We start from the raw sequence: 56,493 nt of genomic DNA, 5'->3' as shown, positions 1-56,493 counted from the left end.
CCGTGATGGCGCGGAAGTACCGGATGGGCGTGACGCGGAAGGCCGCGAACGTCGTCGTGCGGGCGTTGCTGGAGCGCGGGATCCCGGTCGCGGGCGGCACCGGGTTCCTGCTGACCACGCGGGGCCGCAAGAGCGGCGCCGACCGGACCACACCGGTCAACGTGATCGAGGTCGGCGGCGAGCGGTGGCTCGTTGCGCCGTACGGGCCGGTCGGCTGGGTGCACAACCTGCGCGCCGACCCCACCGCCCGGCTGCGGCGCGGGCGCCGGCGCGAGACCTGGGAGGTCGAGGAGGCCGACGCCGCCGCGGCGGGCCCGGTGCTGCGCGCGTACGTCCGCAAGATCCCGGTGACCGCGCCGTTCTTCGACGCGAAGCTGACCGGCCCGCCCGAGGCGTTCGCCGCGGAAGCCGATCGACACCCGGTGTTCCGGTTGGCAAGATCACCGGCGTGAACCGAGAGCGGGCGGCGGAACTGATCTGGGACGCGTGGCTGACCGGCAAGAGGCTGGAGGGCCTCCCGGACGACGCCTGCCCGCGCGACCACGCCGACGGCATGGCGGCACAGGCGGCGCTCGCCGAGCGGGCCGGGCCGGTGTCGGGCTGGAAGATCGGCGCGACGACCGTGTACGCCCGGCAGTACCTCGGCGTCCCCGGGCCGCTGCCGGGCGCGATGTTCGAGCGGTTCCACCACGTCGAGGGGTCCCCGGTCCCGGCCGACACGATGACGATGGGCGTCGCCGAACCCGAGTTCGCGTTCCGGCTCAAGGCGGACCCGGGGCTGTCGCCGTCGTTGTCCGGGGTGCTCGACGCGGTCGACACGATGTTCCTGGCGATCGAGCTGCCGGACAGCCGCTACACCGACCACCGCCACGCGGGCGGCCCGCAACTGCTGGCCGACGCGGCGTGCTCGGGCCGGTTCGTCGAAGGCCGCCCGGTGCCGGGCTGGCGCGACGCCGACCTGCCCCGCAGCCAGGTGGTCCTCCACGCCGACGGCGAGGAGTTCTCCCGCGGCAGCGGCAGCCTGGTCCTCGGCGACCCGCGCCTGGCGCTGCACTGGCTGGCGATGGAGCTGCCCCGCCACGGCCGCGCGTTGCGCCCGGGCGACATCGTGACGACGGGAACGGCGACGCCGCCGTGCCCGATCCGCGCGGGCGGCCACGTGGTGGCGGACTTCGGCGCGCTCGGCAGTGTGGAAGCGAGATTCGCCTCGCTAGAGTGATCGGGTGCTGACTTTCCGCGCGGGGTTCGTCGTGCTGGCGCTGGTCGTGGCGGCGCTCGACGCGGGCTTCTGGTGGTTCGCCGGCGCCCACCACCAGACCACGGCGCGGATCGGCTTCCTGGTGGCGTTCGTGCTGCTGCTGGCGGCCCTGACGGCGACGGCGGGCCTGGTGCGCTGGGAGGTCGCGACCCCCTTGGCAGCGGCCTCGACCTCGGGCTTGTTCTTCGTCGGCGCGGCGGCGATCTTCAGCGTCGGCCTGGGGTTCCTGCTGACGGCGGTGGTGGAGGCGGCCCTGGTGCGGCGGCTGGTTTCGGACGCCTCGCCGACGGGCTGGCGCGGCGGGACCTGGCTGATCAGCCTGGCGGCGGCCGTGGTGCCGGCGTTCTTGTTCGCGGTCGGCCTGTTCGCACTGCGCTGAACACCGAAAAGGCGGGCCACCCGGAGGTGACCCGCCTTCAACCGGAGACCTACTTGCCGAACCCGGCCCGCCGGAGCGCGTCGGCCATCGAACCGCCGGCGTTGCCGCCGCGGTCCCGGCCACCGCCGCCACCCTGACCACGCCGGTCGCCGCCACCGCCGCCGCGGCGCTGGCCCTGGCCGCCCTGGCCGCGGTCCCGGCGCTCGCCACCGCCACCGCCGCCGCGCGACGACCCGGCCCCCGGCTCGTCGTCCAGCCGCAGCGTCAGCGAGATCCGCTTCCGCGGCACGTCGACGTCCAGGACCTTCACCTTCACGATGTCCCCGGGCTTCACGACCTCCCTCGGGTCCTTCACGAAGTTCTTCGACAGCGCCGAAACGTGCGCCAGGCCGTCCTGGTGCACGCCCACGTCGATGAACGCCCCGAACGCCGCCACGTTCGTCACCACGCCCTCCAGGCGCATCCCCGGCTTCAGGTCCGAGATCTTGTCCACGCCGTCGGCGAACGTCGCCGTCTTGAAGGCCGGGCGGGGGTCGCGGCCCGGCTTGTCGAGCTCCGAGAGGATGTCCGTCACCGTCGGGAGACCGAACTGCTCGTCCACGAACTCGGCCGGGCGCAGCGACGACAGCGTCCGCGTGTTGCCGATCAGGGAGCGGATGTCGGTGCCGGTCTTGGACAGGATGCGCCGGACCACCGGGTACGCCTCCGGGTGGACCGCCGACGAGTCGAGCGGGTCGTCGCCGTCCGGGATGCGGAGGAAGCCCGCGCACTGCTCGAACGCCTTGGGGCCGAGGCGCGCGACCTCCTTCAGCGCCGTGCGGGAGCGGAACGGGCCGTTCGTGTCGCGGTGGGCCACGATGTTCTCCGCCAGGCCCGTCGTGATGCCCGAGACCCGGGTCAGCAGCGGCGCCGACGCCGTGTTGACGTCCACGCCGACCGCGTTCACGCAGTCCTCGACCACCGCGTCCAGCGAGCGCGACAGCGACACCTCGGACAGGTCGTGCTGGTACTGCCCGACGCCGATCGACTTCGGGTCGATCTTCACCAGCTCGGCCAGGGGGTCCTGCAGCCGCCGGGCGATCGAGACCGCGCCGCGCAGCGAGACGTCCATGTTCGGCAGTTCCTGCGAAGCGAACGCCGACGCCGAGTACACCGACGCGCCCGCCTCGGACACGACCGCCTTCGTCAGCTTCAGCTCCGGGTGCTTCTTGATCAGCTCCTGCGCGAGCTTGTCCGTCTCGCGCGAGGCCGTCCCGTTGCCGATGGAGATCAGGTCGACTTTGTGCCGCGCGGCCAGCGCCGCCAGCTCGGCGATCGACTGGTCCCACTTGTTCGCCGGCTGGTGCGGGTAGATCACGTGGGTGTCGACGACCTTGCCGGTCGCGTCCACGACGGCCACCTTGACGCCGGTCCGGAAGCCCGGGTCGAGGCCCATGGTGGCGCGGGTGCCGGCCGGCGCGGCCAGCAGGAGGTCGCGCAGGTTGGCCGCGAAGACGCGCACGGCGTCGTCCTCGGCCGCCTGGCGCAGCCGCATCCGCAGGTCGATGCCCAGGTGCAGGAGGATCTTGGTGCGCCACGCCCAGCGGACGGTGTCGCCGAGCCACTTGTCGGCCGGCCGCCCCTGCTGGGTGATGCCGAACTTCGCCGCGATGCGCTGCTCGTACTCGGTCGGGCCGACCTGCGGCTCGTCCGACGGCTCGTCCGGCGCCATGGTGAGGTCGAGGACCTCCTCCTTCTCGCCGCGCAGCATCGCGAGGATCCGGTGCGAGGGGAGCTTGGTGTAGGGCTCGGAGAAGTCGAAGTAGTCGGAGAACTTCGCCCCTTCCTCCTCCTTGCCGGACCGCACCTTGGCGACCAGGTGGCCCTGGCCCCACATCTTCTCCCGCAGGTCACCGATGAGGTCGGCGTCCTCGGCGAAGCGCTCGACGAGGATCGCGCGGGCGCCGTCGAGGGCGGCCTGCGCGTCCGCGACGCCCTTGTCCGCGTCGACGAACACCGCGGCGGCCGCCTGCGGGTCGGTCGTCGGGTCGTTCAGCAGGCCGTCGGCCAGCGGCTCCAGACCGGCTTCGCGCGCGATCATGGCCTTCGTGCGGCGCTTCGGCTTGTACGGGAGGTAGATGTCCTCCAGCCGCGACTTGGTGTCCGCGGCGAGGATCGACGCCTCGAGGGCCTCGTCGAGCTTGCCCTGGCTCCGGATGGACTCGAGCACGGCGAGCCGGCGCTCGTCGAGTTCCCGCAGGTAGCGCAGCCGCTCTTCGAGCGTGCGCAGCTGCGCGTCGTCGAGCATGCCGGTGACTTCCTTGCGGTAGCGGGCGATGAACGGCACGGTCGACCCGCCGTCGAGGAGCTCGACGGCCGCCTTGACCTGTCCTTCGCGCACGCCCAGTTCTTCGGCGATCTTCTGCTCGACCGACACGCTCACTGCAACACGCTCCCGATTGACCTGGATCCGATCGTCACATTCTGCCGTTTCGGGCGCCCCGACTTTCGGATGGGGTTCCTTGACAATCAGATTGGTCTAGTCCACTTTGTGGTGACCTGCCTCACCAGTGTCACGGAGGTCTCCCGTGGTCCCCAAGGTTCGCTTCGCTCTGCTTTCCTTACTATCCGTGGTGACGCTGTCCCTCGGCGTCACTTTCGTGCTCGCCGGCAGCGCCTCGGCGGCGAACATCCTGGCCAACCCCGGCTTCGAAGCCGGCACGGCGAGCTGGAGCTGCACCGGCGCGTCGGCCGCGGTGAGCTCGCCGGTGCACGGCGGCAGCCGCGCCCTGAACGCGACGCCGTCGTCGTCGGACAACGCCCAGTGCTCCCAGACGCTCACCGTCTCGGCGAACACGGCGTACAAGCTGTCCGCGTGGGTCCAGGGCAGCTACGTCTACCTGGGCGTCTCCGGCTCGGCGACGACCAGCACGTGGACACCCGGCACCAGCGGCTACCAGCAGCTGTCGCTGAGCTTCACGACCGGCGCGAGCACGTCGCTGACGGTGTACCTGCACGGCTGGTACGGCCAGCCGGCGTACTACGCCGACGACGTCAGCCTCGACGGCCCCGGCACCCCGCCGACGACGACGCCGACGACCCCGACGACGCCCACCACCCCGACCACCCCGACGACGCCCACCACGCCGCCGACGACCACGACCACGACGCCGCCGACGCAGGGTGACCTGCCGAAGCACGTCCTGACGGGGTACTGGCAGAACTTCTACAACGGCGCCAAGGCGCTGAAGCTCGCCGACGTCCCGACGAAGTACAACATCATCGCGGTGTCCTTCGCGGACGCGACCGGCACGCCCGGAGCGGTGAGCTTCACGCTCGACTCCGGGCTGTCTTCGCAGCTCGGCGGCTACACGGACGCCCAGTTCAAGGCCGACGTCAAGACGGTACAGGCCCGCGGCCAGAAGGTGATCATCTCGGTCGGCGGCCAGAACGGCACGATCAGCGTGGCCGACTCGAACTCGGCGAACAACTTCGCGAACAGCATCAAGTCCCTGATCGCGAACTACGGTTTCGACGGCGTCGACATCGACCTCGAGAACGGCATCAACGCCACGTACATGGGCCAGGCGCTGCGGAGCATCTACAACGGCGGCGGCAAGGTCATCACGATGGCGCCGCAGACGATCGACATGCAGTCCACGGCGGGCGGCTACTTCCAGCTGGCGCTGAACATCAAGGACATCCTGACGATCGTCAACATGCAGTACTACAACTCCGGTTCGATGCTGGGCTGCAACGGCAACGTCTACTCGCAGGGCACGGTCGACTTCCTGACGGCGCTGGCCTGCATCCAGCTCCAGGGCGGCCTGCGTGCGGACCAGGTCGGCCTCGGCCTCCCGGCCTCCCCCCAGGCGGCGGGCGGCGGCTACCAGGCCCCGGCCAACACGGTGTCGGCGCTGAACTGCCTGGCCCGCGGCACGTCCTGCGGCAGCTTCAAGCCGCCGGCGACGTACCCGTCGATCCGCGGCGCGATGACGTGGTCGATCAACTGGGACGCGTCGCAGGGGTACGCGTTCGCCAACACGGTGTCGGCGGGCCTCGCGGGCCTGCCCTGACCGTGCGCTGAGTGGCCCTCCCGGCGGCGCGGTCCGGGAGGGCCGTTCAGCGGGGCGTCAACGGCAGCCGCAGGGCGGCCGGCGCCTCCGGCGGGACCACCGGACGTCGAGGCGGCACCGCGGCCACCCGCCGGTACGGCGAGCCGAGGGAAGGCCGCGGATCCTCGTCCCCGTGGTTCGGCCAGAACGCCATCGCCCGCTCGGCCTGGGCCGTGATCGTCAGCGACGGGTTCACGCCCAGGTTGGCCGAGATCGCCGAGCCGTCGACCACGTGCAGGCCCGGGTGGCCGTACAGCCGCTGGTACGGGTCCACCACCCCCGACGAAGGCGAGTCGCCGATGGTGCAGCCGCCGATGAAGTGGCCCGTGATCGGGATGTTCGCCAGGTCGGTCCACGCGCCTTGCGGCAGGCCGCCGATCTTCGCCGCCACCCGGCGCGTCACCTCGTGGCCCGCCGGGATCCAGTCCGGTGACGGCGCTCCGGACCCCTGGCGAGTCGTCATGCGCCGGCCGAACAGCCCGCGTTTCGTGTACGTCGTCACCGAATTGTCCAGGGTCTGCATCACCAGCAGCCCGATCATCCGCTCCGACCAGTGCCGCGGGCTGTGGATGCGCAGCAGGTCGCGCCGGGATCGCCACAGTTCGCGCACACCCAGCGCCCAGCGACGGCGGCCCGGCGAGCCGTCCACCAGGACCGTCGCCAGCAGGCCCATCAGGTTGCTGCCGCGCCCGTACCGCACCGGCTCCACGTGCGTCACGTCGTCCGGGTGGATCGACGACGTGATCGCGACACCCCGCGAGTAGTCCGTGTCCGCGCGCAGCGACCGGGCCGCCAGCACCGCCTCCGAGTTCGTGCGGGCCAGGAGCCCGAGCCGCGGGGAGACGAGCGGCAGGGTTCCGGTGTCCCGCATCCGGTGCAGCAGCCGCTGGGTCCCCAACGCCGCGGCCGAGAACACCACCTGCGTCGCGGTGAAGGTCCGGCGGGAGAAACCGCCGGTCCGGCGCGTGTCCACCGCGTACCCGCCGTCGATCGGCCGGACCGTCACCGCCGTCGTCAAGGGGTGGACCACGGCGCCCGCCCGCTCGGCCAGGTACAGGTAGTTCTTCACGGTCGTGTTCTTCGCCCCGACCCGGCACCCGGTCATGCACTCGCCGCACAGCGTGCAGGACGACCGCGCCGGACCGGCGCCGCCGAAGAACGGGTCCACCCCGGACTGTCCGAAGTAGACGCCGACCGGGGTGCGGCGGTACGTGTGGCCGATGCCCATGTCGTCGGCGACGTCCTTGAGCACCCGGTCCGCGGCCGTCGTCGCCGGGTTCTCGACCACGCCGAGCATCCGCTTCGCCTGGTCGTAGTACGGCGCCAGCTCGGCCTTCCAGTCGGTGATGTGCGCCCACTGCGGGTCTTCGTAGAAGCCGTCCGGGGGCTCGTACAACGTGTTCGCGTACACCAGCGAACCCCCGCCGACGCCGGAGCCGCTCATCACGAACGTGTTCTTCAGCAGCGTCAGCCGCTGGATGCCGAAGCAGCCCAGCGCGGGTGCCCACAGGTACTTGCGCACCCGCCAGGACGTCTTCGCGAACTCGTCGTCGGCGAACCGGCGGCCGGTCTCCAGCACGCCGACGCGGTAGCCCTTCTCGGTCAGCCGCAGCGCCGTGACGCTGCCGCCGAAGCCCGAACCGATCACCAGGACGTCGTAGTCCATCAGCCCGCCACCCGGTAGTCGGCGACGTCGAAGCGCCGCGTCCGGCGGTCGTACTCGGTGACCAGGCCGGGCCAGTTGGTCGTCACCCGGCCGTCCGCCTGCCGGTACCAGCTCGTGCAGGCGCTCCACACGCTGTGGCCCAGGCGCTGCTGCACCTCGCGGTCGTACCGGTCTTCGACCTCCGGCCGCACGTCCAAATAGGACACGCCGGGCCGCGTGAGCCGTTCCACCGCCTGGCGGATGTAGCGGGCCTGCCGCTCGATCATGTAGATGATGGACCCGGCGCCGAGGTTCGTGTTGGGCCCGTAGACGCAGAAGAAGTTGGGGAAGCCGGGCACGGTCATGCCCAGGTACGCCCGCGCGCCGCCGGACCACTCGTCGGCCAGGGACCGCCCGCCGAGGCCGCGCACCTCCATCCGGCCGAGGAACTGCGTCGCGGCGAAGCCGGTGCCGTAGACCAGGACGTCCGCCTCGATTTCGGTACCGTCCTCGACGCGCACGCCCTTCTCGGTGATCTCGGTGATCCGCCGCGTCTCGACGTCGACGTCCGGCTGGGCGAGCGCGGGCAGGTAGTCGTTGGTGAAGAGGATCCGCTTGCAGCCCAGCGGGTACGCCGGCTTGAGCTTGGCCCGCAGTTCCGGGTCCTTGATGTGGCGGCGCCGCAGCTGCGCGGTCCGCAGCTCGAACATCTTCGCCAGCACCGGGTGGCGCGTCATCGCGTACGTGGCGTACTCGGCGAGCAGGAAGATCCGCAGCCGGCCGAGCAGCTGGGTCGGCGGCAGGTGCTCGAACAGCCAGTGCTGCCACCGCCGGTAGCTCGGATCGGACTTCGCCATGACGTACGGCGGCGTGCGCTGGAAGACCGTGACGTGCTGCGCGCGTTTCCGCAGCTCGGGCACGAACTGCACGGCGCTGGCCCCGGTCCCGATGACGGCGACGCGCTTGCCGGTCAGGTCGACGCCGTGGTCCCACCGCGCGGAGTGGAAGGCGTCCCCGGCGAAGCTTTCCCGGTTCGGGATGTCCGGCAGCACCGGCCGTGACAGCTGCCCGACGGCGGGCACGAAGACGTTCGCCTCGAAGATCTCGCCGGCGCCGGTTTCGACGCGCCAGAGCCCGCGGTCTTCGTCGAACGCGGCCGAGGTGACCTCGCGGTGGTACCTAATGTGCGGTTCCAGGCCGTACTTCGCGATGACGCGCCGCAGGTAGGCGAGGATGTCGGGCTGGTGCGAGAAGCGCTTCGGCCACCGCGGGTTGGGCTCGAAGGAGAAGGAGTACAACGGCGACGGGATGTCGCACGCGGCGCCCGGGTAGGTGTTGTCCCGCCAGACGCCGCCGGGCTCGGCCGCGCTCTCGAGGATCGTGAAGTCGGTGAACCCCGCCCGCTTGAGCTCGATCGCCGTCCCGATGCCGCCGAACCCGGTGCCCGCGATCAGCACCGACGGCCCCTTCGCCGAACCAGTCATGCCCGAAAAGCTACGGACTCCGCGCCTGTGACAACAGGCCACGAACGGTCACTCAATCGAGATTTCCGGCCAGCCTCACTCCGGCGGGTGGACGCGCACCTCGTGCGTCTCGGCCCCCGCTTCCGCCCACTTCACCAGCTCGCCCGCCGACTTCTCCAACGCCGTGAGGTCCCGCTCCGGCAGCTTCTCGAACGGCGACAGCTCGATCGCCGCCGTCTTCTTCGATGCCTTGATCTCCCAGAAGCCGCACACCTGGCCGCCGACCAGCAAGGTGCCCTTGACCAGGCCGTTCTGCGAGATCACGCGCTTGCGGTAGGCGTCCGAGATGACCCGCGTCCGGTCCGCGTACGACAGGATCGTCTGGTCGAACGGCCCCAGCAGCCGCGGCGGCGCCGAGACGTCTTCGGCCGGCACCGTCAGCTCCGGCAGGTCCAGCAGCTCGCGGCCGTCCGGGTCGCGGTAGCGGCGCAGGTCCATCGCGGCCGCCACCTCGCCCAGACGGGTGATTCCCGCCCACGTCTGGACGTCCGCCACCGTGGCCGGGCCGAACGCGCGCAGGTACCGCGAGATCAGCGAAGCCGGGTCCGGAGCGGGGAGTGCAGCGCCGACCCACTCGTCCAGGCACGCGTACGTCGTCTGCCCGGCTTTGCCCCAGATCGCCCGCGGCGGCGTCTGCACCAGTGGCAGCCGGCCGCGGGCCAGGTGTGTCAGGGACGACGGCGGGGCGTCCCAGGTGCGGGCCAGCTCGGCGCCCAGCGCGTTGCCCGGCATCGGGCCGCCGAGGAGCAGCTTCCGCGCCGCTTCGGCGACGAGCTCGTGGTCGAGCCCGGCCAACGCGGCCGCGTGCAGCGTGTTCTGCTTGAGGTCGCGGTCGTAGATGCCCTGGACGACCGGCCGCCACGCCAGCGCATCCGCCGCCGTCACCAGGTGGACCGTGCCGCGCATCAGCGCGATCCGCACCACGCGCCGGCTCTCGAGCAGCTCCACCAGCTCCGCCGGCCGGAACCCCTCCAGCCGCGACCACAGGCCGAAGTACGGCGGGAACGGCGCCTGCGCCTGAAGCCCGGCCAGGTGCTCGACCGCGGCGAAGGCGGACATCTGCGCCCGGCTCAGCAGCAGCTGGCGCTCGAGCGTGGCGCGGTTCAGGGCTCGTCGGCTCAAGGTCTGCACGTCGTCACCCTAACGATCACCCCGGACAGTTCCGGTCCTCGATTGGACACCTTCTCCCGGCTTGATCCAGAATTCCGGCCATGGCCGAGCTCGCCGCGCCCGCCGTCGGGGACTGGGACTTCCCCCGCGGCACCGCGAGCATCGAGCTGATGACGCGGTTCGCCGCCGAGCGCGGTCTGCCGCCCGGACGGCTCCTGGCCGCCACCACGCTGACGCCGGAGCTGCTCGCCGATCCGGCCGTCCAGGTCGACGCGCGTCAGGAGCTGGCCGTCGTCCGCGCGCTGGCCGCCCTGGACGGATCCGACGCGACCGCGCTGGCGCTGGGGCGCCGCTACCGCGTCACCACCTTCGGCATCTTCGGGTTCGCCTGCATCAGCAGCCCGACGCTGCGCGACGCGATGCTGTTCGCCCTCCGCTACTTCGACCTGAGCTTCGCCTTCTGCATCCCGCACGTCGTCCTCGGCGCCGACCGGCTGACCCTGGAGCTCGACGACAGCCGCGTGCCCGCCGACGTCGCCCGCTTCCTCGTCCTGCGCGACCTGGCCGCGATCTTCGCCGTCATGCGCGACCTGCTGCCCGAGATCGCCCTCGACGAGCTGACGTTCCGGCACGAAAGCCCCACGCCGGAGCCGTACCTGGCCGCGTTCGGCATCCGGCCGCGCTTCGGCGCCGACGCCTGCCGGGCGACCCTCGACCCCGCGCTGCTGAGCCGGCCGCTGCCGCAGGCCAACGACCAGACCGTCGCCCTGTGCGCCGCGCAGTGCGAAGCGCTCGTCACGCGGCGGCGGCAGCGCTCGGGCATCTCGCAGCAGGTGCGCGAGCGGCTGGTCCGGCTCGGCGGCGTCGACGCGGGGATGGACGAGATCGCCCGGCAGCTGACGCTCAGCACGCGCACCCTGCGCCGCCGCCTGACCGAGGCCGGCACGAGCTATCGCGCGCTGGTCGACGAGGTCCGCCAGACGCTCGCCGAAGAGCTCCTCGACACCGGCGTGCTGTCGGTCGAGGACGTCGCCTACCGGCTCGGGTACGCGGAGGCGTCGAGCTTCATCCACGCATTCAAGCGCTGGACCGGGCTGACGCCGGCGGCGTTCGCCCGTCGCTTCCGCGCCGCTCGGCGAGAACCGCCGGGTAGGTGAGCTTCAGCAGGTTGAGCAGCGAATCGGTGAGGAAGGTGCGCAGGGCCGCGCGGTCGAGCGTGCCGCGGATCAGCCACTCCCGCGACGCCGCGCGCAGCATCCCGCCGAACGACCGGATCATCGCCCGGAGTTCTTCGCGGCCCTCGGTCACGCCGGTCATCAGCGCGGCTTCCAGGACGCGGTCGGCGGCGATCTCGTCGGCCTCCAGCATGATCCGCTCGATCTCGGGGTCGCGCCCGGCCGCCTCCGGTCCGATCACGGTCAGCCAGGCGTCGCGGTTGCGGTCCACGACCTCGATCCAGCGTTCGACGCCGATCGCCAGCCGCTGCTCCATCGTGGTGTCCGGCAGCGCTTCGGTGACCGGCGCCGGCACGATCATCAGCTGCCGCACCACTTCCAGGTACAGCTCGCGCTTCCCGCCGAAGTAGTGGTTGATCAAGGGGCGCGCCACCCCGGCGGCCGCGGCGATGTCCGAAGTGGACACCGAGGCGTAGCTGCCCGCGCCGAACAGGTGCCGGGCGGCGGCGAGGATCTCCGCACGCCGTTCGGCCGGTTCGAGCCGGCGGCGCCGCGGCCGGGTCCCACTGGTCATCCGCTCAGCCTCGCGGGGGATCGGCACGCTGTCAACAAGTAGTTGACTCGTCGTCAAGAGAGTGACTCCGGTGGCGGGCAAGCGGTGTTTCGCGCCAACCTTTGTCGTTACGCAACCGGAACAACCGGCCGGTAACTTCCCGGCACCCGGATGCGACGAGACGGCAGGGGGCCCGGACCGGGGGTAGGAGCAGATGAACGAAGAAGGCGCGCCGATCCGGCCGGCGGGACGCTGGGTGAGCGTCCGCCTGCAGCATCGCCACGTCAGCTTCGACGAAGGGTTCGAAGCGGACGAGCCGCTTCCGGACGGCGACTGCGCGGACGAGGCTTCGCTGTCGTACTCGGGAATCGTGATTTCCAGTTACGACCGGGGCGAGAAGGTCTCCGAGCGCTGGATCCCGCTGGGCGTCGACCCGTCCGAAGCGGACGACGAGCGGTTGATCGGCCAGCTGCGAGAGGCGTTGCTGTGGCAGGCGGGCCGTCCCCCGCAGACCGCGGAGGACTGACCCGTCGTGAGTGCCAAGGCGGGTTCTGACCCGCTTTACCACTCACGAGCCGGTGCGCAGGCCCTCGAAGGCCACCTTGCACACCGCGTCCGCCACTTCGGCCGCCGAGGAGCCGCGCCGCGGCTTGTACCACTCGATCAGCGAGTTCACCATGCCGAACACCAACCGCGCGGTCACCGCCGGGTCCACGTCCGGGCGGACGTCGCCCTCCGCTTCGGCCTGCTTCACCAGGTCCGTCACCAGCCGGTCGAACTCACGCCGCCGCGCCAGCGCCGCCCGCTCCACCTTCGTGTTGCCCCGCACGCGCAACAGCAGCGTCACGAACGGCAGCCGGTCCGCCAGCACCAGGACGCTGCCGCGCACCAGGTGCTCCAGCCGGTCGATCGCGCGCCCGTCCAGCTGGGCCGTCTCGGAAGCCACCTCGAACAGCCCGTCCAGCGCCCGGTCCACCGCCAGCCGCAGCAGCTCCTCCTTGCTGGGCACGTGGTGGTAGATCGCCGACTTCGTGATGCCGAGCTTGCGGGACAGGTCCTCCATGCTCGTGCCGTCGTAGCCGCGCTCGTTGAACAGCTTCACCGCCACCTGCAGCAACGACTCCAGGTCGTAGCCGGGCCGTCCGCGCCGCGGCGTCGTCACGGCTTGTCCCGCTGGTCGACGATCCGCCGCATCTTGCCCATCGACCGCTCCAGCGTGTCCGGGTCGACGACGTCCACCGACACCGTCACCCCGACACCGTCCTTGACCCCCGACACCAGCGACGCGGCCGCCGCTTCCCGCACGGCGGAAGGAGCGTCGTGCCGGGCCTCCACCCGCACGGTCAGGTGGTCGAGCCGGCCGCGGGTGGACCGGACGAGCTGGAAGTGCGGGCTCAACCCGTCCGTGCGCAGCACGATCTCCTCGATCTGCGTCGGGAAGACGTTGACCCCGCGCAGGATGATCAGGTCGTCGGTCCGGCCGGTCACCTTGGCCATCCGCCGGAACGCCGGCCGCGCGGTGCCCGGGCTCAGTTCGGTCAGGTCCCGGGTGCGGTAGCGGATGATCGGCAGCGCCTGCTTGGTCAGCGACGTGAACACCAGCTCACCGGTCTCCCCGCCGCCGAGGACGTCCTCGGAGTACGGGTCGATCACCTCGGGGTAGAAGTGGTCCTCCCAGATGTGCAGGCCGTCCTTCGTCTCGACGCACTCCTGAGCGACGCCCGGGCCCATCACCTCGGACAGCCCGTAGATGTCGACGGCGTCGAGCGCGAACCGCTCCTCGATCTCCGCGCGCATCCGCTCGGTCCACGGCTCGGCGCCGAAGATGCCCACCTTCAGGGAGGAAGCCCGCGGGTCGACGCCTTGGCGCTCGAACTCGTCGAGCAGCGTCAGCATGTACGACGGCGTCACCATGATGACCTCGGGCCGGAAGTCGGTGATCAGCTGCACCTGCCGCGCGGTCATCCCGCCCGACGCCGGAATCACCGTGCAGCCCAGCTTCTCCGCGCCGTAGTGCGCGCCGAGCCCGCCGGTGAACAGGCCGTAGCCGTAGGCGACGTGCACCTTGTGCCCCGGCCGCCCGCCCGCGGCGTGGATCGAGCGGGCCATCACCGTCGCCCACGTGTCGATGTCCCGCTCGGTGTACCCGACGACGGTGGCCTTGCCGGTCGTGCCGCTGGAGGCGTGGATGCGGCGGACCTGGTCCTGCGGCACGGCGAACATCCCGAACGGGTAGTTCTCGCGCAGGTCCTGCTTGGTGGTGAACGGGAACTTCGCCAGGTCGGCGAGCTCCTTGCAGTCGTCCGGGTGGACGCCGGCCGCGTCGAACTTGCGCGTGTACGCCGGAACGTTCGCGTAGGCGTGCCGGAGTGTCCACTGCAGACGTTCCAGCTGGAGGGCGGCCAGCTCGTCCGCGCTGATGTCCGTCTCGATCATGCACTGTCCCGTTTCGCGGAGAGGACGCGGCTGCGGCCGCGGAATTCGGCGACGACCTCGGGCCCGGCGGGGGTCTCCCGGTGGACCGTGACGTCGTAGAGGCCGTTGCGGCCGTAGCGGGTGCGCTCGGTGGCCGTGGCGACGAGGTGGTCGCCGAGCCGGCCGGCCGCGACGAAGGAGATGTCGGCGCCCGCGGCGACCGTCGCGGGGCCGTGGCTGTTGCAGGCGAGCGCGAAGGCCGTGTCGGCCAGCAGGAAGACGTACCCGCCGTGGGCGATGTCGTGGCCGTTGACCATCTCGCGCGTGATCGTCATGGTCGCCACGGCGCGGCCGCCGCCCGCTTCGACGAGTTCGATGCCCAGCGCGCGCGAGGCCTCGTCGGCGGCGAACATGGTGTGCGCGGCGTTGGTCATCTGCCCTCCGTCCCCACTGACCGAATGGACGGTCACTCGGCGGTGCCGCTCAGTAAAGGCAGTGGTCGCCGCCGGTGTCAAGCGCCGGGCCCTTCCGATCTTCGGGACCAGCGGCTACCATGCGATTAACTGAACGTCCGGTAGGTAATTCGGCGAGAGGGACCTGATGGCATTGCTGCGCAGCTACGTCTCCGGGAGCTGGCACACCGCGGCGGACGAGGGCGTCCCGCTGCACGACGCGGCCACCGGCGAGGAGGTCGCCCGGATCTCGTCGGCAGGCGTCGACTTCGCGGCCGCCCTCGAGTACGGCCGCAAGGTCGGCGGCCCGGCCCTGCGCGAGCTGACGTTCCACCAGCGTGCGGCGCTGCTCAAGGCGCTCGCCTCGCACCTGCGCGAGCACCGCGACGAGCTGTACGCCCTCTCCGCTCGCACGGGTGCCACCCTCGGTGACTCGAAGTTCGACATCGACGGCGGCATCGGCGTGCTGTTCAGCTACGCCTCGAAGGGCAAGCGCGAGCTGCCGAACGACACCGTCTACGTCGAGGGCAACGTCGAGCCGCTCTCCCGCGGGGGCACGTTCGTCGCCCAGCACATCGCGACCCCGCTGCGGGGCGTCGCCGTCCAGATCAACGCGTTCAACTTCCCGGTGTGGGGCCCGCTGGAGAAGTTCGCGCCCGCCTTCCTGGCCGGTGTCCCGAGCCTGGTCAAGCCGGCCAGCCAGACCGCCTACCTGACCGCCCGCGTGGTCGAGCTGATCATCGAGTCCGGCCTCCTGCCCGAAGGCTCGCTCCAGTTCGTCGCGGGCGGCGCCGGCGACCTCCTCGACCACGTCACCGCGCAGGACCTGGTGTCCTTCACCGGCTCGGCGTCGACCGCGCAGAAGCTGCGGACCCACCCGGCGATCGTGCGCCACGCCGTCCGCTTCAACGCCGAGGCCGACTCGCTGAACTGCTCGATCCTCGGCCCGGACGCCGTCCGGGGCACGACCGAGTTCGACCTGTTCGTCAAGCAGCTGACCACCGAGATGACGGTCAAGGCGGGCCAGAAGTGCACCGCGATCCGGCGCGCGTTCGTGCCGGCCGAGCTGCTCGACGACGTCGCCGCGGCCGCCTCGGAGCGACTGGCGAAGGTGACGGTCGGCCACCCGGCGTCCGAAGGCGTCCGGATGGGCGCGCTGGCCAGCCTGGAGCAGCGCGAGGAAGTGCGGCGGTCGCTGAAGGCGCTGCTGGACGCCGGGAGCGTCGTCTTCGGCGACCCGGAGCGGGTCGACGTCGTGGACGCCGACGCCGAGCGCGGCGCCTTCATCTCGCCCGTGCTGCTCAAGGCCGACCCCGAGCGCTCCGAGCCGCACGAGGTCGAGGCGTTCGGCCCGGTCTCGACGCTGATGCCGTACACGTCCACCGAGCAGGTCGTCGACTTCGCCGCGCGCGGCGGCGGCAGCCTGGCCGGGTCCGTGGTCAGCGCGGACAAGGAGTTCGTGCGCGAGGTCGTGCTCGGCGCGGCGCCGTTCCACGGCCGCCTGCTGGTGCTCGACGCCGAGGACGCGAAGGAGTCCACCGGGCACGGTTCGCCGATGCCGCAGCTGGTCCACGGCGGCCCGGGCCGCGCGGGCGGCGGCGAGGAGATGGGCGGCATCCGGGGTGTGCTGCACCACATGCAGCGCACCGCCGTGCAGGGCTCGCCCGCGGTGCTGTCCGCCGTCACCGGCCGCTGGGTCGCCGGCGCGCCGCGCACCGAAGGCGTCCACCCGTTCCGGAAGTCGCTGGCCGAGCTGAAGATCGGTGACTCGGTGGTGGCCGGGCCGCGGGTCGTTTCGCAGGCCGACGTCGACCACTTCGCCGAGTTCACCGGCGACACGTTCTACGCCCACACCGACCCCGAGGCGGCCGCGGCCAACCCGCTGTTCGGCGGGATCGTCGCGCACGGCTACCTGGTCGTCTCGTTCGCGGCCGGGTTGTTCGTCTCGCCCGAGCCCGGCCCGGTGCTGGCCAACTACGGCCTGGAGAACCTGCGGTTCCTCACCCCGGTCAAGGTCGGCGACTCGCTCACGGTGACGCTGACCGCCAAGCAGATCACCCCGCGGATCGACCAGGAGTACGGCGAGGTCCGCTGGGACGCCGACGTCACGAACGCCGAGGGCGAGTCCGTGGCCAAGTACGACGTCCTGACCCTGGTGTCGAAGGAGCAGCCGTGACGGCCACTGTTTCGCTGGAAGAACACTTCGAGCACACCATCGAGCGCGACCAGCGAATCGAGCCGCGCGACTGGGTGCCCGAGGGCTACCGCAAGACGATGATCCGGCAGATCGCGCAGCACGCGCACTCGGAGATCATCGGCATGCAGCCCGAGGGCAACTGGATCACGCGGGCGCCGTCGCTGCGGCGCAAGGCGATCCTGCTGGCCAAGGTCCAGGACGAAGCCGGCCACGGCCTCTACCTGTACTCCGCGGCCGCGACGCTGGGCGCGGACCGCGCGGACCTGACCGACAAGCTGATCACGGGCAGGCAGAAGTACTCGTCGATCTTCAACTACCCGACGCTGACCTTCGCCGACGTCGGCGTGATCGGCTGGCTGGTCGACGGCGCCGCGATCTGCAACCAGGTGCCGCTGTGCCGGTCTTCGTACGGGCCGTACGCGCGGGCGATGATCCGCATCTGCAAGGAAGAGTCGTTCCACCAGCGGCAGGGCTACGAGCTGCTGATGACGATGATGAAGGGTACCGAGCAGCAGCGGGAGATGGTCCAGGAGGCGGTGAACCGCTGGTGGTGGCCGTCGCTGATGATGTTCGGCCCACCGGACGCCGATTCGCCCAACACCGCGCAGTCGATGGCGTGGAAGATCAAGCGCCACACCAACGACGAGCTGCGGCAGAGGTTCGTGGACATGTCGGTGCCGCAGGCTTCCGCGCTGGGCGTGACGTTCCCCGATCCCGAGCTGAAGTGGAACGCCGAACGCGGGCACTACGACTTCGGCGCGGTCGACTGGGACGAGTTCAAGAACGTCCTCAAGGGCAACGGGCCCTGCAACGCTTCGCGGATCGCGCACCGGCGCCGGGCCCACGAAGACGGCGCGTGGGTGCGGGAAGCCGCCGTCGCCCACGCCGCGAAGAAGGAGCACAAGTGAGCGAGCTGACTTCCGAAGGCGGCCACGGCGCCGTCCCCCTGGAAGGCGTCCCCGCCGCTCCGGGAACGGTCAAGCACGACTGGCCGCTGTACGAGGTGTTCGTCCGCGGCAAGCGCGGGCTGAACCACGTGCACGTCGGCTCGCTGCACGCGGCCGACGACCAGATGGCCCTGCACCACGCGCGCGACCTCTACACGCGCCGCAACGAAGGCGTGTCGATCTGGGTCGTGCGCGCGGCGGACATCACGGCGTCGTCGCCGGACGAGAAGGACCCGTTCTTCGCACCCAGCGGCGACAAGGTCTACCGGCACCCGACGTTCTACGACATTCCCGAGGATGTGCCGCACATATGAGTTTCGACAACGTGTACGAGGCCATCACCGAAGAGAACGACGCGCGCTGGGCGTTCGGCACCGGCTTCGAGGACCCGCTGTCCGGAGTGGACACTTCGGTGCCGTCCGGGGTGGATGCCGCGCAGCTGGCCGCGTACTGCCTGATGCTCGGCGACGACGCGCTGGTCTTCTCCCACCGGCTCCAGGAGTGGTGCACCAACGCGCCCGAGCTGGAGGACGAGGTCGCGATCGCCAACATCGCCCTGGACCTGCTGGGCCAGGCGCGGCTGCTGCTCGCGCGCGCCGGCAAGGCCGACGGCTCCGGGCGCACGGAGGACTCACTGGCGTTCCTGCGTGCGGAGAACGAGTTCCGCAACGTCCGGCTCGCCGAGCTGGGCGGCGGGCACTTCGGCCACCTGATCGCGCGCCTGTTCGTGTTCTCGACGTGGCGGCTGGCGCTGCTGCAGCGGCTGGTGTCCTCGGTGGACCCGGTGCTGGCGGCGATCGCGGACAAGGGCGTCAAGGAACTGGCCTACCACCGCGACTACGCGGCGCAGTGGCTGGTCCGCCTGGGCGACGGGACGCCGCTGTCGCACGCGCGGATGCAGGAGGGCCTGGACGAGCTCTGGCCGTACGTGGGGGAGCTGTTCCGCACGCACCCCGTGGAATTCGTCGACGCGGCGTCGCTGCGTCCGGAGTTCGATGCGGTGCTGGACCAGGCCCTGGCCGCGGCCACGCTTTCGAGGCCTGCCTCCGGTGAGCTGGCCGGAGTGTCGGGCCGGATGGGCCGCGACGGCGTGCACACGGAGTCGTTCGGGTACTTGCTGGCGGAGCTGCAGAGCGTGGCCCGGGCGATGCCGGACGCCCGATGGTGACCGCGGCTGCCGTGGCGGCCACGGTCACCGACCCCGAGCTGCCGATGCTGACGCTGGCGGACCTCGGGGTGCTGCGCTCGGTGTCGGAGTCCGAGGGCCGCGTGGTCGTCGCGATCACGCCGACGTACACCGGCTGCCCGGCGATGGACACCATGCGCGACGACCTGGAGCACGCGCTGGTCTCGGCGGGCTACCCGGACGTCGAGATCCGGACGCAGCTGTCGCCGGCGTGGACGTCGGACTGGATTTCCGCCGCGGGCCGACGGAAGCTCGCCGAGGCGGGGATCGCGCCGCCGGGTGCCGCGCCGCGGCGGTCGGGGCCGATCCCGCTGACGCTGTCGGCACCGGTTTCGCGCGTTTCCTGCCCGCACTGTGGTTCCGCGGATACCGAAGAGCAGTCCCGGTTCGGTGCGACGGCGTGCAAGGCGCTGCGGCGCTGCCGCGCGTGTCTGGAGCCGTTCGAGCACGTCAAGGAGATCTGAAGTGGCGCGGTTCAACTCCCTGAAGGTGGCCGGGGTCGAGCGGCTGTGCGACGACGCGGTCGCGGTGACCTTCGACGTGCCGTCGTCGCTGGCCGCGGAGTACGCGTTCAAGCCGGGCCAGTCGCTGACGCTGCGGCGCTCGATCGACGGCCGTGACGAGCGCCGGTCGTACTCGATCTGCGCGCCGGCGGGCGCGGCCCCGCGGGTGGGCGTCCGCCTGGTCCCGGACGGGTTCTTCTCGTCGTGGCTGGTGAACGAGGTCCGCGCGGGCGACACGATCGAGGTGGCCCCGCCGTCCGGGTCGTTCACCCCGGACCTGTCCGAGGGCGGCCACCACGTCCTGATCGCGGCGGGTTCGGGCATCACCCCGGTGCTGTCGATCGTGTCGTCGCTGCTGAAGTCGTCCACGGCGACGGTGACGGTGCTGTACGGCAACCGCCGCACGGACACGGTGATGTTCGCGGACGAGCTGGCCGACCTGAAGGACAGCGCACCGTCGCGGCTCGAGCTGATCCACGTGCTGTCCCGCGAGCCGCGCGAGGCGGACCTGTTCACCGGCCGCCTGGACGTCCCGAAGCTGCGTACGCTGTTCTCCACGCTGGTGCCGGTGGAGTCGGTGGACCACTGGTGGCTGTGCGGCCCGTTCGAGATGGTGTCGGGCGCGCAGGAGCTGCTGGCCTCGCTGGGGGTGCCCTCGTCGAAGGTGCACCAGGAGCTGTTCTACGTGGACACCCCACCGGCCCCGGTGGAGCACCTCGACCCGGCGGTGGCGGGGGAGTCCTCGGAGGTCTCGGTGGTCCTGGACGGCCGTTCGACGCCGATGACGCTGCCCCGTTCGTCATCGGTGCTCGACGGCGCGCAGAAGTTCCGCCCGGACCTGCCGTTCGCCTGCAAGGGCGGGGTGTGCGGAACGTGCCGCGCCAAAGTGACGGAGGGCAAGGTGGACCTGCGGCGCAACTTCGCGCTGGAGCAGGCGGAGATCGAGGCGGGGTTCGTCCTGACGTGCCAGTCGTACCCGGTCTCGGAGACCCTCACGGTCGACTTCGACGCCTGAGCTAGCCGATCCCTTCTTCGGCGTCCGCGAAGCCCCACTCACGGGCCAGGCGGGTCAGGGCTTTCGCTGCCCAGGTCCGCCGCTCGTCCCGGTCGAGCCCGATCGGCGCCACCACGGTCACCGCCCCCTGCGGGCCCGGCAGTCCCTGCGGCTTCCCGAACGCCGAGAGGTCGACGACGGCCGGCAGGCTGGTGTCCGCCTTGATCTGCAGTTCGACCGCCGGCGGCGCCAGCAGCGCGGCGCACTCGGGGTTGGGGACGAGCGCGCCGGGGACCACGACGGTCGCGGTCTGCCACGCCGCCGTCCACAGTTCGACGATCTCGTTCGCCGTGACCCGGAGGCCGGCCGTGGACCCGTCCGGCCGCGCCGACGCCCACGCCGCGAAGTTCGCCTGGAACTCGACGGACACCGTGACCGTCCACGGCCGGCCACCGGGAAGCAGGATGCGGGTGACCGCGCGGACGGCCGTGCCCCCGGCCGGGCTCCGCGCGGTGTAGTCGTACCGCGCGTCCCGGCCGGTCTGGCGGACGTCCGGCCCGCTCGCCCGAGCCCACCGGCCCGGCGCGGTCCGGGCCCGCCGCAGGAGGGACAAGGCCGGGAGGAGCGTGCTGATCGGCGCCTCCGGGAGGGCCGCCTCGATCAGGTCGCGGGTGCGCCGGGTGATCTCGGCGTCGAGCTGCCACGGCAGGGTGGCGACGGCGCGCACCGTCAGGTCCGCGGGGCCGGCCATCGGGAGCCGGAAAGCCTCGCGGGCGTTCCGGCCCAGCCGGGGCCGGGGATGCCACCACGCCGTCCGCGTCGCGGGGTCGCGGTGCAGGACGCCCGCCTGCCACGTTCCGCCGTCGAGGTCGACCGCACGGGCGGTGGCATCGGGGCAGTCCGAGACCGGGAACCCGAGTCCGTCCGGGAAGCCGGGCAGGGCCGCGAGGTCGTCCCAGATCGGCCCGGCGACCACCACGGCCCGCTGGCCGGCGACCGCGCAGAGCACGTCGCCGCGGGTGAAGTGCTGGACGAAGCCGGGTCCCTCGCGGTAGGCCCGGCCGGCCGGGGTACCCAGGCGGCCACCGGCTCGGCGGGCGGCGTCTTCGAACGCCCGCTCGGTTCGCGGGTCGGCTCCTTCGCCCACCCGGATGGCGGGGCTTCCGGGAACCGTGACGGATCCGGCGTTCCCCACCTGGATCACGACCCCGTGGACGTCTCCGGTGACCACGTTCCGGACGGCCGGCGCCGGCTGCGGTCGCAGTGGGATCCGCTTCGGCCCGAGCACCGGACGCTCACCCAGCGGCGGCACCTCGAACTCGGGCTGGTCCGTCAGCATGCGCAGGAGCTTTTCGGCGCCTGCGACGGTGAAGTCCGAGACCGAATACACCGTCGACGTGACCGAGGCGAGGAACTCCGGCACGTCGCCTGGGCTGCGGCCGGGCAACAGGAGGGGCACGAACCGCTTCAGCGCGTTCGGGTCGGCGTAGAACGCATCGCGGACCTGCCGGGCCTTCCAGAGGACACCGGGTCCTTCGTGCGCGCCGCCGTCTCCGGCGCTGCGGCGGTACGCGGGCGAGGCGATCACCAGGACGTAGTCGGCTTCGCGGAGCCGCCCGGCCGTCCACAACGCCCAGTCCCGGCGCTCGTTCGCTTCGCCCAGGTCGAGCCGCGCGTCGATGCTGCAGGACCGGAGGAACCTCCACAGCCGGATCAGCTGGTCCTCGTGCGAAGGGTCGTCCGGCTCGTCGGCGTACGAGAGGAGCACCTGGGTCACGCGCACCTCCCACCTCGTCCGCGCGAGGGAGGGATTCTACCGACTCGGGGTCGCCGTCAGAGCTTGCGGCGCCGGCGGCGTCGGGTCCGCGGTTCGGGCCCCGGGTCCTCCGGAGGCTCCTCCCGGGCCGCCGGGTCCGCCAGGCCCAGCATCTCCGCCGCCAGCTGCTGGGAACTCGCGAACATGCCCGTCGGGGCCTCGCTCGCCCGGCGCAGCGCCGACGGGCGGAGGCGGTTGTAGCCCCGGACCGTCACCGGCCGGCGGGCGCGCAGGTCGTACGCCTTCTCGTCCGCCAGCTCCGCGGCCAGCTCGCGGTCGACCAGGATCGTGCCCGGGCGGGCCACCGAGGTCAGGCGGGCGGCCAGGTTGACCACCGAGCCGTAGACGTCGCCGAAGCGCGACAGGATGCGGCCCGACGCCATGCCCGCGCGGACGGCCGGCAGCGTCTCGTCCGCGGACGTGCGCTCGGTCAGCGTCAGGGCGATCTCCGCCGCGTCGACCGGGGCGTCCGCCACGAACAGGACTTCGTCGCCGATCATCTTCACCACGCGGCCGTGGTGCTCGGCGATCACCTCGGTGGCCAGGGTCTCGAAGGCGTCGAGCACGCGGCTCAGCTCGTCTTCGCCGATCTGGCGCGTCAGGCGCGTGTAGCCGACCATGTCGACGAACCCGACCACCTCGGTGCGGGTCTCCAGGTGCTCGTCCGGGGCCGCGAACGCGCGTCCCGCGTAGGCCGCGAGGTGGCGGCGCCAGACGAAGTTCTGGACCTGCTCCAGCTCCGGCAGCAGCCGGTCGACCAGGCGCGTCACCTGGCGTTCGCTGCGGCCGAGCTCCGGCTGTTCCCGGATCAGCTGCCAGAGCATGTCGACCTGCCACTCGGCCAGCCGCGACAGGTGCTGGCCGAGCGCGCGCGTCACCGAGACCTCGATGCTCGGGTCGATCAGGCCCGACTGCACCAGCTGGTCGGCGGTCCGCATCGCCTCGACGTCGGCGTCGGTGAAGACGACCTCGTCGTCGCGCACGGTCGCGAACCCCAGTGCGCGCCAGAGCCGGCGTGACCGCTCGTCGGGCACGCCGGCCTTCTCCGCCACTTCGAGCCGGGTGTACTTCCGCCGGCCGCCGAGCAGGACGCGTTCGAGCCGCTGCTGAAGTTCCTCGCCCGGACCGGTCACGTCAGGTCGTGTGGACGATCAGCACGTCCACGCCGGACTTGCGGGCCACCTCGGACGGCACCGAGCCCAGGATGCGGCCGGCGATCGTGTTCAGCCCGCGGTTGCCGACGACCAGCAGGTCGGCCTCGCGCTCCTTGACCACCTTGCGCAGCGAGTCGACCGGGTCGCCCTTGACCGCGACCGTGTCGATCTTCTCCGCGCCCGCTCGCGCCGCGCGGTCCCGCGCCGACTGCAGGGTGTCTTCGGCCGGGGCCGAGCCGACGACCTGGTACGCCTCGTCGCCGAGGGCGTCCTGGGCCTTGTCGACGTCGGACTGGCTCGCCGGGTAGAACGCACACACGATGACGAGCGTGGCGCCCGCGTCGGCGGCGACCGCCGCCGCGCGGTCCACCGCCGCGAACGAGGACTCCGAGCCGTCCGTGCCCACCACCACGGTCCGATATGCCGCACCCATGCGCAAAACCTCCAGGTGATCCCGCGTGAGCAGGGACGATAGCCGGTCGGTACCGACCGCGCAGGCTCGTCCGCGCCCGTGTCGGGTGGAAGGTTACTCGCCAGTCGCTTTCTGCGCTCCGCTCGCCCGGGGAGCCGGCTTCGGCGCCGCTTTGGGGGGCGCGGTGGCGGCGGGCTTGGCCGCGGGTTTGGCCCCGGGCTTCGGCTTCGGCACGTCGGAGGCGCGGATCCGGATGGTTTCCTCGACGTCGGTGACCCGCACGGTCTTCTCGGTGTCGTCCGGCTTGGGGCCGGTGACCAGGTCGGCCTTGACGTCGGCGGGCACCTTGACGTCGTCGCCGAGGACGGTGTGCGCCTCGGCCAGCACGGCCCGCGCCGCCCGGACCTGCTCGGCAAGCCCGCCGCGCACCTTCCGCAGCGCGTCGACCCGCTCGTTCGCCTGGGTGATCCGCCGGTTGGATTCCTCCGTGGCCGACGTCACGCGGCGCCGCGCCTCGTCGGCGGCTTCGGCGAGCCGCGCGTTGGCCTCGGTGATCGAGTCCTGCCGGCGCTTGTTGGCCTCCGCGACCGACTCCCGCTGACGGCGGTCGATGTCGGCCTTCGCGGCCTTCTCCTCTTCGAGGACCTTCGCGCGGATGTCGGCGGCGTCCTGCGTGGCCTCCTGGACGCGACGCGCGGCCTCGGCCTTGCTCGCGGCTTCCTGTTCGGCCAGCACCCGCATCGCCTCGGTGCGGCGCGAGGCCATCGCGATCTCGAAGTCCTCTTCGACCTTGGTGCGCCGATCCTGCGACTCGGTGTCGAGCCGCTTGCGCTCGGCCTCGGCCTCGTCGGTGATCTTCTTGGCCTCGGCGCGGGCGTCTTCGAGGACCTTCCGGTGCTCGGCCTCCATCTCCTTGCGCCGGAGGTCGAGCTCGGTGAGCAGCTGCTCGTACCGGGCCCGCATGGCGCTGGCATCGGTCTCGGCCTTGGCCCGGATGTGCCCGGCCTCGGCTTCGGCACGGGCGCGCGTGTCGGCGGATTCGTCCTGCGCGAGCCGCAGCATCCGCTGCAGCCGTTCGGACAGGCCTTCGACGCTCGTCGGCGGCTGGGCGAGCCGATCGACCTGCCCACGCAGGTCCGCGATCTCGCCGCGCGCGATCTCCAGCTGGCGGGCGAGGTCCCCCGCCTGCGCGATGGCGGCGTCCCGATCCGCGGTGAGCATCTTCAGATCGGCATCCAGCCGTTCGAGGTGCTCATCGACCTGCGCTCGGCTGTACCCGCGCTTCGCCACGTCGAAGCCGGCTCCCAGCGGCACAAGCTCCCGTTCATCGCCAAGGCTCATGGGGCCTACCGTAGCCGCAGTCCGGTCACGGAAGGGTGAGCACCCGGGCGGTGCGCCGAACGAGCCGTCTCCCGCGGCGAAAGGAACCGCCGGAATCGCCTGGTTCTTCGGGGCTTCCTGGCGCCGGGAGCTCGCGCCCTCACGGCGGTTCCCGGCGCGGCGAGCAGGGTGGGGTCTGGCGCCGCGATCGGGCCGGTTCCGGCCGCGGGAGCGGGCCGGTGTCCGGCCCCGGGGACCGGGTGGGCTCCGGGCTGCGGGACCAGGCGGGCTTGCGGCCTGGGACGGGCGGGGTCTCAGCCGCGGAAGCGAGCGGGCTTCCGGCCCGGGGCCGGGTGGGTTTCCGGCCGCGGGAGCAGGCGGCTTCCGGCCCGCGGGAGCAGGGTGGCTTTCGGCCGCGGAACTGGCGGGCTTCCTGCGCCGGGACCGGGCGGATTTCGGCTGCTGGAGCGGGCCGGGTTCCGGCCCGGGGACCGGTGAGGTTTGGGCCGCGGCATTTGGTGGGCTTCGGGCGGCCCTGGGACTGGGCGGCTTTGGCTGCGGGAGCGAGCCGGTGTCCGGCCGCTGCACCGAGTGGGCTTGCGGCCCTGGGGCCCGGCGGGTTCCGGCCGCGGGACCGGGCGGCTTCCGACGCGGGAGCGAGCCGGTTCTCGGCGCCGGGAGCGGGTCGGCTCCCGGCGCCGTCGGGCGTCAGGCGCCGCGGAATGCGTTGATGCCCTCGATGTGCTTGGCGCGCTTCTCTTCGTCGCGGACGCCGAGGCCTTCCTGGGGGGCGAGTGCGAGGACGCCGACCTTGCCCTGGTGGGCGTTGCGGTGCACGTCGAGCGCGGCCTGCCCGGTCTCCTCCAGCGCGTAGGTCTTCGACAGCGTCGGGTGAATCAGGCCCTTCGCGATCAGCCGGTTGGCCTCCCACGACTCACGGTAGTTCGCGAAGTGGGAGCCGATGATCCGCTTCAGGTTCATCCACAGGTACCGGTTGTCGTACTGATGCATGTACCCCGAGGTCGAGGCGCACGTGACGATCGTGCCGCCCTTGCGTGCGGCGTAGACGGACGCGCCGAAGGTCTCCCGGCCCGGGTGCTCGAACACGATGTCCGGGTCCTCACCGCCGGTCAGCTCGCGGATCTTCGCCCCGAAGCGCTGCCATTCCTTCGGGTCCTGCTCGTCGTCGTTCTTCCAGAACCGGTAGCCCTCGGCGCTGCGGTCGATGATCAGCTCGGCACCCAGCTTCCGGCAGATCGCCGCCTTCTCCGGGCTGGACACCACACACACCGGGATGGCGCCGCCGTTGAGCGCGTACTGCGTCGCATACGAGCCCAGCCCACCCGACGCGCCCCAGATCAGCACGACGTCGCCCTGCTTCATGTCCGCGCCGTTGCGGGAGACGAGCTGACGGTAGGCGGTCGAGTTCACCAGCCCGGGCGAGGCGGCCTCCTCCCAGGTCAGGTGGTCCGGCTTGGGCATCAGCTGGTTGGCCTTGACCAACGCGATCTCCGCGAGGCCGCCGAAGTTGGTCTCGAAACCCCAGATCCGCTGTTCGGTGTCGAGCATCGTGTCGTTGTGCCCGTCCGGGCCCTCGAGCTCGACGTTCAGGCAGTGCGCGACCACCTCATCGCCGGGCTTCCAGTTGTGCACCCCGACACCGGTCCGCAGCACGACACCGGACAGGTCCGAGCCGACGACGTGGTACGGCAAGTCGTGTCGCTTGGCCAGCGGCGAAAGCTTGCCGTACTTCTTCAGGAATTTGAACGTCGGGATCGGCTCGAAAATCGACGTCCACACGGTGTTGTAGTTGATGGCGCTGGCCATCACGGCGACCAGTGCTTCGCCGGGGCCGAGTTCGGGCACGGGGACGTCGTCGACGTGCAGCGACTTGCGCGGGTCCTTGTCCCGGCTCTCCAAGCCCTCGAACATGTCGACCTCGTCGGCGTGCACGGTCACCCCGCGGTAGCTCTCGGGCACGGGCAACGAGCCCACCGCGGCGGACTCGCCGTTCAGGATGGCCTGCTGGATCTCGCCGAGCTGCGTCATCGGTTCCTCCGCGGAGATGGGGGGCGTTGGCGGCAGAAATTACTCGCCGGTAACACGCGTCCACAACTGTACGAGACGGACAGCACGATTACACGCCGAACTGTGACCGGCTCACCTTGACCGGCTGGCCAGTCAAGCGGATCATCGACGTCGGGTACACCCACCCGACCAGCAGTTTCACCGACGGAGGTGAGCACGAATGAGTGAAGTCTCTACGCGCGCGTGGACCCGGCCCCACGACTGGGCCGAGGTCGTCATCGGGGTGGTCGCCGCTCTTTCACCCCTTTGGCTGAGCACGGACACGACCGCGATGTGGACGATGGTCGTCCTGGGCGCGCTGATCGCACTCGACGGCCTGGTGTCGCTGGCGATGCCGGGCATGGTCTACGGCGAAGGCATCCAGATCGCGCTCGGCGTGCTGCTCTTCATCGCGCCGTGGGTGATGGGGTACACGGAGTTCAACGGCGCGTCCTGGACGTCCTGGATCGCCGGGGTGCTGACGGTCATCGCCGGCGCGGCAGCGATGCCGGTCGCGAACGCCGCGCACCGCACGGCCGGGCAGCACTGACGACGCAGGAGGCACGGAATGACCGAGGATTCGGCGAAGGAGCGCATCCTCTGCGCCGCCGAGGCGCTCTTCGCCGAGTCCGGCTTCGACGCCACCCCGACTTCGCGCATCGCGGAGCAGGCCGGGGTGCCGAAGGGGCTGGTGCACTACTACTTCCGCCACAAGTCGGACCTGCTCACGGCGCTCGTCGCGCGGCTGCCCGACGAGCGCATCGAGCCGGCGGTGGTGGTGGTCCCGGGCGACCTGGCGGGCAGCTTGAGGCGGCTGGTCCGCGAGCTGGACCACCGCTTCAGCAGGTCACTGGGGCTGTCGCACTTGCTGTGGCGCGAGGCGGACACGCACCACGTGGTCCGCGACGCGCTGCACGAACGTTTCCAGGTCCTGGTCCGCCAGGTCAGGGCGGTGATCGTCGCGGCGACCGGCGGCGGGGTACCGACGGCCGACGTGGATCGGGCGTCCGGGCTGCTGGCGCGCGCGGTGAGCCACCGGCACGCGACGGCCCGGCATTCGGAGGACGACCTGCCCGCGGAGTTCGACGGGGAGCTGACGTTCATCGCGGACGCGCTGTCGTCCAAGGCGGCGCCCGCTTAGCGGGGTCTTGGTTGCCGGGCGGCGCGCGCCGGCTCGGCTGGGTGCCGGGTCGGCCGGCTTGCGTGGCTGTGCCGCCGGGTGGGCGTGTGCTCTCGTCCGCCTGGTCGGCGGGCCGGCTTGACTGGACGTACTCGCTCAGCCCGCGGGGTGCCCGGCCGACCGGCCCGCATGCCTGCGCTCGGCCAGCGGGGTGGGGCGCCGGCTGGCCCGCGTGCTGCGTTCGGCTGGCGGGGTGCCCCGCCGGACGCCCGCGTGCCTGCGCTCGGCTGGCTGGGGTGGTGCGCCGGCTGGCCCCGTGCTGCGTTCGGCCGGTGGAGGTGGTGCGCCCGCTCGGGCCGAGGCGCGCCTGGCGGGACCGCCATCGAGGCAGCGGCCCGCTTCCGCCGTTGTTCCGGTGCTCATCGGCGTGGTGGCCGCGCGCCCTTTTCTTGTCACGGGCGTGCGGCTCCGCGTCGAACCTTTGCGACGGAACGACTCAGTGCGCCGTGGCGTCCTTGGCCGGCTCCACCAGCTCCACCAGGACACCGCCCGCGTCCTTGGGGTGGACGAAGTTCACCCGGCTGTTCGATGTGCCCCTCTTCGCCTCCTCGTACAGCATGCGCAGGCCCTTTTCACGCAGGGCCGCCGCCGCGGCGTCCACATCGGACACGCGGTAGGCCAGCTGCTGCAGGCCCGGGCCGCTCTTGGCCAGGAACTTGCCGATCGCCGAGTCTTCGCGCAGCGGGGCCAGGAGCTGGATCTGCGTCTCCGTGCCCGCCGTGCCCGGGGCGCGCAGCATCGCCTCGCGGACTCCCTGCTCCTCGTTCACCTCCTCGTGCGCGACCTCCAGGCCGAAGTGCGCGCGGTGGAACTCGATGGCCGCGTCCAGGTCCGGGACCGCGATGCCGACGTGGTCGATGGCCGTCACGAACGGCCGCAGGGCGTCATTCATGGAGGCAGGATAGGGGGCCCGCGCGCGGCTTCGAGGCGGAATCGTCGCGTGCCCCGCCTCACACTGGCTCCATCAAGAAGCCCTGCTCCCGGGTATGGTCGGGAAAACTGCCCATGCGCCGATGCTTGGAGGACGCCGTGTCCGGTTCCGTGATCCTGGGTGCCGCCCGTACGCCGATCGGGCGCCTGCTGGGCTCCCTCAAGGACTTCACGGGCGCCCAGCTGGGCGGGGTCGCGATCAAGGCGGCCCTCGAACGCGCCGGCGTCTCGCCGGACGCGGTGCAGTACACGATCATGGGCCAGGTGCTGACCGCCGGCGCCGGCCAGATCCCGGCGCGGCAGGCCGCCGTCGCCGCCGGCATCCCGATGAGCGTGCCCGCGCTGACGATCAACAAGGTCTGCCTCTCCGGCCTCGACGCCATCGCGCTCGCCGACCAGCTCATCCGCGCCGGCGAGTTCGACCTCGTCGTCGCCGGCGGCCAGGAGTCGATGACCCAGGCGCCGCATCTGCTGCCCAAGTCCCGCTCCGGCTTCAAGTACGGCGACACCACCCTCGTCGACCACATGGCCTACGACGGTCTCTTCTGCGCCTTCGACCAGGTCGCCATGGGCGCCTCGACGGAGAAGTACAACTCCCGCTACGGCGTCACGCGCGAGCAGCAGGACGCGTTCTCCGCCCGCTCCCACCAGCGCGCCGCCGAGGCGATCAAGAACGGCTACTTCGCCGACGAGATCGCGCCGGTCTCCATCCCGCAGCGCAAGGGCGACCCGGTCGTCTTCGACACCGACGAAGGCGTCCGCGCCGACACCACCGCCGAAGGCCTCGCCAAGCTGCGCCCGGCCTTCGCCTCCGACGGCACCATCACCGCGGGCTCGGCCTCGCAGATCTCCGACGGCGCCGCCGCGGTCGTCGTGGCCAGCAAGGCGAAGGCCGAGGAGCTCGGCATCACGCCGCTCGCCGAGATCGGCGCGCACGGTGTCGTCGCCGGGCCCGACGCGAGCCTGCACGAGCAGCCGTCGAACGCGATCCTCGCCGCGCTGGCGAAGGCGAACCTGACCGCCGACGCGCTCGACCTCGTCGAGATCAACGAGGCCTTCGCCGCCGTCGGGCTCGTCTCCACCGAGAAGCTCGGCCTCGACCCGGAGAAGGTCAACGTCAACGGCGGTGCCATCGCGCTCGGCCACCCGATCGGCGCCTCCGGTGCCCGGCTCGCCGTGCACCTGATCCACGAGCTGCGCCGCCGCGGTGGCGGGCTCGGCGCGGCCGCGCTGTGCGGTGGCGGCGGCCAGGGCGACGCCCTCCTGCTGCGGGTGCCGTCGGCGTAAGTGGCCGGACCACTCGACCTCGACGACCTCGTCGGCCGCGCGCGGGACGGGCAACCCCGGGCCGTCGCGCGGCTGCTCTCGCTCGTCGAGGACGCCCACCCGCGCGTCGCGGAGATCGCCCGGGCACTCACCCCGTACACCGGGCGGGCCCGGGTCGTCGGGCTCACCGGACCGCCCGGTGTCGGCAAGTCGACATCGACCTCGGCCCTGCTTACCGCGTTGCGCGCGGAAGGCAAGCGGGTCGGGGTGCTCGCCATCGACCCGTCTTCGCCGTTTTCGGGCGGGGCGCTGCTCGGCGACCGGATCCGGATGACCGAACACGCCACCGACCCCGGCGTGTTCATCCGCTCGATGGCCACCCGCGGGCACCTCGGCGGACTCTCGTGGGCGACGCCGCAGGCGGTGCGCGTGCTGGACGCGGCCGGTTTCGACGTCGTGCTGATCGAAACCGTCGGCGTCGGGCAGTCCGAAGTGGACGTCGTGAAACTCGCCGACACCACGGTGGTGCTGCTCGCCCCGGGCATGGGCGACGGCATCCAGGCCGCGAAGGCCGGGGTGCTGGAGATCGCCGACGTCTTCGTCGTGAACAAGGCGGACCGCGAGGGCGCCGACGCCACCGTGCACGACCTCAAGCAGATGATCTCCCTGGCCCGACGGGAAATCCGGGGCCCGAACTGGCGCCAGCCGATCGTGCGGACCGTCGCGGCCAAGGGCGAGGGCGTCGACGAGGTCGTCCGGGCGCTGGCCGCGCACCACGACTGGCTCGCCGAGCACGACGAGCTGGCCCGGCGCCGGGTGGCCCGGGCACGCGACGAGGTCGAGGCCATCGCCATCCGGCGGTTGCGGGCCGAGCTCGTGGACCTGCGTGGCGGGGGACGGCTCGCCGGTGTCGCCGAGCGGGTCGTGGCGCGGGAACTCGACCCGTTCGCCGCCGCCGACGAGCTGATCGCGGACCTTCGCGGCTAGCGCGGACGCGAGCCGCCTCAGCAGAAACCGTGCCATCGCAACGGGTCTTCGTCGAAGCTCCATGGTGTGCTCCCCTCGTGGGCGGCGGGTTGCCGCGTGCCGACCATCGTGCGCCGGGGGTCCGACAATTTCCGGGGCGCGGGCGCCGAGGTTCACCCGATGGGCTGACGAGGGCGACTTTCGCTGGTTCTGGCTGTCGGTGCCGCGCCCTAGACTGCGGGACGCTCCGGAACCGGGCGATCACTGGGAGGGCGTGCAGCATGAAGAAGACACTTCTGACCGCGCTGGCGGCGGGCGCGTTGTTCGTGGCCGGTCAAGGCGTCGCCACGGCGGCCGACGCCCCGCCGCCGAAGACGACCCACGGGCCCTGCCAGTACACCGAAACGCCGGACGAACCGCCCGCGCGTCCGGTGCCGCTGCCGCCCGACCCGCGGCACACGCCGAGCCACGGCAAGGTCGACGTCGCCATCCCGACCAGCCAGGGCGCGCTGCCGCTGCGGCTGGACCGCGCGAAGGCGCCGTGCACCGTGCAGAGCTTCTTGCACCTGGCGCGGCACCGGTTCTACGACCACACGGTGTGCCACCGGCTGACCGCGTACCCGACGCTGAAGGTGCTGCAGTGCGGCGACCCGACCGCGACCGGCGAAGGCGGCCCGGGCTACAAGTACAAGGACGAGCTGCCGGTCGACCTGCCGCCGGCACCGACCGACCCGACCGGCGCCCGGCGCGTCTACGCGCGTGGCCTCCTGGCCATGGCCAACGCGGGGCCGGACACGAACGGTTCGCAGTTCTTCGTCGTGTACGGCGATTCCGCGCTGCGGCCGAACTACACGGTGTTCGGCACGGTCGGTGCGGACGGGCTGCGGACGCTGGACAAGGTCGCGGCCGGCGGGATCCAGCCGACGGCGGAGGACCCGGCGCCGGTCGACGGGACGCCGGTGCTGCGGACGGAACTGCTGCGGGTCCGGCCGGACTGCTGGTTCTGACGGTCGTCGCGGGCCGCTCCGGTGGGGGCGGCCCGCGGCATCGGGGTGTGCCGGGCGGGCATCACGTGTGATTGGGAGGTCGGCTCGCGTGATTGGAGGGTCGACTCGCGTGATTGGGAGGTCGACTCGCGTGATTGGAGGGTCGACACGCGTACCTGGGTGGACGACACGCGTACGTGGATGGACGACACGCGTGCCTGGGGGGACGACACGCGGGATTGGGGTGGGAGTCAGGGGGTTGCTTCGGTTAGGGCTTCTACTAGGTTTTGGGTTGCTCCCTTGAAGGCGTGGGCCGGGGTTGCGGCGTAGCCGACGATGAGGCCGCCGGGGCGGCCGGGGGTCATCCAGTGGCTGGAGAGGCCCTCGATGCCGATCGAACGGCGGCGGCAGGCCGCCAGGGCCGTGGCCTCCGAGGGGCCGTCCGGGGGCAGCATGAGGAGCAGGTGCAGGCCCGCCGCGATGCCGTGCGGGCGCACGGAGTCCGGCAGCGCGGCCAGCAGGCGGGTGCGGCGCGAGCGGTACTCCGCGCGGCTGCGGCGGACGTGCCGGTCGTAGGCACCCGAGTCGATCAGCTCGGCCAGCGCCAGCTGGTTCAGCAACGCCGGGCGCGAGCCGCTGTCGGCCATCGCCGCGCGGACCGGTTCCACCAGTGAGCGCGGCAGCACCAGCCACGCCAGCCGCAGCGCCGGGGCGAGCGTCTTGCTGGCCGTTCCCGCGTACACCACCCGCTCCGGCGCCAGCGCCTGCAACGCCCCGACCTGCTGGCGGTCGAAGCGGAACTCGCCGTCGTAGTCGTCCTCCAGCACGAACGCGCCCGACTCGCTCGCCCAGCGGGCCAGCGCCGCCCGGCGCGGTGGGGCCAGGGTGACGCCGGTGGGGTACTGGTGCGCCGGGGTCACGACCACCGCCGGACTGTCCAATGCGGACACGTCGAGACCGTGGCCGTCGACGTCCACGCCGACGATCCGCGGGCCCTGCGCCGCCGCGATCGACCGGTACAGCCCCAGCGAAGGATCCTCGAACGCCATTTCGCCCGTCCCCAACGAGAACAAGGCCCGGGACACCACCGCGATGGCGTGCGAAAACCCGTGGCACACCACGATCCGCGCCGGGTCGGCGACCACCCCGCGGGCCCGGGCCAGGTAGCCGGCCAGGGTGTCCCGCAGCTCCGGCGCGCCCAGCTCCGACTCGTAGCCGAACGCCGAGGCCGGTGTCCGCAGCAGGGCCCGCCGGGTCGCGGTGAGCCACGCCTGGCGCGGGAACGCCGTCAGGTCCGGACGGCCCGGCCGCAGGTCCCAGCGCGGGGCCGGGTCGCGCGGGGCCTGGCGCGGCGCGGACTGGGGCAGCGAGCCCGCCGTCGCCACCCGGGTCGGCGCGCCCTGGGCCGTGCGCAGGTAGCCCTCGGCCGCGAGGTCGGCGTACACGCGGGTGACCGTGCCGCGGGCGACGCCGAGGTCGTGGGCCAGCGCGCGGGTCGAGGGCACCGCCGCGCCCGCCTGCCACCGGCCGTCCCGGATGGCCGCGCGGATCGCCGCCGCGAGCCCGGTGCGGCCGGACGCGGGCTGCCAGCCGAGGTGGACGTCGAGCCCGGAACTGGACCACGATTCCGTCATGTGACTGGACCATACCCGTGGACCAGTTCGCACTAGCGTGGACGGCATGAGCAAGCGAATCGCGCTCGGGGGCGCCCCCGAGCTCTACCAGGCGATGGCGAACCTGCAGGCCCAGGTGAACAAGGCCGGCGCCAACGCGGGGCTCGACCCCAAGCTGCTGGAACTGGTGAAGACCCGCGCGTCGCAGATCAACGGCTGCGCGTACTGCCTCGACATGCACTCCCGCGACGCGCTCGAGCTGGGCGAGTCGCCGCGGCGGCTGTTCGTGCTCGACGGCTGGCGCGAGACCGACCTGTTCACCGAGCAGGAGCAGGCCGCCCTCGCCCTCACCGAAGCGATGACCAAGCTGCCGGCGACGCAGTCCGTGCCGGACGACGTCTACGAGCAGGCCGCGAAGGTGTTCACCGAGGAGCAGTACCAGGCCGTGGCGTGGGAGATCATCGCCATCAACAGCTGGAACCGGATGACCATCACCAGCCACACGCCGCTGCCGAAGCGGGACTCGTGACCGCCGCCGCGCTCAAGGCGCTGCACGTCCCCGGCAAGCCCCTGGTGCTGCCGAACGTCTGGGACGCCGACACCGCGAAGCTCGTCGAGGCCGCCGGGTTCCCCGCCATCGCGACCAGTTCGGTCGCCGTGGCGGCCGTGCTCGGGTTCGCTGACGGCGAGCAGGCTCCTGCGGCCGAGATGTTCGCCGCCGCCGCGCGGATCGCCGGCGCGGTCGGCGTCCCGGTCACCGTCGACGCCGAGTCGGGCTACGGCCTGTCCGGCAGCGAACTGGCCGGCCGGCTGCGCGACGCCGGGGCCGTCGGCTGCAACTTCGAGGACACCGACCACGCGACCGGCGACGTCCGGCCCGTCGGGGAACAGGCGGCCCGGATCGCCGCCCTGCGCGAGGCGGCGGGCGACGGCCTGGTGATCAACGCCCGGGTCGACTCCTTCCGTGGCGTGGATCCGAAGGAAGCGCTCGAAGCGGGCGTCGCCAGGGCGAAGGCCTACCTGGAGGCAGGCGCCGACTGCGTCTACCCGATCCACCTGCGCACGCCGGAGCTGATCGCGGAGTTCGTGCGGGAAACCGGCGGGGCGGTCAACGTGACCGCGTGGCCGGGCAGCCCGGGCCTGGACAGCCTCGCCGGACTGGGGGTGGCGAGGATTTCGCTGGGCGGCGGGCTCTGGCAGTACCTGCGCAAGCAGTTCGAGGCGGCCGTGAACGGCGTCGCGGAGGGCAAGCTGCCGTACTGAGATTGGCCGAAGGCCGTCGCGAGGGGATCGGGAACACCCTCGCGACGGCCTTCGGGGTCGGTGAACCTAGTGGACGACCGCCTTCTCGGCGCCCGCGCCGGTGAGGGAGCGGACCTCCATCTCGGCGTACTTCTTCTCGTCGTGCTCCTTGGACAGGACCGTGCCCAGCCAGCCCAGGATGAACGCGGCCGGGATCGACACGATGCCCGGGTTGCTCAGCGGGAACCAGGCGAAGTCCGCGGTCTTGATCATCGACGTCGGCTTGCCCGACACCGCGGGCGAGAAGATGATCAGCACGATCGTGATGGCCAGGCCGCCGTAGATCGACCACAGCGCGCCCTGGGTGTTGAACCGCTTCCAGAACAGCGAGTAGAGGATCGTCGGCAGGTTCGCCGACGCCGCGACCGCGAAGGCCAGCGCCACCAGGAAGGCCACGTTCTGCCCGTTGGCCAGGATGCCGCCGCCGATGGCGAGGGCGCCGATCACCAGTGCGGTGATCCGGGCGACCTTGACCTCGGCGTCCGGCGACGTCTTGCCGCGCTTGACGACGTTCGCGTAGACGTCGTGGGCGAAGGACGCCGACGCCGTGATCGTCAGGCCGGCGACCACCGCGAGGATCGTCGCGAAGGCGACCGCGGAGATCAGGCCCAGCAGCACCGGGCCGCCCAGCTCCAGAGCCAGCAGCGGCGCGGCGGAGTTGACCCCGCCCGGCGCCTTCTTGATCGCGTCCGGTCCGACCAGCGCGCCGGCGCCGTAGCCGAGCACCAGCGTGAACAGGTAGAACACGCCGATCAGCACGATCGCCCAGACCACCGAACGACGAGCGTCGCGGGCCGTCGGCACCGTGTAGAAGCGCATCAGGACGTGCGGCAGGCCCGCCGTGCCCAGCACCAGCGCGATGCCGAGGGAGAGGAAGTCCAGCTTCGACGTGCCGGTGGCGCCGTACTGCTTGCCCGGCCCGAGCAGCGTCTGCCCGGCCTTGCCCGCCTTGTCGACGGCGGCCTGCAGCAGCTGCGAGAAGTTGAAGCCGTACTTGCCGAGCACCCACAGGGTGATCACGAGCGCGCCGACGATGAGCAGCGCGGCCTTGATGATCTGCACCCAGGTGGTGCCCTTCATGCCGCCGATCAGCACGTAGGCGATCATGATGATGCCGACCACGGCGATCACCAGCGCCTGCGCGCCGCCGCCTTCGACGCCGAGCAGCAGGGCCACGAGGCCACCGGCGCCCGCCATCTGCGCCAGCAGGTAGAAGAACGACACCGCCAGCGTCGACGTCGCGGCCGCGGCCCGCACCGGGCGCTGCTTCATCCGGAACGCGAGGACGTCGCCCATCGTGAACTTGCCGGTGTTGCGCAGCAGTTCCGCGACCAGCAGCAGCGCGACGAGCCACGCCACCAGGAAGCCGATCGAGTAGAGGAAGCCGTCGTAGCCGTTGATCGCGATCGCGCCGGCGATGCCGAGGAACGACGCGGCCGACAGGTAGTCACCCGAGATCGCGATGCCGTTCTGCGGGCCGGTGAACGCGCGGCCGGCGGCGTAGTAGTCCGACGCCGTCTTGGTGTTGCGGCTGGCCCGGAACACGATCACCAGGGTGATGATCACGAAGAGGGCGAAGATGCCGATGTTGAGGAGCGGGTTGCTGCCCTCGACGCTCGCGGCAAGTGTCGCGGTCATGCCTGCTCCTTCTCGATGTCCTCACGGATCTTCTCGGCGACCGGGTCCAGCTTCCGGTTCGCGTACCGGACGTAGAGGCCGGTGATCACGAACGTCGAGACGAACTGCAGCAGGCCGAAGATCAGGCCGACGTTGATGTTGCCGACCACCTTGGTGCTCATGAAGCCGTGCGCGTAGTCCGCGAGGAGCACGTACAGCAGGTACCAGAGGAGGAACACCGCCGTCATCGGGAAGACGAACCGGCGCAGGCGGCTGCGCAATTCCCGGAACTCGGTGCTCTCGTGTGCCCGCTCCCAGATCGTTTCGGATGTCTCCGGGGGCCCGCCGGTGTCCGTCGTGCTCATCGCTGCTCCCTGCGACGCTGCGGAAAGTGACGTGCGACACCGTAGGGATGCGTGAGGCTGACGTGAAGAATCAGCGGTTCAACAGCCGGGTCAGACGACGAACGGTTGACGAGCGGTCGCGAGGTCCCGTCGAACGGGGTTCGTCGAGGTGGAGGCGCAGCATGGCTGCCGTCGACCAGGCGGGGGGTCTGCCCCGCAGTGAGACCAGCGCCATTACGCCGAACGCCAACGGTACCGACCATGGTGCCGGTTGCTGCACCAGGATCGCCACCCAGCCGTGCAGCGGCGGCCCGGCGAGGGCGAACAGGATCGAGCCGGACGAGGCCACCAGCCCGGTCAGCACCCCCGCGATGCCGCCGGTCGCGGTCAGCCGCGGCCACCAGATGCCGAGGACCAGCAGCGGGCAGAACGTCGACGCGGCCACCGTGAAGCCCCAGGTGACCAGGACGCCGGCGTCGAGCTCGGCCGAGCGCAGCGCCAGCAGCACCATGATCCCGGCGACGCCGAACACCGCGATCCGCAGCCGCCGCAGCCCGCCGGGGACGAGGTCGTGCGCGAGCGCGCCGGACATCACCAGCAGCAGGCCGAGTGACGTCGCCAGGAACGCGGCGAACGCGCCCGCGGTCAGCAGGGCCGTGAACAGCCCGCCCGCCCAGCCACTGTCCACTTGGGACGGCAGGGCGACGACCACCGTGTCGGTCGCGCCCGAGAGGTACAGCCCGGGGACGAGGACCCGGCCGAGCACGCCGTAGACGCCGGGGAAGAGGTAGAAGACGCCCAGCAGCGCGACCGTGATCGCGGCGGTGCGGCGCGCGGCCCGGCCGTCCGGGCTGGTGTGGAAGCGCATCAGGACGTGCGGCAGGCCCATCGTGCCCAGCATGGTCGCGATGAGCACGGCCCAGGTGCCGAGCAGCGGGTAGCCCTGGTCGCCGAGGTCGAGCAGCGGGCGCCGCCAGTCGGGGCCGCCCAGTGCCGCGCCGCCGCGGACCGCGGGGACGGCCGCGCCGGTGCCGAACACGACTTCGTCCTGGCTGTGCGCGGTGAATTCGCCCGGCGGCAGGACTTCCACGACGCCGTTGCGCCGCACCGGGGTCGGCTCGCGGATCTCCATGGTGACGTCGACCTCGAACCGCACCGGCGTCTCGCGGGCGAAGTGGGTGAACTCGACGGGGTTGAGCGCGTCGGTCCGGTTGACCGCGCCGGCCTGCAGCGTCAGCCAGATCGCCGGGATGAGGAACAGCAGGAGTTTCAGCACGAACTGGAAGGCCTGCACGTACGTCGCCGCGCGCATCCCGCCCAGCGCGAGGGTGACGCTGACCGCGGCGCCCGCCAGCACCACGCCGACCCAGTACTGCGTGCCGCCGACCGCGGCGAGCACCAGCCCGGCGGTGCGGAACTGCGGGACGACGTAGATCGTGCCGATCACCAAGATGACCACCGCGGCCAGGCGGCGCAGCGCGGGGGAGTTGAGCCGGGCTTCGGCGAAGTCGGGGACGGTGAGCGCGCCCGACCGCCGCATCGGCGCGGCGACGAGCACGAGCATCGCGATGTAGCCGGCGGTGAAGCCGACCGGGTACCACAGCGCCCCGATGCCGTCCTTGACGACGAGCCCGGCGACGCCGAGGAAGGAGGCGGCCGAGAGGTACTCGCCGGAGACGGCGGCCGAGTTCACCAGCGGCGAGATCCGGCGGGACGCGACGAGGAAGTCCGACGTCGTGCGCATGGCGGCGACCCCGCGGACGCCGATCAGCAGCGTCACGAGCACGACCGGCGCGACGGCGAGCGCGACGCCCACTACTCGTCCTCGAGACGTTCGGCGCGGCGCAGCTGCCAGCGGGCCAGCAGCGCCATCGCCGGGTAGGGGAGGACCGCGAGCATCAGCCAGGACACCGGAATCCCCAGCAGCCGCACGGTGTCCAGGCCCGGGAAGAGCGCGAAGACGCCGGGGAGGCCGAGCAGCAGCAGGAACATCAGGACCAGCGCGGGGATGCCGCGACGGCGCTGGGCGGCGTACAGCGCGGTGGCGCGCTGGGTGTCGCCCGCGGGCAGGCGGGGCTGGCGCCAGCGTCCGCGCGATCGGCGCCGCGCGTGGGCGAGGCGCGTCTGCGGGCTGGTGACGGCGACCCGCCGGATCCTGCTCATCGCGGATCGGACCCGAGCTGGCCGCGCTGGGCCGCTTCCAGCAGCCTGTCCCGCAGGTCCCGCGCGTGCCGGCGGCTCACCGGGACGTCACCGGCCTCGGTGTGGGCCAGCAAGCCGCCCGCGGTGTCGCTGCGCAGCTCCAGCACCGCGCCCACGGCCAGCAGGAAACCCCGGTGGACCCGGCTGAACCCGGTGCCCTCCCAGTACTCCTCGAGCCGCGAGATCGGCATCCGCACCAGGTGGACCCCGCCGCGGGTGTGCAGGCGGACGTAGTCGCCGTGGGCCTCCACGAACAGGACGTCGTCACGGCGGACGTACCGCGTCCGCCCGCCCGACTCGACCGGCAGCGCCGCCATCGCGTCCGGGGTCGGCCGCGACGCCGGGGTCGCCATCCGCAGCACCTTCGCCAGGGCCGCGGACAGCCGTTCGGTGCGGACCGGCTTGAGCAGGTAGTCGACGGCGCCGATGCCGTACGCCGTCACCGCGTGCCCGTCGTGCGCGGTGACGAACACGATCACCGGCGGCTCGCTGAGCTTCGCCAGCAGCGACGCGAGTTCGAGCCCGTCGAGCCCCGGCATCGAGATGTCGAGGAACACCGCGTCGAAGCGATCCGCCTGAAGCAGCTTCAACGCCTTCAGCGCGTCACCCGCTCCGACGACTTCGCCGACTTCGGGCGCTTCGCGGAGCATGCGGCAGAGTTCGTCCAGCGCGGGCGGCAGGTCGTCGACCGCGAGCACGCGGAGCCCGGTCACGGCAGCACCCCCGGCTGGAACCGCGGCACCCGCACGATCACCCGGGTGCCCGCGCCGACCTCGGTTTCCACGGTGAGGCCGTACCAGGCGCCGTAGACGTCCCGCAGTCGCCTGTCCACATTGGCCAGTCCGAGCCCGGCCGGGTCGTCCTCGCCGACGCGGCCGGCCAGGAGGTCCGCGGCCCGTTTCGGGTCCATGCCGACCCCGTCGTCCTCGACGAAGATCACGCAGTCGTTCCCTTCCGCCTGGCCGTGCACCTGGACCTGCCCGGTGCCCGACCGCGGCTCGATGCCGTGCCGGATCGCGTTCTCCACCAACGGCTCGAGCACCAGGTAGGGCACCGCGACGGCGAGGATCTCCGGCGCGACGCGGACCTGGACGCGCAGCCGTTCGCCGAGCACCGCCTTCTGCAGCGCCAGGTACGTCTCGATCGCGCGGAACTCCTCGGCGACGACGGTGTACTCGCCGTGACGGGCCAGGCTGTAGCGGGTGTAGTCGGCGAAGTCGAGCATGAGGTCGCGGGCGCGGTCGGGGTCCGAACGCACCAGCGACGCGATGACCGTCAGGGCGTTGTAGACGAAGTGCGGCGACATCTCCGCCCGCAGCGCTCGCAGTTCGGCCTGGGCCGCCTGTTCCGCCGACGCCTCGAGCCGCCCCCGCTCCAGCGCCTGCACGACGAGGTCGGCGGCCTGGGCCGCGACCGCGTCCCGGACGTCCCCGACCACCAGCAGCGCCCCGGCCAGCTCGTCGCGGACGTGCAGCGGCAGCACCAGGACGTCCGGCGCCGAGCCGGGTTCTTCGCTGTGGAGCACGCCGTCGAGCACCGTCGCGACGACGGCGTCCGGGCCCGGCCGCCCCGACCACAGCAGGGACCCGGACAGGTCGGTCAGGCCGAGTCCCGGGAAGCCGAAGAGCCGGCGCAGGCGGTGGGCGGCGCGCCGGGCGGGCATGCCGGACAGGCCGTCGCGCAGGTCGTCGGTGATGCGGCGGGCGGCGGCGAGCACCGGCAGCGGGTCGGCGCGGGACGCCGGGCGCAGGTGCACGGTCGGGCCTCCCCTCGGCGGCGGTGTCCAGGGCAGTAGATCCTACGGCTACCCGGGCCCGTCGCGGTCGGCCAGCACCTGGGCGTGGCGGCGGAAGCGGCGCCAGGTCCGGTAGTGGTCGAGCGCCGTCACGGTGCCCAGGAGGCTCGCGTTCGCCGGGTAGGGCCGGTCCGGCAGCGAAATCCACCCGGTCGTGCGAGTCTCCTTGACGGCCACCGGCACCGGCCGGAACGTCGTCGGGTCGAGGCCGTCGCTGTGCCGGACGACCTCGTCGAAGAACCACGCCGAGGTGATCAGCGCCAGCACGCCGCGGGAGCCCTTGAGCGCCTCCTTCAGCGGCTGCGCCTCCAGCAGCCGGAACGTCTGGTTGATCGCCGGTGCGGTGACGCCGTGGTCGTCGTAGGCGACCTCGCCCGCGTGCAGGGCCATCCGCAGCCGGATCCGGGCCCCCGGGTCGTGCGTGCGGTTGTGCCGGTGCAGCGCGACGGCGAGCGCGGCCGGCAGGAACTCCACGAAGAGCCCCTTGGGGATTTCCGGTGGCACGAGGACGAAGACGCCGTCGCCGCAGTCCTCGCGCCGGCAGGCCGCCCACGGGACGCCGGCGTCGTCGAACGCCCGGCAGAGCGCGCGGTACAGCCCGCGGCGCAACGCCAGCCGGTGTGGGGTGGTCCTGCGCTGGTCGCCGTAGCCCTCGACGTCCACGGCGAAGATCGTCCGGTGCAAAGCCGGATGTTCGTACTTCATCGCACCCTCCCTGCGATCATGCATCAGGTAGTGCAAATGCATGTGCAGATGAGTGTGACGCGGGACACCCGTCCGGGCAAACGGGTGCTGCGGTGAGCGGTTCCCCCACCGCGGTGACCGGCAGGCGGTGTTCACCGGCGGTGAACACGCTGGTCAGGAGCCTGCAGGCGGTGCGCACACCACCCGCAGGACCCTGACGGACGCCTCAGCAGCTCTGCTTGTAGAAGTACTGCGAGTTGGCGTCCATGTCCGCCTTGGTGATCGAGTGCAGCTCCGCGGTGAGGGTGCGCGTCACCGGCTTGCCCTCGATCGCCGCGACCGCCTGCTGGACGCCCTGGGTGCCGATCGAGGCCGGGTCCTGGGCGATCAGGGCCTGGTACTGGCCGTTCTTGAGGCCTTCGACCTCCGACGGGCTCGCGTCGAAGCCGATCAGGTTGACCGCGCCGACCTTGCCCGCGTTGCGCAGGCCGGTGGCCGCGCCTTCGCCGGTGTTGAGGTTGGTCGCGAAGACGCCGATCAGGTCCGGGGTCGACGACAGGGCCGCCGTCACCTTGGCCGCGGCCTGCTCCGGCTCGTTCTGGGTGAACTGGATGCCGATCGACTTGAGGTTCGGCGAGTTCTTCAGCTCGTCCTCGAAACCCTTGGCGCGCGCGGCGGTCGTGGACGTGCCCGCGATCGTGTCGAGCACCAGCACCGAGCCGCTCTTGCCGCCGGCCAGCTTGGCCATCGTCTGGGCCGCGAGCTTGCCGCCCGCGGCATTGTCGGACGAGATCGACGAGACGGCCACGCCGGTGTCCTTCAGCGCGGTGTCGACCTCGACGATCTTCGTGCCGCGCGCCTTGACCTGCTGGATCGGCGCCAGCATCGCGGTGTCGTCGGTGGGGGCGATCAGCAGCGCCGCCGGCGGGTTCGCGCCGAGGGCGTTGACCAGCTGGGTCTGCAGGGGAGCGTCGAACTTCTGCGGGGCCTGGGTGGTCAGCTCGTAGCCGAGCTTCTTCGCTTCGGCTTCGGCGCCGCACTGCAGCGAGATGTAGAACGGCTCGGCCTGCACGCCCGGGATCAGCGCGAGCTTCTTGCCGCCGACCGGCTGGGCCGAGTCACCGGACCCGCTCTGCCCGACCGTGCCGGAGCCGCACGCGGACAGCAGGGCGGCGGCGGAGACCACGGCACCCATGGCGGTGAGAGTCTTGGTCAGTTTCATAAGCACCTCGTTGTACTTGGGGGACTGTACTTGTGGGATTCAGCGGGAGTTGCGGCGACGGCGGCGGCGCTGGTCGAACCAGACCGCGGCGACCAGGACCCAGCTGACGATGAACATCTGCCAGAAGTCCTGGACGTGGATGATGTTGAAGCCCTTGCGCAGCACGGCGGGGATGAACACCCCGATCACCGTGCCGAGGATCGTGCCGACCCCGCCGAACAGGCTCGTCCCGCCCATCACGACCGCGGCGATGGCGTTGAGGTTGTCGGTGGTGTGCCCGGAGATGGTGGTCGAGTTGTAGTAGGCCAGCGAGAGGAACCCGGCGATCCCGGCCAGGAACCCGGTCAGCGTGTACACCTTCAGCAGGTGCCGGGTGACGCCGATGCCCGCGCGGCGTGCGCCTTCGGCGTTGGAGCCGACGGCGAAGGTGTAGCGCCCGAACTTCGTCGTCCGCAGCAGCCACGCGCCGATCACGGTGATCACGATGGCCACGATGACCAGGTTGGGCACGATGCCGAAGGACGTGCCGTAGCCGAGGGTCTTGGTGAGTTCCGCCGGTACGGTGCGCAGGTCGGAGCCGCCGTTGAGCAGGTACGCGGTGGCCAGCGCGGCGCCCATTGTGCCGAGCGTGACGATCAGGGCCGGGATCTTCGCCACCGCGACGAGGACGCCGTTGATGACGCCCCAGATCGTGCCGGTGACCACGGCGACGACCAGGCCGACGACGATCACGCCCCAGCCCGCCTTCGACGCGTCGCCGCCGGACATCGCCTCCATCACCTTGCCCGCGACCATGCCCGCGAGGATCAGCACCGAGCCGACCGAGAGGTCGATGCCCGAGGTGATGATCACGAACGTCATGCCCACCGACAGGATGAGCAGGACCGAGGACTCGATGAACAGCGTCTGGAAGGTGAACAGCGTCGGGAAGCTGTCCGGCGCGATGGCGCTGAACAGCACGACCAGGGCCAGCAGGACGAGGCCGATCCAGAACGTGTTGGCCTCGACCAGGCGCTTGCCCAGCGGCCGCTTCCCGAAGCCCGCGTCGGGTGCTTCCTGGATGTCCTCCTTCACGGGCGCGCTCACGCCGCCTCCTCCTGCACGAGGGCGCCGGTCATCGCGGCGACGAGGTCTTCGAGCTTCGTGTCCGCCCCGGTGAACCGGGCCACGCGCTTGCCGAGCCGCAGCACCTCGACGCGGTCGGCGACCGACAGTACCTCGGGCATGTTGTGGCTGATCAGCACGACGGCGATGCCCTTGTCCCGCACCTTCTTGATGACGTCGAGCACGCGCTCGCGCTGCACGACACCGAGAGCGGCGGTCGGTTCGTCCATGAACACGACCTTCGACGCCCACACGACCGAACGCGCGACGGCGACGCTTTGCCGCTGACCGCCGGAGAGCGAGCCGATCGGGACGTCGGTGCTCTGCAGCGTCACGCCGAGGCGCTGGAACTCCTCGATCGCCTGCCGCCGCATCTCGTTCTTGTCGAGCATGCCGAGCTTGCCGAGGAGGCCCTTGCGGTGGATCTCGCGGCCGAGGAACAGGTTGGCCGCCGGGTCGAGCTCCGGAGCGACGGCGAGGTCCTGGTAGACGGTCTCGATGCCCAGCCGCCGCGCGGTCGTGGGGGAGTCGAAGTGGACTTCCGCGCCGTCCAGCAGGATCTTCCCCGACGTCGGCTGCTCGGCGCCGGAGAGGCACTTGACCAGGGTCGACTTGCCGGCGCCGTTGTCGCCGATCAAGGCCGTCACCTCGCCCGCGCGGGCCTGGAACGACGCGCCGCGCAGGGCTTCGACCGACCCGTAGTGCTTGGTCAGGTCGACCGCGTCCAGCAGGATTTCGCTCATCCGTGCCTCTCTTCCGGCGCCGGCGGGCGGCAGCGGATCACCGTCGCCGTGCCGGACAGCTCGGTCTGGCCGGCGTCGAACGGGACGACGTAGGTGTCGCCCTTCGCCAGCGCGTGCTCGCCGCCGTGCTCGGTCCGCAGCGTGGCTTCGCCGTCGAGAACGACCAGGACCGCGAAGGACGGATCGAGTGACAACGTTGTCGCCTCGTCGGTGCGCAGCTGTTCGGCTCGGAAGAACCGCTCCGAGCCACCGGCCAGGAGGTCCACAGTGGACGAGCGGTCGCCCGCCGTCCGCTTGATGATCGTGTCCAGGCGTTCGGCGTCCCAGCCCGAGGTGTCGAGCGCCTCGATGGCGGTGTCGAAGCCGAGGCCGAGGTGGCCCTTCTCGGGCGACGCGAGGAAGTCGCGCCACTCGATGGTGAGCGAGAAGTCGGTCGGCTGCTGCAGTTCGACGACGAACACGCCCTCGCCGATCGCGTGCGGCAGCCCGGCCGGGATGTAGACGGTGTCGCCAGCGGACACCGGGATGCTGTTGAGCGCGCCCAGCATCGACGGCACGTCCTGCTCGCGCGTCCACTCGGACACGGTCGCCTTCGACAGCGTCTCCTTGAAGCCCGGGTAGACGCGCGGGTCGTCGCCGTAGGTGCCGACCACGATCCACGCCTCGGTCTTGCCGAAGTGGGAGTCGAAGTGCCGTTTCGCGAACGTGTCGTCGGGGTGGAAGTGCACCGGCAGCCGCTGGCCCGCGTCGAGGAGCTTGACCAGCAACCCGGTCGACGTCCCGAGCGCCTCGACGTGCTTCGCGCCGAGCCAGCCGTTCGCGTTGGCTTCGACGGCGTCCCGCAGCCAGGCGCCGTCGGGCAGCCTGGTCAGGCCGTTGGTGTCCTGGCCGAACATGGTGGTCGCCGAGGCGACCCAGTCCTCCGGGCCGAACTTCTTGTCCGAAGACGCTCCGCGCAGCGCCGCGATGGCGTCGCCGCCGCGGTAGAACTGCGGCGGCTGGTTGGCGGCGAGCCGGATCGGTTCGAGGGTCACGGGGCGACCTCACCGGAACCACGGGCGACGAGATGCACGGGCAGGACTACCTTTCTGGGCGGGGACTGATCTCCTTGGACGCGGGCGAAGAGCAGCTCGGCCGCGGCGTGGCCCAGTGCGCTGACGTCGTGGGCGACCACGCTGACCGGCGGGTTCAGCAGGTCCGCCAGCTCGAAGTCGTCGAACCCGATCATCGCCGGGCGGTGCTCGGCGTGCGCGAGGGCGCGCAGGAGGTGCACGGCGACCCGGTTGTTGCCCGCGATCACCGCGGTGGCCGCGTCCGGGCCGTCGAGCAGCCGCTTGACGGCGTCGCCGACCGAGTCCGGCGTCGGCGTCCCCATCGAGACCAGCGACTCGTCGTAGGAGATCCCGTTGCGCACGCAGCCCTCGCGGAACCCGCGCAGGCGCTCGGCCGCGGTGAAGATGTCCGGGCTGTCGCCGAGGAAGGCGATCCGCCGGTGCCCGTGCCGCGCCAGGTGCGTGACGGCTTCGATGGTGCCGCCGAGGTTGTCCACCAGCACGGTGTCGGCCACGATGTCGCCGGCCGGCCGGTCGATGAACACCACCGGCGTGCCCGCGCGCATCTCCGGCACCAGGTAGCCGTGCTGCAGGCCGGCCGGGACGACGAGGATGCCGTCCACCCGCCGCGCGCAGAACTCCAGGACGAGCTCGCGCTCGCGGTCGGAGTTCTCCTCGGACGAGCCGGTGAGCACCTGGCGCCCGAACGACGTCGCGATGCGCTCGACCGCGCGGTTCAGCTCGGAGTAGAAGGGGTTGCCGACGTCCTCGACGATCAGCCCGATGGTGCCGGTCGTCGACCCGCGGCGCAGGTTCCGCGCGCCCAGGTTGCGCCGGAACCCCAGCTGCTCGATGGCCGCCATGACCCGCTCGGCGGTGTCGGGGTGCACCGCCGGTTCGTCGTTGACCACGCGCGAGACGGTCTTGATGCTCACGCCCGCCAGCCGGGCCACGTCGCTCATCGTGGCCCGCCTGCTCGCGGTGCGCGTGCTGCCGTCCCGGTCCCGGCCCAGAGGAGACAACGTTGTCATAGTGACCGGGATTGAACTCCCCGACCGGCGCCTTGTCAACGCTTCGTGCGTGGATTGTGCCGATTCGGCACCGCGATCGGCTGAACGCGGGTGTCCGGAAGTGGACAGGTCTTGACGTGTCCCTTGACTGCTTGGTGAGCCGCTGCCCAAGGTGGCCCGGCGCGACAAGGTTGTCATGTCACCGGTTTCGGTCGCGCTGGACGAGGTGGAGAGGCGATGGCCATGGCGCGAGCGCGCTTCAGAGCCGGTTTAACTTTCCTGACGTTGGCGGTGACCGCAGCGGTGGCTCCCGCTGTGCCCGCCGCGGCGGCGACCAGTACCGATTACGCGAAGTGGGTCAACCCCTTCGTGGGCACCCGGCCCGGCGGGGCCGACCACGGCACCGGGGGCGGGGCCGGCAACACGTTCCCGGGCGCGGTGGCGCCGTTCGGGATGGTCCAGTGGAGCCCGGACACGGTGAAGTCCCAGCCGGGCGGCTACTTCTACGACGACAACGCGCTGACCGGGTTCAGCCTGACGCACCTGTCCGGCGCGGGTTGTTCGACCTACCAGGACATCCCGTTCATCCCGTATGTCGGTGAAGTGACGACTTCGCCGGCGACGGACCCGGGGCACTACACGTCGAAGTTCTCGCACGCCAGCGAACACGCGACGGCGGGCGCCTACGACGTCACCCTCGACAGCGGCGCGAAGGTCGAGCTCAGCGCGACCCAGCGCACCGGCTCGGCGCGGCTGACCTACCCGGCCGGCGCGTCCTCGACGCTGCTGGTCAACACGTCCGGGTCGGTCAACGGCACCGACGACGCGTCCATCACCATCGGCAAGGACACCATCAGCGGCTGGGCCACCAGCGGCCGCTTCTGCGGTGCGCGCAACAGCTACCGCGTCTACTTCTCGGCCAAGTTCGACACGCCGTTCGCGTCGATCGGCACCTGGAAGAACGGCGCCGTGACGCCGAACAAGGCCGCCGAGACCGGCGGCGCCAAGGCGAAGGTCGCGCAGCCCAACGGCGTCGACGCCTCGATCGCGCGCACCGCCACCGCCAAGCAGCAGAACACCACCGTCAGCGGCCCGGGCAGCGGCGGGTACGTCACCTTCGCGAACCTCAACGGTGCCCAGGTGAACGTCCAGGTCGGACTGTCCTTTGTGTCCGTCGACGGCGCGAAGGCCAACCTCAAGGCGGAGAACACCGGCAAGTCGTTCGACACCGTGGCGTCGAACGCGCGCAAGGCGTGGAACGCCCAGCTCGGCAAGATCGCCGTCACCGGCGGCTCGGACGCCGACCTGACGACGTTCTACACCTCGCTGTACCACTCGCTGATCCAGCCGAACGTGTTTTCCGACGCCGACGGCGAGTACGTCGGCTTCGACGGGCGGGTCCACAAGGCCGACAAGGGCCACGCGATGTACACGAACTTCTCCGGCTGGGACATCTACCGCTCGGAAGCCCCGCTGCTGGCGACGATCGCGCCGAAGGAGACGTCGGACATCGTCCGGTCGATGATGGCCTACGCCGAGCAGGGCGGCTCGTGGGACCGCTGGACGGTCGCGAACGACTACACCGGCGTCATGAACGGCGACCCGTACCACATCATCGTCTCCAGCGCGTACGCGTTCGGGGCACGGGACTTCGACGCCCAGAAGGCGTTGCTGCTCATGATCAAGGGCGCCACCCAGCCGACCCAGGGCTACACCGAGCGGCCGGGCCTCGACGACTACCAGAAGCTCGGGTACGTGCCGGGCGCCGGCGCGGACACCCTCGAATACACCAGCGCCGACTTCTCCATCGCCCAGTTCGCCAAGCGGCTCGGCGACAGCGCGACGTACACGACGTTCATGAAGCGCGCGCAGAACTGGCAGAACCTCTACAACCCGGGGACCGGCCACCTGCAGCCGCGCAACGCGGACGGCTCGTTCTCCGGCACCTACGACCCCGCCAGCTCGCAGGGCTGGGTCGAGGGCAACGGCGCGCAGTACGAGTGGATGGTGCCCTACGACCTCGGCGGCGTCGTGACGGCGTTCGGCGGCAACATCGCGACGCAGTCCCGGCTGGACACCTTCTTCACCCAGCTGAACGCGGGCACCCAGGAGCCGTACGCCTTCATGGGCAACGAGCCGAACTCCAACGCGCCGTACGTCTACTCGTACGCGGGCGCGCCGGCCAAGACCCAGGCGATCGTGCACCGCTCGATGGACGAGCTGTACAACCCGCGTCCGGAGGGCCTGATCGGCAACGACGACCTCGGCCAGATGTCGGCCTGGTACGTCTGGTCCGCGCTCGGCATCTACCCGGAGATCCCGGGCCGCGCCGAGACGCTCCTGGTCACCCCGCGCTTCGAGAAGGCCGTGCTCACCACCGGCGCGGGCAAGAAGATCACCATCAACGCGCCCGGCACCGGTGACTACGTGGGCAGCCTGAAGGTCAACGGCTCGGCCGCGGCGAAGGCGTGGCTGCCGGAGGCGCTGATCTCCGGCGGCGGCACGCTCGACTACACGCGCTCGGCCACGGCGACCGCGTGGGGCAGCGCGGCGGCCGACGCCCCGCCGTCGTTCCGCGAGCAGGAGAAGCCCAGCCTGTCCTTCGTGGACCCGGCCCGCGCGGTGACGCCCGCGGGGTCGACGTCGAAGGCGTCCGTGGGTGTCCAGGACCTGTCCGGCACCGCCCGGACCTGGACGTACTCCGCGGGCAGCGTCGACGGGATCACCCTGACCCCGGCGACCGGCAGCATCGCGGTCCCCGCCGCGGGCAAGGCCCAGGCCGAGCTCACGGTCACCGTCCCGGCCGGCCTGACCGACGGCGCCCGCCGCATCCCGGTGACGTTCTCCGCGCCGGGCGTGGCTTCGTCGCAGGCGGTCCTGACCGTGCTGGTGGCCCAGCCGAACAGCTGGCTGGCCACGGTGAACAACGCCGGCATCTCCCCGGACGCGAACTCCGGCGCGGCCAACTTCGACGGCGGCGGCTGGAGCTACTCGGCCGACGCCCTCGCCGCGGCCGGGGCCACCCCGGGCAGCACGGTCACCAGTGACGGCATCGAGTTCACCTGGCCGTCGTTCCCGGCCGGGGACCCGGACAACGTGGTCGCCGGTGGTCAGACGGTGAACGTGAGCGGCTCGGGCCGGCTGGCGCTGCTCGGCTCGGCGTCGAACGGCAACGCGTCGGGCACGCTGACGGTGACCTACACCGACGGCACGACGTCCACCGCGACCATCGGGTTCTCCGACTGGACCCTCGGCGGCGGGGGCGCGCAACCGGCGTTCGGCAACCGGATCGTGCTGTCGACGCCGTACCGCAACGCCTCGGGCGGCGACCCGCAGCAGATCCGCACGATGGTGTTCGGCACCAATCCGATCACCCTCGCCGCGGGCAAGACGGTGGCGAGCGTGACGCTGCCGGCCAACGTCAGCGGCGGTGCCCTGCACGTGTTCGCGATCGGCATCGGCGCATGAAACGCGCCATCCTGGCGGGCTTTCTGACGCTCACCGCGGCCGCGACGGGGTTCACCCCCGTCGCGGCCGCGGCCGGCGGGGACGCCCTGGACGCCGTCAACACGTTCATCGGCACGCAGGACGAGGGCAACACGTTCCCGGGCGCTTCGGCCCCCTTCGGGATGACGCAGGTCAGCCCGATCACCTCGCACTACGCCGGTTACCGCTACACCGACACCGCGATCCGCGGGTTCGGGCACTTCTTCCTGTCCGGCGCGGGCTGCTGGGAGCAGGGCGGCCTGGTCTCGACCCTGCCGACGACCGGGGAAGTGGGCCCCGGCAAGGCGTTCGACACGACCGAGCCGTCCACTTTCGACCAGAAGCAGTACGCGGCGCCGTTCACCCACGACGGCGAAGTCGGCAAGCCCGGCTACTACAAGGTGCACCTGACCGGCTACGGCGGCGTCGACGTCGAGACGACCGCGGCGACGCGGGCCGGGGTCGAGCGGTACACGTTCGCGAAGTCCGGTGACGCCAACGTCTTCGTCAACGTCGGGCAGGCGAACGACAAGGAGCCGGTGACCGGCAGCAGCATCCGGGTCGTCGACGACCGGACCGTCGAGGGCACCGTGGAGTCGCAGGCGTTCTGCGGCGGCAAGGCCTACACGACGTACTTCACGACGAAGTTCGACAAGCCGTTCAAGGCGTTCGGCACGTGGTCGCCGACCGGCGGCACGCCCGGCGCACGAACGTCGGAAGGCGGCGCGGGCCTGCGCGGCGCGTGGCTGACGTTCGGTGGCGGGCAGGTGACCGCGACCACGGCCATCTCCCAGGTCGACGCGGCCGGTGCCCGGGGCAACCTGGCCTCGGAGCGCATCCGGTCGTTCGACGCGGCCAAGGACGCGGCGCAGCGCACCTGGCGCCGTGAGCTGTCCTCTGTGGACATCAAGGGCGGCACGACCGACGACCGGACGGTCTTCTTCACCTCGCTCTACCACGCGCTGCTGCAACCGCTGACGGCCAACGACGCCGACGGCCGCTACTACGGCTTCGACAAGAAGATCCACCGCGCGGTCGGCTGGACGTACTACGACTTCTTCTCGCTGTGGGACACCTACCGCACGCAGAACCAGCTCCTCGCCCTGTTGCGGCCCAGCCGCGCGAAGGACATCGCGAAGAGCATCCTGGCCATCCACGACCAGGGCGGCTGGCTGCCGCGGTGGGCGTACGCGAGCCAGGAGACGAACACGATGACCGGCGACCCGGTCACGCCGTTCCTGGTCGACCTGTGGCGCTTCGGCGCGTTGTCGGGCGAGGAGATGCACGCCTACCAGGCGCTCCTGCAGAACTCGCGGGAGATCCCGCCGGCGTCCTCGCCGTTCCAGGGGCGTTCGGGCAACGCGAGCTACCAGAAAGACGGATTCGTCCAGTACGATCCGGATTTCCCGAAGAAGGGGCAGGACACCGACCCGAACCACGGGGCGTCGGCCACCTTGGAGTACGCGCTCGGTGACTGTTCGCTGTCGCTGATGGCCGCCGCGCTCGGCAAGAAGGACGACGCGGCGGCGCTGGCGGCGAAGGGCCGGACCTACCGGACGCTGTGGGACGCCACCCAGGCCGACCGCGGCTTCACCGGCTTCTTCCGGCCGAAGGTCCTCGGCGGGGCGTGGTTCTCCCCGGCGGACAAGCCGTACAGCCCGCAGAGCCAGGACGGCTTCCACGAGGGCACGGCCTGGCAGTACCAGTGGCTCGTCCAGCAGGACGTGCCCGGCCTGGTGCAGCGGATGGGCGGCCCGGCGGCCACCGGGAAGCGCCTCGACGACTTCTTCGCCTACGACGAACTGGTGAAGAACCCGGCGACGGCGGTCCGCGAGAACTGGGTCGTCGGCCCGTACGACTACTACGACCAGTTCCGCTACAACCCGAACAATGAGCCGGACCTGCACTCGCCGTGGATGTACGCGCTCACCGGGCAGCCGTCGAAGACGTCGACGGTCGTGCGGGCCGCGCACACGCTGTTCACCAATGCGCCCAACGGCGTCACCGGGAACGACGACCTCGGCACCATGTCGGCCTGGTACGTCTTCAGCGCCCTCGGGCTGTACCCGGCCGTCCCGGGGACTGGGAATTTCGTGCTCAACGCTCCGCGTTTCGCGAAATCCGTTCTGCACCTGGAGAACGGCCGGGACATCACGATCAAGGCGCCGGGCGCTTCCGGTTCGGCGCTGCAGTACGTGTCGGGTCTCCGGGTGGATTCGCGCGCCACCGACCGGGTGTATGTCACCGTGGACCAGCTGAAGCGCGGGACGACGCTGGACTTCGGTCTCACCTCCGACGCGACGGCGAAGTGGGGGACGGCACCGTCGTCCGCCCCGGCTTCGCCCTGCGCCGGGTAGCCCGGCGACCGCTCACGACCGTGGTTCAGACCACAGTGGACCACGGTCGTGAGCATCGTCACGGGCCCCGGTGTTCCCGTGAGGGCCGTCACGCCTCACACTGGTATCAGCACGTCCGACAGCGCCGTTGACGTCCAAGGCAAGTCCGCCTTGGACGGTGCGTCGGGCGTTTTCGTGTCTGTATACCAACGTGGTGAGACCCCACAGGAGGAAGAAGTGTCCAGCAAGGCCGCTCTAGTGTTCCGCGTGGCCGCGGTAGCCGAAGCCCTCTCCTGGGCCGGGCTGCTGGTCGGGATGTTCCTCAAGTACGTCGTCCACTCCTCCGGCGAGGGCGGCGTGCCCGTCCTCGGCATGGTGCACGGCGTGATCTTCGTCCTCTACGTGGTGATCTCCCTGTCCGTGGCGAAGCCGCTCGGCTGGCGCCCGAAGACGCTGGTCCTGGCCCTGCTCGCGAGCATCCCGCCGCTGTTCACCTGGCTGTTCGAGAAGTGGGCGCTGCGCAACGGCAAGCTCGACGGCCCGCAGCGGCTGTCCCACGGCGGTGTCGGCCTGTTCCAGGCCAAGGAACCGGTCGCTGCCTGATCCCGGAATGTGAGAAAGGGCCCGCACTCGGCGAGTGCGGGCCCTTTCCGTTGCCGAGCGCTTACTCGCTGAAGTCCCCGGCGGAGCGGCGGACCTTGGTCAGGAGGTCGGTCAGCTGCTCGGTCTGCCGTTCGGTGAGGCCGCTGAGCCCGAAGTCGATGGCGGTGACGGCTTCGGTCGCGGCCTCGCGGCGCTTGCGGCCCTCGTCGGTGATCTCCACCAGCGTCGTGCGGCGGTCGGTCGGGTGCGGGACGCGCTTGACGAGCCCGTCGCGCTCGAGCCGGTCCACTATGTTGGTGACACTGGTGGGGTGCAGCTGGAGCCGCTCGCCCATCACCCGCATCGGCAGGCTGGCGCTGCGGGCGAAGGTGAGCAGCACCAGCGCTTCGTACCGGGCGAAGGTCAAGCCGTGCGGCTTGAGCGCGCCGTCCACCGCGGACTGGATGATCTGCTGGACCCGCATCACCCCGGTCACCGCGGCCATGGTCCCGGAGGGCCCGATCCGGTCCTCCCAGATCCGGGCCGCGCGGGCGATCGGGTCGAACGGCAGCGGACGGTTCATGACACGCGAAGTTACCAGCGGGTACCGGCGGGTGTCGCACGACTGGCGGAAATGACCACCGAAGAAGGGACTTCCGAGCATGATCGTCGCGTTCAGCGTGAGCCCGTCCGGCGGGGATGCCGACGGCGGGGTGAGCGAAGCCGTGGCCCGCGCGGTGAAGGTGGTCCGCGACTCCGGGCTGCCCAACTCGACCAACGCGATGTTCACGAACATCGAAGGCGAGTCCTGGGACGAGGTCATGGACGTCGTGAAGCGCGCGGTCGAGGCCGCGGGCGAGGGGGCGTCACGGGTGAGCCTGGTGCTGAAGGCGGACATCCGGCCGGGCTTCTCCGGTCAGCTCGAGGCCAAGGTGGACCGGGTGGAAGCGCGTCTGCGCGAATCCTGACTAGGGGAGGGGCGGGGTGAAGGCGACCGTCCACCGGCCGTCTTCGCTCGTCACGGTCAGGGGGTAGCTGAACGGCTGCCCGTCGCCGAGCGCGCCGGAGACGGTGGCCCGGGTCGGCTCGCGCGCGTCCGGCCCCAGCTCGACGCGCACATCGTGCACCCCCCGGCCGGCGAGCACGGAGACGTAGTCCTTCGCGAAGTCGTCCCCGCCGGAGCCGGGGTAGTCGAGCAGATCGGCGAAGGCATCGGCATCGTGCCCGGAAAGGGCGGCGGCGAGCTTGTCCCGCAGTTCGGCGGGCGAGGCCGCCCCGGGGTCCGGTTCGTGCACGATGAGCAGCGTCACCGCGCCGACCCACACGACGGCGGCCGCGATCGACAGGCCCACCTTCACGTCACGCCGGATGTGCACCCGGCCGAGCCTGCCCCAGCGCTGCCGTCCTGCCAAGCGGACGGGCCGGGAGGTGCGCAAACCCACGGCGCGCGGTCCGAAATCGTCGGTGCCGGTCGATAGGCTGGATACCGGGGGCCGGAGGCCGCCCCCGTGCCGGCAGCCGCCCGCGGCTCGGAACCCACGCAGCCGTCGAGAGGAACCCGGCTGCCGCACCCACCGCCGGAACGTGTCAGACGCTGGACACCCCGGGCACCCGGTGAAACTCCTCCGGCGCCCGTGCCAGGATGGAACCGTGACACAACCACGCGGATCTGCAGCGAAGTCAGCGGCCCTGTCCGCCGCCCTGTCCGGCGCGGTCGACCTGTCCGCGCTCAAGGCCCGTGCCGAAGCGGCGCAACGGCAGCCGGCCCCGCCCGCCGGCCCGGCCGGTGGGGGCGACGGGCCGCCGCGGCCCGCCTCGGGCGCGGCCGTGATCGATGTCACCGAGGCCACCTTCCAGGCCGAGGTCGTGGAGCGGTCCCTGCACCAGCTCGTGGTCGTCGACCTGTGGGCCGAGTGGTGCGGCCCGTGCAAGCAGCTGTCCCCGGTCCTCGAGCGGATGGCCGCCGAGTCCGGCGGCGCGTGGGTCGTCGCGAAGGTCGACGTCGACGCGAACCCGCGGATCGCGCAGCTGTTCGGCGCGCAGTCCATCCCGACGATCGTCGCCATCGCCGGCGGCCAGCCGGTCGACGCCTTCTCCGGCGCGCTGCCCGAGCCCGAGATCCGCAAGTGGATCACCGCGCTGCTGGACGCCCTGCGCGACAAGCTGCCGGGCATCCGTGACGCCGAGGCGGCCGGCGGCCCGGTCGAGGAGCCGGAAGACCCGCGCTTCACCGAGGCGGAAGAGGCCTTCGAGCGGGGCGACTTCGCCGCTGCGCAGGCCGCCTACGAGCGCATCCTCGACGTCGAACCGGCGAACGAGCTGGCCAAGAACGCCCTGGCCCAGGTCAAGTTCACCGCCCGCGCCGAGAGTGCCGACCCGGAGGCCCGCGTCAAGGCCGACGCCGACCCGTCGGACCTGGCGGCCCAGCTCGACGCGGCCGACCTGGAGATCGCGGCCAACGAGGTCGAGGCGGGCTTCAAGCGCCTGATCGACACCGTCCGCCGCACCGCGGGCGAGGACCGCAACAAGGTCCGCGAGCACCTGGTGGCCCTGTTCGACCTGTTCGACCCGGCCGACGACCGCGTCATGAAGGCCCGCCGCGACCTCGCGAGCGCCCTCTTCTGAGACGGAAGGGGCCCCCACCGTCGCGGAGTCGGGCGGTGCGGGGCCCGCGACCTTCGAGGAGCGCCGGCACCCGCAGAATTTTGCCGGGCCCCACCGCAGTGGGGCCCGGCAAAGCGCTAGGTGTGATGTCCAGGGACGTTGTTCCGAGTCGAGGTGACCCGGTGTCGGCCTGTCGTGCTGACAGGTGAAGGCCTCCGGTTGTGAAGTGGAGCTGTCTAGGAACCACATCACCCGCCGGAGGCCTTCGT

The 56,493-nt window shown here is 71.5% G+C and carries 54 protein-coding genes (1 of these 54 only partly in view); 25 read left to right on the top strand and 29 right to left on the bottom strand.

Going from position 1 to position 56,493, the window contains the following annotated elements; all coding sequences use genetic code 11:
• The 4 genes in view from H5965_RS45650 to H5965_RS45635 are tightly spaced (at most 4 nt apart) and all read left to right on the top strand, a layout consistent with a single transcriptional unit that may run on beyond the window.
• On the top strand, positions 1–6 hold the final stretch of the coding sequence (locus H5965_RS45650; RefSeq protein WP_310977575.1) for an acyl-CoA dehydrogenase. It extends 1,701 nt beyond the left edge of the window; only the last 6 of its 1,707 coding nucleotides appear in the window; the start codon falls outside the window, past its left edge; the stop codon is at positions 4–6.
• Positions 6–452, top strand: coding sequence for a nitroreductase family deazaflavin-dependent oxidoreductase (locus H5965_RS45645; RefSeq protein WP_310977574.1), 447 nt, complete (start codon positions 6–8; stop codon positions 450–452). Before H5965_RS45650 ends, H5965_RS45645 begins: the two co-directional genes overlap by 1 nt.
• Positions 449–1,219, top strand: a complete 771-nt coding sequence (locus tag H5965_RS45640; protein ID WP_310977573.1) for a fumarylacetoacetate hydrolase family protein — start codon at positions 449–451, stop codon at positions 1,217–1,219. Before H5965_RS45645 ends, H5965_RS45640 begins: the two co-directional genes overlap by 4 nt.
• 4 nt (positions 1,220–1,223) lie before the next feature.
• Positions 1,224–1,637, top strand: coding sequence for a hypothetical protein (locus H5965_RS45635; protein ID WP_310977572.1), 414 nt, complete (start codon positions 1,224–1,226; stop codon positions 1,635–1,637).
• Between the two features lie 49 nt (positions 1,638–1,686).
• Here the strand turns inward: H5965_RS45635 and H5965_RS45630 are convergent, their stop codons facing one another.
• Positions 1,687–4,059 carry a Tex family protein gene (locus H5965_RS45630; RefSeq protein WP_310977571.1) on the bottom strand — a complete coding sequence of 791 codons (2,373 nt, stop codon included), beginning with the start codon at positions 4,057–4,059 and terminating at the stop codon, positions 1,687–1,689.
• A 145-nt stretch (positions 4,060–4,204) separates the two neighbouring features.
• On the opposite strand from H5965_RS45630, the gene H5965_RS45625 reads away from it, so the two are divergent.
• The gene (locus H5965_RS45625; RefSeq protein ID WP_310977570.1) at positions 4,205–5,692 is read left to right on the top strand and encodes a glycosyl hydrolase family 18 protein; all 1,488 of its coding nucleotides are present in this window, start codon (positions 4,205–4,207) and stop codon (positions 5,690–5,692) included.
• 46 nt (positions 5,693–5,738) lie between these two features.
• Here the strand turns inward: H5965_RS45625 and H5965_RS45620 are convergent, their stop codons facing one another.
• The 3 genes from H5965_RS45620 to H5965_RS45610 form a co-directional block, all read right to left on the bottom strand.
• Positions 5,739–7,397: a GMC family oxidoreductase gene (locus tag H5965_RS45620; protein ID WP_310977569.1), complete on the bottom strand. Its 1,659-nt coding sequence runs from the start codon at positions 7,395–7,397 to the stop codon at positions 5,739–5,741.
• Positions 7,397–8,860 (bottom strand): NAD(P)/FAD-dependent oxidoreductase, encoded by a 1,464-nt coding sequence (locus H5965_RS45615; RefSeq protein ID WP_310977568.1) that lies wholly within the window; start codon positions 8,858–8,860, stop codon positions 7,397–7,399. Before H5965_RS45615 ends, H5965_RS45620 begins: the two co-directional genes overlap by 1 nt.
• A gap of 75 nt (positions 8,861–8,935) precedes the next feature.
• A complete protein-coding gene (locus tag H5965_RS45610) occupies positions 8,936–10,030 on the bottom strand; it encodes a winged helix DNA-binding domain-containing protein (RefSeq protein ID WP_310977567.1) in 1,095 nt (364 codons plus the stop codon).
• Positions 10,031–10,110: 80 nt separating this feature from the next.
• Between H5965_RS45610 and H5965_RS45605 the strand changes: the two genes are divergently transcribed.
• A complete protein-coding gene (locus H5965_RS45605) occupies positions 10,111–11,166 on the top strand; it encodes an AraC family transcriptional regulator (protein ID WP_310977566.1) in 1,056 nt (351 codons plus the stop codon).
• Here H5965_RS45605 and H5965_RS45600 read toward each other — a convergent pair.
• On the bottom strand, positions 11,087–11,758 hold the full coding sequence (locus H5965_RS45600; RefSeq protein ID WP_310977565.1) for a helix-turn-helix domain-containing protein: 672 nt from the start codon (positions 11,756–11,758) through the stop codon (positions 11,087–11,089). The genes H5965_RS45605 and H5965_RS45600 overlap by 80 nt on opposite strands.
• Before the next feature lie 193 nt (positions 11,759–11,951).
• On the opposite strand from H5965_RS45600, the gene H5965_RS45595 reads away from it, so the two are divergent.
• Positions 11,952–12,263 carry a hypothetical protein gene (locus H5965_RS45595; RefSeq protein WP_310977564.1) on the top strand — a complete coding sequence of 104 codons (312 nt, stop codon included), beginning with the start codon at positions 11,952–11,954 and terminating at the stop codon, positions 12,261–12,263.
• A 42-nt stretch (positions 12,264–12,305) separates the two neighbouring features.
• Here H5965_RS45595 and H5965_RS45590 read toward each other — a convergent pair whose 3' ends face one another.
• The 3 genes from H5965_RS45590 to paaI are packed head-to-tail and all read right to left on the bottom strand — an operon-like array spanning position 12,306 to position 14,586.
• On the bottom strand, positions 12,306–12,899 hold the full coding sequence (locus H5965_RS45590) for a TetR/AcrR family transcriptional regulator (protein ID WP_310977563.1): 594 nt from the start codon (positions 12,897–12,899) through the stop codon (positions 12,306–12,308).
• Complete coding sequence (paaK, locus tag H5965_RS45585; RefSeq protein ID WP_310977562.1) at positions 12,896–14,173, bottom strand: phenylacetate--CoA ligase PaaK; 1,278 nt, start codon at positions 14,171–14,173, stop codon at positions 12,896–12,898. The genes H5965_RS45590 and paaK overlap by 4 nt, the downstream gene beginning before the upstream one ends.
• Complete coding sequence (gene paaI / locus H5965_RS45580; RefSeq protein ID WP_310977561.1) at positions 14,170–14,586, bottom strand: hydroxyphenylacetyl-CoA thioesterase PaaI; 417 nt, start codon at positions 14,584–14,586, stop codon at positions 14,170–14,172. Before paaI ends, paaK begins: the two co-directional genes overlap by 4 nt.
• Before the next feature lie 166 nt (positions 14,587–14,752).
• On the opposite strand from paaI, the gene paaZ reads away from it, so the two are divergent.
• The 6 genes from paaZ to paaE are packed head-to-tail and all read left to right on the top strand — an operon-like array spanning position 14,753 to position 20,452.
• Complete coding sequence (paaZ, locus tag H5965_RS45575; RefSeq protein WP_310977560.1) at positions 14,753–16,780, top strand: phenylacetic acid degradation bifunctional protein PaaZ; 2,028 nt, start codon at positions 14,753–14,755, stop codon at positions 16,778–16,780.
• On the top strand, positions 16,777–17,709 hold the full coding sequence (gene paaA / locus H5965_RS45570; protein ID WP_310977559.1) for a 1,2-phenylacetyl-CoA epoxidase subunit PaaA: 933 nt from the start codon (positions 16,777–16,779) through the stop codon (positions 17,707–17,709). Before paaZ ends, paaA begins: the two co-directional genes overlap by 4 nt.
• Before the next feature lie 38 nt (positions 17,710–17,747).
• On the top strand, positions 17,748–18,062 hold the full coding sequence (gene paaB, locus H5965_RS45565; RefSeq protein WP_310977595.1) for a 1,2-phenylacetyl-CoA epoxidase subunit PaaB: 315 nt from the start codon (positions 17,748–17,750) through the stop codon (positions 18,060–18,062).
• Positions 18,059–18,916 (top strand): 1,2-phenylacetyl-CoA epoxidase subunit PaaC, encoded by an 858-nt coding sequence (gene paaC, locus H5965_RS45560; RefSeq protein ID WP_310977558.1) that lies wholly within the window; start codon positions 18,059–18,061, stop codon positions 18,914–18,916. Before paaB ends, paaC begins: the two co-directional genes overlap by 4 nt.
• Positions 18,910–19,398 carry a 1,2-phenylacetyl-CoA epoxidase subunit PaaD gene (paaD, locus tag H5965_RS45555; RefSeq protein WP_310977557.1) on the top strand — a complete coding sequence of 163 codons (489 nt, stop codon included), beginning with the start codon at positions 18,910–18,912 and terminating at the stop codon, positions 19,396–19,398. The genes paaC and paaD overlap by 7 nt, the downstream gene beginning before the upstream one ends.
• 1 nt (position 19,399) lies before the next feature.
• The gene (gene paaE, locus H5965_RS45550) at positions 19,400–20,452 is read left to right on the top strand and encodes a 1,2-phenylacetyl-CoA epoxidase subunit PaaE (protein ID WP_310977556.1); all 1,053 of its coding nucleotides are present in this window, start codon (positions 19,400–19,402) and stop codon (positions 20,450–20,452) included.
• A gap of 1 nt (position 20,453) precedes the next feature.
• Here the strand turns inward: paaE and H5965_RS45545 are convergent, their stop codons facing one another.
• From H5965_RS45545 to ccrA, 5 genes are all read right to left on the bottom strand, one after another.
• Positions 20,454–22,208 carry a TIR domain-containing protein gene (locus tag H5965_RS45545; RefSeq protein WP_310977555.1) on the bottom strand — a complete coding sequence of 585 codons (1,755 nt, stop codon included), beginning with the start codon at positions 22,206–22,208 and terminating at the stop codon, positions 20,454–20,456.
• Between the two features lie 56 nt (positions 22,209–22,264).
• A complete protein-coding gene (locus tag H5965_RS45540) occupies positions 22,265–23,380 on the bottom strand; it encodes an adenylate/guanylate cyclase domain-containing protein (RefSeq protein WP_310977554.1) in 1,116 nt (371 codons plus the stop codon).
• Between the two features lies 1 nt (position 23,381).
• Positions 23,382–23,834, bottom strand: a complete 453-nt coding sequence (locus H5965_RS45535; protein WP_310977553.1) for a universal stress protein — start codon at positions 23,832–23,834, stop codon at positions 23,382–23,384.
• Positions 23,835–23,927: 93 nt separating this feature from the next.
• Positions 23,928–25,127, bottom strand: coding sequence for a chromosome segregation protein (locus tag H5965_RS45530; RefSeq protein ID WP_396137010.1), 1,200 nt, complete (start codon positions 25,125–25,127; stop codon positions 23,928–23,930).
• A gap of 714 nt (positions 25,128–25,841) precedes the next feature.
• Complete coding sequence (ccrA, locus tag H5965_RS45525) at positions 25,842–27,182, bottom strand: crotonyl-CoA carboxylase/reductase (RefSeq protein ID WP_310977551.1); 1,341 nt, start codon at positions 27,180–27,182, stop codon at positions 25,842–25,844.
• A 199-nt stretch (positions 27,183–27,381) separates the two neighbouring features.
• On the opposite strand from ccrA, the gene H5965_RS45520 reads away from it, so the two are divergent.
• Positions 27,382–27,750, top strand: a complete 369-nt coding sequence (locus H5965_RS45520) for an SPW repeat protein (protein WP_071831581.1) — start codon at positions 27,382–27,384, stop codon at positions 27,748–27,750.
• 18 nt (positions 27,751–27,768) lie between these two features.
• Complete coding sequence (locus H5965_RS45515; RefSeq protein ID WP_310977550.1) at positions 27,769–28,341, top strand: TetR/AcrR family transcriptional regulator; 573 nt, start codon at positions 27,769–27,771, stop codon at positions 28,339–28,341.
• Positions 28,342–28,816: 475 nt separating this feature from the next.
• Here H5965_RS45515 and mce read toward each other — a convergent pair whose 3' ends face one another.
• A complete protein-coding gene (gene mce, locus H5965_RS45510) occupies positions 28,817–29,272 on the bottom strand; it encodes a methylmalonyl-CoA epimerase (RefSeq protein WP_310977549.1) in 456 nt (151 codons plus the stop codon).
• 137 nt (positions 29,273–29,409) lie between these two features.
• Between mce and H5965_RS45505 the strand changes: the two genes are divergently transcribed.
• The 3 genes from H5965_RS45505 to H5965_RS45495 all read left to right on the top strand — a co-directional run bounded on the left by H5965_RS45505 (position 29,410) and on the right by H5965_RS45495 (position 32,549).
• Positions 29,410–30,597 carry an acetyl-CoA C-acetyltransferase gene (locus H5965_RS45505; protein WP_310977548.1) on the top strand — a complete coding sequence of 396 codons (1,188 nt, stop codon included), beginning with the start codon at positions 29,410–29,412 and terminating at the stop codon, positions 30,595–30,597.
• The gene (gene meaB / locus H5965_RS45500) at positions 30,598–31,563 is read left to right on the top strand and encodes a methylmalonyl Co-A mutase-associated GTPase MeaB (protein WP_310977547.1); all 966 of its coding nucleotides are present in this window, start codon (positions 30,598–30,600) and stop codon (positions 31,561–31,563) included.
• A 260-nt stretch (positions 31,564–31,823) separates the two neighbouring features.
• Positions 31,824–32,549, top strand: a complete 726-nt coding sequence (locus H5965_RS45495; RefSeq protein ID WP_310977546.1) for a peptidylprolyl isomerase — start codon at positions 31,824–31,826, stop codon at positions 32,547–32,549.
• Positions 32,550–32,779: 230 nt separating this feature from the next.
• Here H5965_RS45495 and H5965_RS45490 read toward each other — a convergent pair whose 3' ends face one another.
• Positions 32,780–34,162, bottom strand: coding sequence for a PLP-dependent aminotransferase family protein (locus H5965_RS45490; RefSeq protein WP_310977545.1), 1,383 nt, complete (start codon positions 34,160–34,162; stop codon positions 32,780–32,782).
• Between the two features lie 46 nt (positions 34,163–34,208).
• Here H5965_RS45490 and H5965_RS45485 point away from each other — a divergent pair, with 46 nt between their 5' ends.
• Positions 34,209–34,670, top strand: a complete 462-nt coding sequence (locus H5965_RS45485; protein WP_310977544.1) for a carboxymuconolactone decarboxylase family protein — start codon at positions 34,209–34,211, stop codon at positions 34,668–34,670.
• Positions 34,667–35,404 carry an isocitrate lyase/phosphoenolpyruvate mutase family protein gene (locus tag H5965_RS45480; protein WP_310977543.1) on the top strand — a complete coding sequence of 246 codons (738 nt, stop codon included), beginning with the start codon at positions 34,667–34,669 and terminating at the stop codon, positions 35,402–35,404. Before H5965_RS45485 ends, H5965_RS45480 begins: the two co-directional genes overlap by 4 nt.
• A gap of 66 nt (positions 35,405–35,470) precedes the next feature.
• Here H5965_RS45480 and H5965_RS45475 read toward each other — a convergent pair whose 3' ends face one another.
• The 12 genes from H5965_RS45475 to H5965_RS45420 form a co-directional block, all read right to left on the bottom strand.
• Complete coding sequence (locus H5965_RS45475; protein ID WP_310977542.1) at positions 35,471–37,081, bottom strand: cation acetate symporter; 1,611 nt, start codon at positions 37,079–37,081, stop codon at positions 35,471–35,473.
• Positions 37,078–37,425: a DUF485 domain-containing protein gene (locus H5965_RS45470; protein WP_310977541.1), complete on the bottom strand. Its 348-nt coding sequence runs from the start codon at positions 37,423–37,425 to the stop codon at positions 37,078–37,080. Before H5965_RS45470 ends, H5965_RS45475 begins: the two co-directional genes overlap by 4 nt.
• Before the next feature lie 70 nt (positions 37,426–37,495).
• Positions 37,496–39,220: a cation acetate symporter gene (locus H5965_RS45465; protein ID WP_310977540.1), complete on the bottom strand. Its 1,725-nt coding sequence runs from the start codon at positions 39,218–39,220 to the stop codon at positions 37,496–37,498.
• A complete protein-coding gene (locus H5965_RS45460) occupies positions 39,220–39,567 on the bottom strand; it encodes a hypothetical protein (protein WP_310977539.1) in 348 nt (115 codons plus the stop codon). Before H5965_RS45460 ends, H5965_RS45465 begins: the two co-directional genes overlap by 1 nt.
• Positions 39,564–40,319 (bottom strand): LytTR family DNA-binding domain-containing protein, encoded by a 756-nt coding sequence (locus H5965_RS45455; RefSeq protein ID WP_310977538.1) that lies wholly within the window; start codon positions 40,317–40,319, stop codon positions 39,564–39,566. Before H5965_RS45455 ends, H5965_RS45460 begins: the two co-directional genes overlap by 4 nt.
• The gene (locus H5965_RS45450; protein WP_310977537.1) at positions 40,316–41,362 is read right to left on the bottom strand and encodes a histidine kinase; all 1,047 of its coding nucleotides are present in this window, start codon (positions 41,360–41,362) and stop codon (positions 40,316–40,318) included. The genes H5965_RS45455 and H5965_RS45450 overlap by 4 nt, the downstream gene beginning before the upstream one ends.
• Before the next feature lie 48 nt (positions 41,363–41,410).
• The gene (locus tag H5965_RS45445) at positions 41,411–42,106 is read right to left on the bottom strand and encodes a hypothetical protein (RefSeq protein WP_310977536.1); all 696 of its coding nucleotides are present in this window, start codon (positions 42,104–42,106) and stop codon (positions 41,411–41,413) included.
• Positions 42,107–42,311: 205 nt separating this feature from the next.
• Positions 42,312–43,307 carry an ABC transporter substrate-binding protein gene (locus H5965_RS45440; RefSeq protein ID WP_310977535.1) on the bottom strand — a complete coding sequence of 332 codons (996 nt, stop codon included), beginning with the start codon at positions 43,305–43,307 and terminating at the stop codon, positions 42,312–42,314.
• 39 nt (positions 43,308–43,346) lie between these two features.
• A complete protein-coding gene (locus H5965_RS45435) occupies positions 43,347–44,393 on the bottom strand; it encodes an ABC transporter permease (RefSeq protein WP_310977534.1) in 1,047 nt (348 codons plus the stop codon).
• Positions 44,390–45,154, bottom strand: coding sequence for an ATP-binding cassette domain-containing protein (locus H5965_RS45430; RefSeq protein WP_310977533.1), 765 nt, complete (start codon positions 45,152–45,154; stop codon positions 44,390–44,392). The genes H5965_RS45435 and H5965_RS45430 overlap by 4 nt, the downstream gene beginning before the upstream one ends.
• On the bottom strand, positions 45,151–46,188 hold the full coding sequence (locus H5965_RS45425; RefSeq protein WP_310977532.1) for a mannose-6-phosphate isomerase: 1,038 nt from the start codon (positions 46,186–46,188) through the stop codon (positions 45,151–45,153). The genes H5965_RS45430 and H5965_RS45425 overlap by 4 nt, the downstream gene beginning before the upstream one ends.
• Positions 46,185–47,168 (bottom strand): LacI family DNA-binding transcriptional regulator, encoded by a 984-nt coding sequence (locus H5965_RS45420; protein ID WP_310977594.1) that lies wholly within the window; start codon positions 47,166–47,168, stop codon positions 46,185–46,187. The genes H5965_RS45425 and H5965_RS45420 overlap by 4 nt, the downstream gene beginning before the upstream one ends.
• A gap of 291 nt (positions 47,169–47,459) precedes the next feature.
• Between H5965_RS45420 and H5965_RS45415 the strand changes: the two genes are divergently transcribed.
• The 3 genes from H5965_RS45415 (at position 47,460) to H5965_RS45405 (ending at position 53,641) form a co-directional block, all read left to right on the top strand.
• Positions 47,460–50,684: a GH92 family glycosyl hydrolase gene (locus H5965_RS45415; protein WP_310977593.1), complete on the top strand. Its 3,225-nt coding sequence runs from the start codon at positions 47,460–47,462 to the stop codon at positions 50,682–50,684.
• Complete coding sequence (locus H5965_RS45410; RefSeq protein ID WP_310977531.1) at positions 50,681–53,059, top strand: GH92 family glycosyl hydrolase; 2,379 nt, start codon at positions 50,681–50,683, stop codon at positions 53,057–53,059. Before H5965_RS45415 ends, H5965_RS45410 begins: the two co-directional genes overlap by 4 nt.
• 216 nt (positions 53,060–53,275) lie before the next feature.
• Complete coding sequence (locus H5965_RS45405; RefSeq protein WP_091306129.1) at positions 53,276–53,641, top strand: DUF3817 domain-containing protein; 366 nt, start codon at positions 53,276–53,278, stop codon at positions 53,639–53,641.
• Positions 53,642–53,702: 61 nt separating this feature from the next.
• Here the strand turns inward: H5965_RS45405 and H5965_RS45400 are convergent, their stop codons facing one another.
• On the bottom strand, positions 53,703–54,203 hold the full coding sequence (locus tag H5965_RS45400) for a MarR family transcriptional regulator (protein WP_310977530.1): 501 nt from the start codon (positions 54,201–54,203) through the stop codon (positions 53,703–53,705).
• A 79-nt stretch (positions 54,204–54,282) separates the two neighbouring features.
• Here H5965_RS45400 and H5965_RS45395 point away from each other — a divergent pair, with 79 nt between their 5' ends.
• On the top strand, positions 54,283–54,588 hold the full coding sequence (locus H5965_RS45395) for a thiamine-binding protein (RefSeq protein ID WP_310977529.1): 306 nt from the start codon (positions 54,283–54,285) through the stop codon (positions 54,586–54,588).
• On the opposite strand, the gene H5965_RS45390 is transcribed toward H5965_RS45395, so the two are convergent.
• The gene (locus H5965_RS45390; protein WP_310977528.1) at positions 54,589–54,996 is read right to left on the bottom strand and encodes a hypothetical protein; all 408 of its coding nucleotides are present in this window, start codon (positions 54,994–54,996) and stop codon (positions 54,589–54,591) included. It abuts the gene before it with no gap.
• Positions 54,997–55,270: 274 nt separating this feature from the next.
• Between H5965_RS45390 and H5965_RS45385 the strand changes: the two genes are divergently transcribed.
• On the top strand, positions 55,271–56,245 hold the full coding sequence (locus H5965_RS45385) for a tetratricopeptide repeat protein (protein ID WP_310977527.1): 975 nt from the start codon (positions 55,271–55,273) through the stop codon (positions 56,243–56,245).
• Positions 56,246–56,493 lie beyond the last annotated feature (248 nt).

This window comes from Amycolatopsis sp. 505 (assembly GCF_031625235.1).
Taxonomy (GTDB): domain Bacteria; phylum Actinomycetota; class Actinomycetes; order Mycobacteriales; family Pseudonocardiaceae; genus Amycolatopsis.
The sequence above is the reverse complement of the archived record's forward strand: the minus strand, read 5'-3'. Positions and strand labels throughout refer to the sequence as shown.

What these genes read in the sequence shown, in the direction of transcription:
- H5965_RS45495 (WP_310977546.1), top strand. Translation starts at nt 31,824, where the DNA reads ATGAAGAAGACACTTCTGACCGCGCTGGCGGCGGGCGCGTTGTTCGTG.
- H5965_RS45605 (WP_310977566.1), top strand. Translation starts at nt 10,111, where the DNA reads ATGGCCGAGCTCGCCGCGCCCGCCGTCGGGGACTGGGACTTCCCCCGC.
- H5965_RS45460 (WP_310977539.1), bottom strand. Translation starts at nt 39,567, where the DNA reads ATGAGCAGGATCCGGCGGGTCGCCGTCACCAGCCCGCAGACGCGCCTC.
- H5965_RS45420 (WP_310977594.1), bottom strand. Translation starts at nt 47,168, where the DNA reads ATGAGCGACGTGGCCCGGCTGGCGGGCGTGAGCATCAAGACCGTCTCG.
- H5965_RS45515 (WP_310977550.1), top strand. Translation starts at nt 27,769, where the DNA reads ATGACCGAGGATTCGGCGAAGGAGCGCATCCTCTGCGCCGCCGAGGCG.
- paaK (WP_310977562.1), bottom strand. Translation starts at nt 14,173, where the DNA reads ATGATCGAGACGGACATCAGCGCGGACGAGCTGGCCGCCCTCCAGCTG.
- paaD (WP_310977557.1), top strand. Translation starts at nt 18,910, where the DNA reads ATGGTGACCGCGGCTGCCGTGGCGGCCACGGTCACCGACCCCGAGCTG.
- H5965_RS45600 (WP_310977565.1), bottom strand. Translation starts at nt 11,758, where the DNA reads ATGACCAGTGGGACCCGGCCGCGGCGCCGCCGGCTCGAACCGGCCGAA.
- H5965_RS45410 (WP_310977531.1), top strand. Translation starts at nt 50,681, where the DNA reads ATGAAACGCGCCATCCTGGCGGGCTTTCTGACGCTCACCGCGGCCGCG.
- H5965_RS45400 (WP_310977530.1), bottom strand. Translation starts at nt 54,203, where the DNA reads ATGAACCGTCCGCTGCCGTTCGACCCGATCGCCCGCGCGGCCCGGATC.
- H5965_RS45395 (WP_310977529.1), top strand. Translation starts at nt 54,283, where the DNA reads ATGATCGTCGCGTTCAGCGTGAGCCCGTCCGGCGGGGATGCCGACGGC.
- paaI (WP_310977561.1), bottom strand. Translation starts at nt 14,586, where the DNA reads ATGACCAACGCCGCGCACACCATGTTCGCCGCCGACGAGGCCTCGCGC.
- H5965_RS45440 (WP_310977535.1), bottom strand. Translation starts at nt 43,307, where the DNA reads ATGAAACTGACCAAGACTCTCACCGCCATGGGTGCCGTGGTCTCCGCC.
- H5965_RS45470 (WP_310977541.1), bottom strand. Translation starts at nt 37,425, where the DNA reads ATGAGCACGACGGACACCGGCGGGCCCCCGGAGACATCCGAAACGATC.
- mce (WP_310977549.1), bottom strand. Translation starts at nt 29,272, where the DNA reads ATGAATGACGCCCTGCGGCCGTTCGTGACGGCCATCGACCACGTCGGC.
- H5965_RS45520 (WP_071831581.1), top strand. Translation starts at nt 27,382, where the DNA reads ATGAGTGAAGTCTCTACGCGCGCGTGGACCCGGCCCCACGACTGGGCC.
- H5965_RS45615 (WP_310977568.1), bottom strand. Translation starts at nt 8,860, where the DNA reads ATGACTGGTTCGGCGAAGGGGCCGTCGGTGCTGATCGCGGGCACCGGG.
- H5965_RS45490 (WP_310977545.1), bottom strand. Translation starts at nt 34,162, where the DNA reads ATGACGGAATCGTGGTCCAGTTCCGGGCTCGACGTCCACCTCGGCTGG.
- H5965_RS45485 (WP_310977544.1), top strand. Translation starts at nt 34,209, where the DNA reads ATGAGCAAGCGAATCGCGCTCGGGGGCGCCCCCGAGCTCTACCAGGCG.
- H5965_RS45430 (WP_310977533.1), bottom strand. Translation starts at nt 45,154, where the DNA reads ATGAGCGAAATCCTGCTGGACGCGGTCGACCTGACCAAGCACTACGGG.
- H5965_RS45595 (WP_310977564.1), top strand. Translation starts at nt 11,952, where the DNA reads ATGAACGAAGAAGGCGCGCCGATCCGGCCGGCGGGACGCTGGGTGAGC.
- H5965_RS45475 (WP_310977542.1), bottom strand. Translation starts at nt 37,081, where the DNA reads ATGACCGCGACACTTGCCGCGAGCGTCGAGGGCAGCAACCCGCTCCTC.
- H5965_RS45535 (WP_310977553.1), bottom strand. Translation starts at nt 23,834, where the DNA reads ATGGGTGCGGCATATCGGACCGTGGTGGTGGGCACGGACGGCTCGGAG.
- H5965_RS45645 (WP_310977574.1), top strand. Translation starts at nt 6, where the DNA reads ATGGCGCGGAAGTACCGGATGGGCGTGACGCGGAAGGCCGCGAACGTC.
- ccrA (WP_310977551.1), bottom strand. Translation starts at nt 27,182, where the DNA reads ATGACGCAGCTCGGCGAGATCCAGCAGGCCATCCTGAACGGCGAGTCC.
- H5965_RS45415 (WP_310977593.1), top strand. Translation starts at nt 47,460, where the DNA reads ATGGCGCGAGCGCGCTTCAGAGCCGGTTTAACTTTCCTGACGTTGGCG.
- H5965_RS45445 (WP_310977536.1), bottom strand. Translation starts at nt 42,106, where the DNA reads ATGAAGTACGAACATCCGGCTTTGCACCGGACGATCTTCGCCGTGGAC.
- paaC (WP_310977558.1), top strand. Translation starts at nt 18,059, where the DNA reads ATGAGTTTCGACAACGTGTACGAGGCCATCACCGAAGAGAACGACGCG.
- paaZ (WP_310977560.1), top strand. Translation starts at nt 14,753, where the DNA reads ATGGCATTGCTGCGCAGCTACGTCTCCGGGAGCTGGCACACCGCGGCG.
- H5965_RS45620 (WP_310977569.1), bottom strand. Translation starts at nt 7,397, where the DNA reads ATGGACTACGACGTCCTGGTGATCGGTTCGGGCTTCGGCGGCAGCGTC.